At 67.0% G+C, this 55,255-nt stretch carries 56 protein-coding genes and 1 pseudogene (1 of these 57 cut by a window edge); 30 read left to right on the top strand and 27 right to left on the bottom strand.

The genetic code is table 11. The features are described from left to right. Window positions 1-302 precede the first annotated feature (302 nt). Window positions 303-671 (bottom strand): MerR family transcriptional regulator, encoded by a 369-nt coding sequence (locus AB4Z47_RS14380; RefSeq protein WP_441951068.1) that lies wholly within the window; start codon window positions 669-671, stop codon window positions 303-305. Window positions 672-736: 65 nt separating this feature from the next. On the opposite strand from AB4Z47_RS14380, the gene AB4Z47_RS14385 reads away from it, so the two are divergent. Next, entirely contained in the window at window positions 737-1,849 is a 1,113-nt protein-coding gene (locus tag AB4Z47_RS14385; protein ID WP_441951070.1) for an alkene reductase, read from the top strand. An 8-nt stretch (window positions 1,850-1,857) separates the two neighbouring features. On the opposite strand, the gene AB4Z47_RS14390 is transcribed toward AB4Z47_RS14385, so the two are convergent. Together AB4Z47_RS14390 and AB4Z47_RS14395 are read right to left on the bottom strand one after the other, a co-directional pair. Continuing rightward, entirely contained in the window at window positions 1,858-2,493 is a 636-nt protein-coding gene (locus tag AB4Z47_RS14390; RefSeq protein ID WP_441951234.1) for a DUF1707 SHOCT-like domain-containing protein, read from the bottom strand. Between the two features lie 84 nt (window positions 2,494-2,577). Further along, entirely contained in the window at window positions 2,578-3,864 is a 1,287-nt protein-coding gene (locus AB4Z47_RS14395) for an AI-2E family transporter (RefSeq protein ID WP_441951071.1), read from the bottom strand. A gap of 167 nt (window positions 3,865-4,031) precedes the next feature. Between AB4Z47_RS14395 and AB4Z47_RS14400 the strand changes: the two genes are divergently transcribed. The 3 genes from AB4Z47_RS14400 to AB4Z47_RS14410 all read left to right on the top strand — a co-directional run bounded on the left by AB4Z47_RS14400 (window position 4,032) and on the right by AB4Z47_RS14410 (window position 7,118). Further along, entirely contained in the window at window positions 4,032-5,552 is a 1,521-nt protein-coding gene (locus AB4Z47_RS14400) for an adenylate/guanylate cyclase domain-containing protein (RefSeq protein WP_441951235.1), read from the top strand. A 4-nt stretch (window positions 5,553-5,556) separates the two neighbouring features. Continuing rightward, entirely contained in the window at window positions 5,557-6,645 is a 1,089-nt protein-coding gene (locus AB4Z47_RS14405) for a lysylphosphatidylglycerol synthase transmembrane domain-containing protein (protein ID WP_441951073.1), read from the top strand. Between the two features lie 98 nt (window positions 6,646-6,743). Next, a complete protein-coding gene (locus AB4Z47_RS14410) occupies window positions 6,744-7,118 on the top strand; it encodes a DUF3054 domain-containing protein (RefSeq protein ID WP_441951074.1) in 375 nt (124 codons plus the stop codon). Here AB4Z47_RS14410 and AB4Z47_RS14415 read toward each other — a convergent pair whose 3' ends face one another. Further along, the gene (locus AB4Z47_RS14415; RefSeq protein ID WP_441951075.1) at window positions 7,119-8,747 is read right to left on the bottom strand and encodes an NTF2-like N-terminal transpeptidase domain-containing protein; all 1,629 of its coding nucleotides are present in this window, start codon (window positions 8,745-8,747) and stop codon (window positions 7,119-7,121) included. It lies immediately after the preceding gene. 413 nt (window positions 8,748-9,160) lie between these two features. Between AB4Z47_RS14415 and AB4Z47_RS14420 the strand changes: the two genes are divergently transcribed. Together AB4Z47_RS14420 and aroQ are read left to right on the top strand one after the other, a co-directional pair. After that, entirely contained in the window at window positions 9,161-9,766 is a 606-nt protein-coding gene (locus AB4Z47_RS14420) for a hypothetical protein (RefSeq protein WP_441951077.1), read from the top strand. A gap of 25 nt (window positions 9,767-9,791) precedes the next feature. Further along, on the top strand, window positions 9,792-10,247 hold the full coding sequence (gene aroQ / locus AB4Z47_RS14425) for a type II 3-dehydroquinate dehydratase (protein ID WP_441951079.1): 456 nt from the start codon (window positions 9,792-9,794) through the stop codon (window positions 10,245-10,247). Between the two features lie 46 nt (window positions 10,248-10,293). On the opposite strand, the gene AB4Z47_RS14430 is transcribed toward aroQ, so the two are convergent. Beyond that, entirely contained in the window at window positions 10,294-10,740 is a 447-nt protein-coding gene (locus tag AB4Z47_RS14430; RefSeq protein WP_441951080.1) for a nitroreductase family deazaflavin-dependent oxidoreductase, read from the bottom strand. Between the two features lie 177 nt (window positions 10,741-10,917). After that, window positions 10,918-11,367, bottom strand: a complete 450-nt coding sequence (locus tag AB4Z47_RS14435) for a MarR family winged helix-turn-helix transcriptional regulator (RefSeq protein WP_441951082.1) — start codon at window positions 11,365-11,367, stop codon at window positions 10,918-10,920. Between the two features lie 91 nt (window positions 11,368-11,458). Here AB4Z47_RS14435 and AB4Z47_RS14440 point away from each other — a divergent pair, with 91 nt between their 5' ends. Then, window positions 11,459-12,310: an NAD(P)H-binding protein gene (locus AB4Z47_RS14440; protein WP_441951083.1), complete on the top strand. Its 852-nt coding sequence runs from the start codon at window positions 11,459-11,461 to the stop codon at window positions 12,308-12,310. A gap of 211 nt (window positions 12,311-12,521) precedes the next feature. On the opposite strand, the pseudogene AB4Z47_RS14445 reads toward AB4Z47_RS14440, so the two are convergent. Then, window positions 12,522-12,710 (bottom strand): annotated as a pseudogene (locus AB4Z47_RS14445) (DUF1348 family protein); the annotation flags it as partial. Window positions 12,711-13,123: 413 nt separating this feature from the next. Next, on the bottom strand, window positions 13,124-13,804 hold the full coding sequence (locus tag AB4Z47_RS14450; protein WP_441951085.1) for a hypothetical protein: 681 nt from the start codon (window positions 13,802-13,804) through the stop codon (window positions 13,124-13,126). Between the two features lie 121 nt (window positions 13,805-13,925). Between AB4Z47_RS14450 and AB4Z47_RS14455 the strand changes: the two genes are divergently transcribed. Both AB4Z47_RS14455 and AB4Z47_RS14460 read left to right on the top strand, forming a co-directional pair. Then, window positions 13,926-14,186, top strand: coding sequence for a hypothetical protein (locus tag AB4Z47_RS14455; RefSeq protein WP_441951087.1), 261 nt, complete (start codon window positions 13,926-13,928; stop codon window positions 14,184-14,186). Window positions 14,187-14,191: 5 nt separating this feature from the next. Beyond that, window positions 14,192-14,545, top strand: coding sequence for a transposase (locus AB4Z47_RS14460; protein ID WP_441951088.1), 354 nt, complete (start codon window positions 14,192-14,194; stop codon window positions 14,543-14,545). 333 nt (window positions 14,546-14,878) lie between these two features. Here AB4Z47_RS14460 and AB4Z47_RS14465 read toward each other — a convergent pair whose 3' ends face one another. After that, window positions 14,879-15,754, bottom strand: coding sequence for an NAD(P)-dependent oxidoreductase (locus AB4Z47_RS14465; protein ID WP_441951089.1), 876 nt, complete (start codon window positions 15,752-15,754; stop codon window positions 14,879-14,881). Window positions 15,755-15,896: 142 nt separating this feature from the next. Between AB4Z47_RS14465 and AB4Z47_RS14470 the strand changes: the two genes are divergently transcribed. Beyond that, entirely contained in the window at window positions 15,897-16,247 is a 351-nt protein-coding gene (locus AB4Z47_RS14470) for a winged helix-turn-helix transcriptional regulator (protein ID WP_441951090.1), read from the top strand. Here AB4Z47_RS14470 and AB4Z47_RS14475 read toward each other — a convergent pair. Then, entirely contained in the window at window positions 16,244-17,368 is a 1,125-nt protein-coding gene (locus AB4Z47_RS14475) for a glycerate kinase (RefSeq protein ID WP_441951092.1), read from the bottom strand. The genes AB4Z47_RS14470 and AB4Z47_RS14475 overlap by 4 nt on opposite strands. Before the next feature lie 47 nt (window positions 17,369-17,415). After that, the gene (locus tag AB4Z47_RS14480; RefSeq protein WP_441951094.1) at window positions 17,416-19,005 is read right to left on the bottom strand and encodes an alpha/beta hydrolase; all 1,590 of its coding nucleotides are present in this window, start codon (window positions 19,003-19,005) and stop codon (window positions 17,416-17,418) included. 155 nt (window positions 19,006-19,160) lie between these two features. Between AB4Z47_RS14480 and AB4Z47_RS14485 the strand changes: the two genes are divergently transcribed. After that, a complete protein-coding gene (locus tag AB4Z47_RS14485) occupies window positions 19,161-19,472 on the top strand; it encodes a GNAT family N-acetyltransferase (RefSeq protein ID WP_441951096.1) in 312 nt (103 codons plus the stop codon). A gap of 70 nt (window positions 19,473-19,542) precedes the next feature. On the opposite strand, the gene AB4Z47_RS14490 is transcribed toward AB4Z47_RS14485, so the two are convergent. Then, the gene (locus AB4Z47_RS14490) at window positions 19,543-20,304 is read right to left on the bottom strand and encodes a lysophospholipid acyltransferase family protein (RefSeq protein ID WP_441951098.1); all 762 of its coding nucleotides are present in this window, start codon (window positions 20,302-20,304) and stop codon (window positions 19,543-19,545) included. A gap of 123 nt (window positions 20,305-20,427) precedes the next feature. Here AB4Z47_RS14490 and AB4Z47_RS14495 point away from each other — a divergent pair, with 123 nt between their 5' ends. The 3 genes from AB4Z47_RS14495 (at window position 20,428) to AB4Z47_RS14505 (ending at window position 22,444) form a co-directional block, all read left to right on the top strand. After that, the gene (locus AB4Z47_RS14495) at window positions 20,428-21,072 is read left to right on the top strand and encodes a YqgE/AlgH family protein (RefSeq protein WP_441951100.1); all 645 of its coding nucleotides are present in this window, start codon (window positions 20,428-20,430) and stop codon (window positions 21,070-21,072) included. A 140-nt stretch (window positions 21,073-21,212) separates the two neighbouring features. Then, window positions 21,213-21,740: a sigma-70 family RNA polymerase sigma factor gene (locus tag AB4Z47_RS14500; protein WP_441951236.1), complete on the top strand. Its 528-nt coding sequence runs from the start codon at window positions 21,213-21,215 to the stop codon at window positions 21,738-21,740. Beyond that, entirely contained in the window at window positions 21,737-22,444 is a 708-nt protein-coding gene (locus AB4Z47_RS14505) for an anti-sigma factor family protein (protein ID WP_441951102.1), read from the top strand. Before AB4Z47_RS14500 ends, AB4Z47_RS14505 begins: the two co-directional genes overlap by 4 nt. A gap of 163 nt (window positions 22,445-22,607) precedes the next feature. Here AB4Z47_RS14505 and AB4Z47_RS14510 read toward each other — a convergent pair whose 3' ends face one another. Then, complete coding sequence (locus AB4Z47_RS14510; protein WP_441951103.1) at window positions 22,608-23,138, bottom strand: EXLDI protein; 531 nt, start codon at window positions 23,136-23,138, stop codon at window positions 22,608-22,610. Between the two features lie 143 nt (window positions 23,139-23,281). Here AB4Z47_RS14510 and AB4Z47_RS14515 point away from each other — a divergent pair, with 143 nt between their 5' ends. The 5 genes from AB4Z47_RS14515 (at window position 23,282) to AB4Z47_RS14535 (ending at window position 28,417) form a co-directional block, all read left to right on the top strand. Continuing rightward, window positions 23,282-24,952 (top strand): thiamine pyrophosphate-binding protein, encoded by a 1,671-nt coding sequence (locus tag AB4Z47_RS14515; protein WP_441951105.1) that lies wholly within the window; start codon window positions 23,282-23,284, stop codon window positions 24,950-24,952. 71 nt (window positions 24,953-25,023) lie between these two features. Beyond that, window positions 25,024-25,683, top strand: coding sequence for an SRPBCC family protein (locus tag AB4Z47_RS14520; protein ID WP_441951107.1), 660 nt, complete (start codon window positions 25,024-25,026; stop codon window positions 25,681-25,683). Window positions 25,684-25,693: 10 nt separating this feature from the next. Then, window positions 25,694-26,731, top strand: coding sequence for a 3-oxoacyl-ACP synthase III family protein (locus tag AB4Z47_RS14525; protein WP_441951108.1), 1,038 nt, complete (start codon window positions 25,694-25,696; stop codon window positions 26,729-26,731). 50 nt (window positions 26,732-26,781) lie between these two features. After that, complete coding sequence (locus tag AB4Z47_RS14530) at window positions 26,782-27,777, top strand: aminotransferase class I/II-fold pyridoxal phosphate-dependent enzyme (protein WP_441951110.1); 996 nt, start codon at window positions 26,782-26,784, stop codon at window positions 27,775-27,777. Window positions 27,778-27,877: 100 nt separating this feature from the next. Beyond that, the gene (locus AB4Z47_RS14535) at window positions 27,878-28,417 is read left to right on the top strand and encodes a YaeQ family protein (protein WP_441951111.1); all 540 of its coding nucleotides are present in this window, start codon (window positions 27,878-27,880) and stop codon (window positions 28,415-28,417) included. A 26-nt stretch (window positions 28,418-28,443) separates the two neighbouring features. On the opposite strand, the gene AB4Z47_RS14540 is transcribed toward AB4Z47_RS14535, so the two are convergent. Then, window positions 28,444-30,396, bottom strand: a complete 1,953-nt coding sequence (locus tag AB4Z47_RS14540; RefSeq protein ID WP_441951112.1) for a vWA domain-containing protein — start codon at window positions 30,394-30,396, stop codon at window positions 28,444-28,446. Between the two features lie 31 nt (window positions 30,397-30,427). Beyond that, entirely contained in the window at window positions 30,428-31,822 is a 1,395-nt protein-coding gene (locus AB4Z47_RS14545) for an ATP-binding protein (protein WP_441951114.1), read from the bottom strand. 300 nt (window positions 31,823-32,122) lie between these two features. Between AB4Z47_RS14545 and AB4Z47_RS14550 the strand changes: the two genes are divergently transcribed. Continuing rightward, entirely contained in the window at window positions 32,123-32,392 is a 270-nt protein-coding gene (locus tag AB4Z47_RS14550) for an Atu4866 domain-containing protein (RefSeq protein WP_441951116.1), read from the top strand. A gap of 203 nt (window positions 32,393-32,595) precedes the next feature. Here the strand turns inward: AB4Z47_RS14550 and AB4Z47_RS14555 are convergent, their stop codons facing one another. Continuing rightward, complete coding sequence (locus AB4Z47_RS14555) at window positions 32,596-33,003, bottom strand: SdpI family protein (protein ID WP_441951118.1); 408 nt, start codon at window positions 33,001-33,003, stop codon at window positions 32,596-32,598. Between the two features lie 165 nt (window positions 33,004-33,168). Here AB4Z47_RS14555 and leuS point away from each other — a divergent pair, with 165 nt between their 5' ends. Continuing rightward, a complete protein-coding gene (gene leuS / locus AB4Z47_RS14560) occupies window positions 33,169-36,015 on the top strand; it encodes a leucine--tRNA ligase (protein WP_441951119.1) in 2,847 nt (948 codons plus the stop codon). Between the two features lie 300 nt (window positions 36,016-36,315). Here leuS and AB4Z47_RS14565 read toward each other — a convergent pair whose 3' ends face one another. Further along, entirely contained in the window at window positions 36,316-36,999 is a 684-nt protein-coding gene (locus tag AB4Z47_RS14565) for an SDR family oxidoreductase (RefSeq protein ID WP_441951121.1), read from the bottom strand. Window positions 37,000-37,226: 227 nt separating this feature from the next. Here AB4Z47_RS14565 and ggh point away from each other — a divergent pair, with 227 nt between their 5' ends. Then, window positions 37,227-38,564, top strand: coding sequence for a glucosylglycerate hydrolase (gene ggh / locus AB4Z47_RS14570; RefSeq protein WP_441951123.1), 1,338 nt, complete (start codon window positions 37,227-37,229; stop codon window positions 38,562-38,564). Window positions 38,565-38,675: 111 nt separating this feature from the next. Here the strand turns inward: ggh and AB4Z47_RS14575 are convergent, their stop codons facing one another. Both AB4Z47_RS14575 and AB4Z47_RS14580 read right to left on the bottom strand, forming a co-directional pair. After that, a complete protein-coding gene (locus AB4Z47_RS14575) occupies window positions 38,676-39,230 on the bottom strand; it encodes a flavoprotein (protein ID WP_441951124.1) in 555 nt (184 codons plus the stop codon). A 45-nt stretch (window positions 39,231-39,275) separates the two neighbouring features. Next, window positions 39,276-40,508 carry a helix-turn-helix domain-containing protein gene (locus AB4Z47_RS14580; RefSeq protein ID WP_441951126.1) on the bottom strand — a complete coding sequence of 411 codons (1,233 nt, stop codon included), beginning with the start codon at window positions 40,506-40,508 and terminating at the stop codon, window positions 39,276-39,278. A gap of 230 nt (window positions 40,509-40,738) precedes the next feature. On the opposite strand from AB4Z47_RS14580, the gene AB4Z47_RS14585 reads away from it, so the two are divergent. Beyond that, a complete protein-coding gene (locus tag AB4Z47_RS14585) occupies window positions 40,739-41,050 on the top strand; it encodes a hypothetical protein (protein ID WP_441951128.1) in 312 nt (103 codons plus the stop codon). A 249-nt stretch (window positions 41,051-41,299) separates the two neighbouring features. On the opposite strand, the gene AB4Z47_RS14590 is transcribed toward AB4Z47_RS14585, so the two are convergent. Continuing rightward, window positions 41,300-41,440 carry a hypothetical protein gene (locus tag AB4Z47_RS14590; RefSeq protein ID WP_441951130.1) on the bottom strand — a complete coding sequence of 47 codons (141 nt, stop codon included), beginning with the start codon at window positions 41,438-41,440 and terminating at the stop codon, window positions 41,300-41,302. 290 nt (window positions 41,441-41,730) lie between these two features. Between AB4Z47_RS14590 and AB4Z47_RS14595 the strand changes: the two genes are divergently transcribed. Further along, window positions 41,731-42,483 carry a glycoside hydrolase family 25 protein gene (locus AB4Z47_RS14595; RefSeq protein ID WP_441951132.1) on the top strand — a complete coding sequence of 251 codons (753 nt, stop codon included), beginning with the start codon at window positions 41,731-41,733 and terminating at the stop codon, window positions 42,481-42,483. Window positions 42,484-42,766: 283 nt separating this feature from the next. Here the strand turns inward: AB4Z47_RS14595 and AB4Z47_RS14600 are convergent, their stop codons facing one another. Further along, on the bottom strand, window positions 42,767-43,021 hold the full coding sequence (locus AB4Z47_RS14600) for a hypothetical protein (RefSeq protein ID WP_441951133.1): 255 nt from the start codon (window positions 43,019-43,021) through the stop codon (window positions 42,767-42,769). 1,162 nt (window positions 43,022-44,183) lie between these two features. On the opposite strand from AB4Z47_RS14600, the gene AB4Z47_RS14605 reads away from it, so the two are divergent. Next, window positions 44,184-45,392: a cytochrome P450 family protein gene (locus tag AB4Z47_RS14605; RefSeq protein ID WP_441951134.1), complete on the top strand. Its 1,209-nt coding sequence runs from the start codon at window positions 44,184-44,186 to the stop codon at window positions 45,390-45,392. A 199-nt stretch (window positions 45,393-45,591) separates the two neighbouring features. Further along, a complete protein-coding gene (locus AB4Z47_RS14610) occupies window positions 45,592-46,575 on the top strand; it encodes a helix-turn-helix transcriptional regulator (protein WP_441951136.1) in 984 nt (327 codons plus the stop codon). A gap of 209 nt (window positions 46,576-46,784) precedes the next feature. Here the strand turns inward: AB4Z47_RS14610 and AB4Z47_RS14615 are convergent, their stop codons facing one another. Both AB4Z47_RS14615 and AB4Z47_RS14620 read right to left on the bottom strand, forming a co-directional pair. Next, on the bottom strand, window positions 46,785-47,585 hold the full coding sequence (locus AB4Z47_RS14615) for a hypothetical protein (RefSeq protein WP_441951138.1): 801 nt from the start codon (window positions 47,583-47,585) through the stop codon (window positions 46,785-46,787). A 101-nt stretch (window positions 47,586-47,686) separates the two neighbouring features. Beyond that, on the bottom strand, window positions 47,687-48,226 hold the full coding sequence (locus AB4Z47_RS14620; RefSeq protein ID WP_441951139.1) for a lipoprotein LpqH: 540 nt from the start codon (window positions 48,224-48,226) through the stop codon (window positions 47,687-47,689). A gap of 291 nt (window positions 48,227-48,517) precedes the next feature. Here AB4Z47_RS14620 and AB4Z47_RS14625 point away from each other — a divergent pair, with 291 nt between their 5' ends. From AB4Z47_RS14625 to AB4Z47_RS14640, 4 genes are read left to right on the top strand one after another with little or no spacing between them, the layout of a single operon-like run. After that, entirely contained in the window at window positions 48,518-49,879 is a 1,362-nt protein-coding gene (locus tag AB4Z47_RS14625) for a hypothetical protein (protein WP_441951238.1), read from the top strand. Further along, entirely contained in the window at window positions 49,879-50,901 is a 1,023-nt protein-coding gene (locus tag AB4Z47_RS14630) for a hypothetical protein (protein ID WP_441951141.1), read from the top strand. The genes AB4Z47_RS14625 and AB4Z47_RS14630 overlap by 1 nt, the downstream gene beginning before the upstream one ends. 1 nt (window position 50,902) lies before the next feature. Beyond that, the gene (locus AB4Z47_RS14635) at window positions 50,903-52,429 is read left to right on the top strand and encodes a tetratricopeptide repeat protein (protein WP_441951142.1); all 1,527 of its coding nucleotides are present in this window, start codon (window positions 50,903-50,905) and stop codon (window positions 52,427-52,429) included. Further along, window positions 52,426-53,682 (top strand): CHAT domain-containing protein, encoded by a 1,257-nt coding sequence (locus AB4Z47_RS14640; protein ID WP_441951144.1) that lies wholly within the window; start codon window positions 52,426-52,428, stop codon window positions 53,680-53,682. Before AB4Z47_RS14635 ends, AB4Z47_RS14640 begins: the two co-directional genes overlap by 4 nt. 21 nt (window positions 53,683-53,703) lie before the next feature. Here the strand turns inward: AB4Z47_RS14640 and AB4Z47_RS14645 are convergent, their stop codons facing one another. The 4 genes from AB4Z47_RS14645 to AB4Z47_RS14660 all read right to left on the bottom strand — a co-directional run. Then, window positions 53,704-53,955, bottom strand: coding sequence for a type II toxin-antitoxin system RelE family toxin (locus tag AB4Z47_RS14645; protein ID WP_441951145.1), 252 nt, complete (start codon window positions 53,953-53,955; stop codon window positions 53,704-53,706). Beyond that, window positions 53,952-54,224 (bottom strand): type II toxin-antitoxin system Phd/YefM family antitoxin, encoded by a 273-nt coding sequence (locus AB4Z47_RS14650; RefSeq protein WP_441951147.1) that lies wholly within the window; start codon window positions 54,222-54,224, stop codon window positions 53,952-53,954. The genes AB4Z47_RS14645 and AB4Z47_RS14650 overlap by 4 nt, the downstream gene beginning before the upstream one ends. Before the next feature lie 49 nt (window positions 54,225-54,273). Next, complete coding sequence (locus tag AB4Z47_RS14655; RefSeq protein ID WP_441951149.1) at window positions 54,274-54,678, bottom strand: nitroreductase/quinone reductase family protein; 405 nt, start codon at window positions 54,676-54,678, stop codon at window positions 54,274-54,276. 100 nt (window positions 54,679-54,778) lie between these two features. After that, window positions 54,779-55,255, bottom strand: the 3' portion of a protein-coding gene (locus AB4Z47_RS14660; protein WP_441951151.1) for an alpha/beta fold hydrolase. It continues 363 nt past the right edge of the window; the window shows 477 of its 840 coding nt (coding positions 364-840); its start codon lies off the right edge, out of view — the gene reads right to left on this strand; the stop codon is at window positions 54,779-54,781.

A 55,255-nucleotide genomic window follows, 5' to 3' on the forward strand; every position in this document is an offset into this window, starting at 1 on the left:
AACCCGGCACGCCGAAGACGATCCAACCCCCGCGTCGTCAAACGCAAAATCCTCAAATGGGCAGCAAAACGCACCCATCACACCCAGCACCCGCAACCGACTCACGACCCGAAACTCACAATCAACGGACCTTAACTGAACGGTATTGATGCTAGCCGCGATCCACTGCACCTCGCCTGTGGCCGCCGCCATTCCGTGCAGGCGGCGCGCGCACCAGAGGGCCGACGCGACCACCACTCCCACCGACTTTCAGCGCGACCGTCGGGTGCCGCTGCGCGCGTTCGCACGGTGCACCGGGGCACCTAGACCGCGCTGCGGTCAGCCGCCCGACCGATCACCTCATCGAGCACTTCGCGCGAGCGAACGAGATCGGCGATGGTGCGGGTGATGCGATCCCGTTCGGTCTCCAGCTCGGCCACCAGCTTCGGGGTGGCGTACTCGTTGGGGCCGCCGTCCGCGTCCCGCATACACGGCAGAATCCGTGCGATCTTCTTGCTGGTGAGGCCCGCCGCGAGCAACTCCTGAATGTGGATGACCCGATCCACCGCCCGTTCCGGGTAGTCGCGATGGCCGCCGGGCGTGCGGTCGGACACCAGCATCCCCTGTTCCTCGTAGTAGCGCAGCGACCGCTCGCTGACGCCGGTGCGTGCGGCAAGCTCCCCGATTCGCATCTCCCACCACGCCTTTCACGTTCCGGCTTGAACCTCACATTGATGTGAAGTTTTACCATACCCGCATGACGAACGCAGTAGCCACCGATCTCTTCCAGCCCGCCAGGCTCGGCCGACTCGATCTGCCTTCGCGCCTGGTGATGGCCCCGATGACCCGCAACCGCGCCGCAGCGGACGGCACCCCGACTCCGCTCATGGCCGCGTACTACGCACAGCGCTCCACCGCCGGCCTCATCATCGCCGAGGCAGCCACCCCGAACCGGGTCGGTCAGACCTACCCCAACATTCCCGCTATTCACGCCGACGCACACGTCGCGGGCTGGCGCGCGGTCACCGACGCCGTCGCCGCGGCGGGCGGGCGGATGTTCCTGCAAGTCCAGCATGGCGGCCGGGTCGGCCATCCGGACAACAGCGGGCTGACTCCGGTCGCGCCCTCGCCGATCCCACTGCCCGACCCGGTCCACACCCCCACCGGGCAGCAGGACGCGGTCGTCCCGCACGAGTTGTCGGTCGCCGAGATCCATTCCACGATCGCCGATTTCGCGGACGCCGCGCGCAATGCCATCGCAGCCGGGTTCGCCGGAGTGGAAGTGCACAGCGCGAACGGCTATCTGCTGCACCAGTTTCTGGCGCAGAACACCAATCACCGTACCGACACCTACGGTGGATCCGTGGCCAATCGCCTCCGTTTCACTGTCGAGGTAGTCGATGCGGTCGCCGCCGCGATCGGTCCAGAGCGCGTCGGCGTACGGATCTCCCCCGGAGTCACCGTCAACGGCATCGACGAGGGCGACACCGACGACCTCTACCCCGCTCTCGTCTCGGCGCTCGCCGGCAAGGACCTCGCCTACCTGCACTACGTCTTCGCCGATCCGGATCAGCCGCTTTTCCAGCGCATCCGGACGCTCTGGCCGGGCGCCCTGATCGCCAACCCGAATCTGGGCTGGGGCGTCCCGCTCCCCGAGGACGGCGGCAAACAGGCCGCCGAACGCCTGCTCGCCGCGGGCGCCGACCTGGTCTCGTTGGGCCGTTCCTTCCTGGCCAACCCCGACCTGGTCGAGCGGCTGCGGAGGGGTGCGCCTTTGAACCCGGTCCGCGACGCGCACCTGATGTACGTCGGCGGCCCCGAGGGCTACACCGACTATCCGACGCTCGGCGCGGAACGGACAGCCGGGTGAACTCCGGCTCAGCGCCCCATCAAACGGCGCCAGTGCGCGATGAACGGATGCTTGGCGGTCACCGACCCGAAACGCATCCGACCGTGCACCACCAGGTGCAGCTGCCCCAGCGGCGGTCCGGTGCGGACCTTGTTGTTCACACTGGAGCCGAGCAGGTCCAGACCGTTGAGGTCGACCGTCGCCGCCGCGGGCACGATCAGGTTGAGCGAACTGCAGTAGTCGTCGACGCGCAGCTCGACGACCTGGGTGCACATGATCGCCTCGGTGAAGTCCAAGGTGACGCCGGAAAGCCAGGTGTTCAGGTACAGCGAGGGCGCCACCTGCCACGGGCCGCGCCGGTTCACTCCGGACATACGCGCACGGATCACGCCACCCGCGTGCACGCTCGCGGGCTGGTTCTTGACCAGCGACGGTGAAGTGTTCACGAAGGTCGGGGCCGGTACGACGGGCCGGCCGACCAGGCGGACGCCGGGCAGATCGATGAGCACGGCGTTCAGTTCCCCACGGGTCTTGGCGACCAGCGCGGTGTCCATCCGCTCGGTGAACTCGCCGAGCGAGAGCATGCCGAGCCCGACGGCGCGCTGCAGCAGTTGACCGACGTGTTCGCGCTCCGCGTCTGATACGCGCAGTTCCCGGTCGCCCACCCCGCCGCCGGAGCCGACCGCATTGGATACCGATTCGAGGCCGCCCATGCTGTCGAGGTTACCGAGCGTCCGGCTCCGGACACATCAGGGCGATCCCCGATTCACGGCTGACGCGCCGTCATCGGGTTCCGGACCGGTGGAGCCGGATTCCGCCTTCTTCTCCGCGGCCTCGACCAGCGTCGCGGCCACGTCGAACCGGCCGGGATCGGGTTGATCTGGTTCGGCCGAATACAGCTTGCGGTATTCGTCGCCGGTCTGCAGTTCCTCGAACAGCTCCTCGGGACTGTCCGCGAGCAACGACCGGATCGCCGTGTTCATCACCGCGACGAACGGCACGGCAAGCAGACCACCCGCGATCCCGCCGAGCACCACGCCCGCGGTGATCGCCAGCACCACGGCGAGCGGATGGATGCTGACCGCCCGGCCGAGCAGCAGCGGCTGCAGCACGTGGCCCTCGAGCTGCATCACCGCGATGATGATGCCGAGCACGATCAGGGCGGTGACCAGGCCCTTGGTCACAAGCGCGATGAACACCGCGATGAACCCGGCGAGGAAAGCACCGATGATCGGGATGAACGCGCCGATGAACACCAGCGAGGCCAGCGGAAGCGCCAGCGGCACACCGAGAATGCCGAGCCCCGCACCGATGCCGATGGCGTCCACTGCCGCGACCGCCACGGTCGCGCGGACGAACCCGACCAGCGTCCCGAACCCGAGCTGCCCCGCGGTGCGCACCCGCTCCCGCTGCCCGGTAGGAATGATCCTCGTGACGAACCGCCAGATCTGATCGCCGCTGTAGAGAAAGAAGATGAGGATGAACAGTGTCAGAAAAATACCGGTGAGCAATTCGCCGATGACGGTCGCGGTGGTGAGCGCCCCGCTGGTCAGGCTGTCCTGATTGGACTGGATGGCCTTGACGATGGTGTCGCCGGCGTTGCGAATTTGCTCGTTGCTCAGTTGCAGCGGCCCGCTGATCAGCCAGTCCTGGATCTGATGGATGCTGTGGGTGAACTCGTCGGTCAGCTGCGGCACACCGGCGACGAACTGCTCGACGACGAAGGTCATGATCCCCGCGACCACACCGAGCGACCCGACCAGCGCGACGAAGACCCCCACCGCGCGAGGCACCCCCAGCCGCTGCATCCAATCCACCAGCGGTGCGAGCAGCGCGGCCGCGAGCAGCGCGATGGCGAGCGGGATGACCACCGTGGCCAGTCTTTGCACGATCGTCGCGAGCGTGATCGCCAGCGCGAACAGCACCAGCAGCCGCCAGCCCCACTCCGCCGAGACGCGCACGATCGGATGCACCGCTTCCGCGGCAGGCCCCGCCAGGCCGCCCTTCCGCGCTGAACTTGACTTCGGGTCGGTCATCTCCGTGAGCCTAACGGGCGCAGCCGGACTCTGTCCGCCGGCAGCCGCGCGGGGCCGAGCGAAGGCGCGGCAGCGCCTGATGGGCGTCCAGCGCCGCGAACATACTCACATGATCGAAACGCTAGATTGGTCTCGTGTCGGCGCCTTTGGAAGCGGTCAAACAGACCATGCGAACGCGCTGGCCGCTGTACCTGACATCGATGCTGCTTGCGAATGCTTTCGGCGCAGTTCTGGTGTGGGCGTTCATCCAATACGGGCTGCCGGTCCCCGAGGGTGAGGCCTCTGGTGCCAGGCGCACCGGCCTGCTGATCCCAGCCCTGGTCTTCGCGACCGGCGGCCTGCTCAGCATGGCTGCTTCCGCGCTGATGCTGCGTCCGGTGATGCGCTGGCAGATGCGCGGCGGACCGCCCAGCCGCCAAGAGCAGATGGCCGCGCTGCACGCTCCGCTACGCCAGGCGATCCTGCATCTGGCACTGTGGCTGATCGGCGGTGCGATCCTCGCGGCGGTGATCATCAAGGACACCCCCGCGCTGGCGGGCGCGGTCATCATCACCGAATGCATGGCCGCCACCATCGTGTTCGGCTTCACCTACATGCTGGGCGAACGCATCCTGCGCCCGGTCGCGGCCCAGGCGCTGACCGAGGGGATCTTCGACCACACCCTCACCCCGGGCGTCGGCACCAGGATGGCGATGACCTGGGGCATGGGTACCTTCGCTCCGACCATCGCCATCGTGCTGCTGTGCGTCACCCAGATCTCCTCGGAGGTGAAGTTCTCCGCGCAGTCGCTGGCCATCTCCATCCTGCTGCTGTGTGGCGTGGTGATCATGCAGGCCCTCGCGCTGTCCATGCTCACCGGCTCCAGTATCTCCGACCCGGTACGCCAGCTCAGCCAGGCCATCGACCGGGTGCAGGGGGGCGCACGCGACGTGCAGGTCGAGGTCTTCGACGGCAGCGAGATCGGGCTGCTGCAGGTCGGCTTCAACCGGATGATGGAAGAGGCCGCCAAGCGCCGTCAGCTGCAGGAGTTGTTCGGCCAGCATGTCGGCGAGGAAGTGGCGCAGCGCGCGCTCGACTACGGCACCGAACTCGGCGGCGAGACCCGTTTCGTCGCGGTGCTGTTCGTCGACATGGTCGGTTCCACCGCGACGGCTGCCGAGCGCCCACCCACCGAGGTGGTGAGCCTGCTCAACGAGTTCTTCCGCATTGTGGTCGATGTGATCGACCGACACAACGGCTTCGTGAACAAGTTCGTCGGTGACGCGGCTCTGGCCATCTTCGGCGCGCCGCTGGACCGGCCGGACGCGCCGACCGCCGCGCTGGCCGCCGCGCGCGAACTGCGCGAAACTCTGCGGGAAGTTCCGGGTCTCGATATCGGAATCGGTGTTTCGGCCGGTCTTGCCGTCGCTGGAAATATCGGTGCCGCAAACCGTTTCGAATACACCGTGATCGGAGACCCGGTCAACGAGGCGTCCCGACTCACCGAACTGGCCAAGGACCGGCCCGGCCGGACACTTGCCTCAGGCAGCGCACTGTATTTCGCCGATGAAAGCGAGCAGGACCAGTGGGAGACCGGCGACGAGGTGCAGCTGCGTGGCAGGCGCAGAAAAACGCTGTTGGCCTGGCCGAAAGAAGGGGCCGACGCGCGCGACGATGCAGACGTCGAATCGGTGCGTTCGTTAGGCTGACGGCGTGACGGCCAACGGGGAACTGGCAGGACAACCTGCGCCGCCGCCCACGGCGGATTCCCGCCGTGGCAAATTCTGGTGGCTCAAATGGCTGCTCGGGGTCGCCCTGCTGGCGTTGCTCATCGCCGAGGGCGTGTATCTCTGGCCGCGCCTGCACGAATCCTGGCGAAAGCTCACCGAGATACATTGGGGCTGGGTAGCGGCCTGTATCTGGATGCAGGCGTTGTCGATGAGCGGTTTCGCGAGGGTGCAGAAACAACTGCTCAACGCGGGCGGCGTCGCCGTCAGCCAGCGCAAATCCGTCGCGGTGGTCTACGGCGCGACCGCCATGTCGGTGACCCTGCCCGCGGGCCAGGTGTTCTCCACCGCCTTCACTTATCGGCAGACCAGGCGCTGGGGCGCGAGCCCGATCGTCGCGTCATGGCAGCTGGTCTTCTCCGGCGTGGTCGCCGCGGTGGGTCTGGCGCTGCTCGGCGTGGGCGGAACGCTGCTGGCCGGTGGCCGGGTCGGCCCGTTCAAGCTGATCCTCTCGCTGGCCGCCGTCGCCGCGCTGGTCTGGGCGGGCAACTATGTGTCGCACCATCCCGGCTCGCTGGACACGCTGCTGCGCAGATTACTCACGCTGGCCAACCGGTTGCGCAAGCGCCCGCCGGACCAGGGCGCCGGCAAGATCGCCGATGTGCTCGGCCAGCTGGAATCGGTCGACCTCGGCAAGCGTGACGGCGCATGGGTCACCGTGTGGGCGCTGGTGCACCGGTTCGCCGACGTAGCCTGCCTCGGTGCGGCGTGTTACGCGGTGGGCGCCGACCCGCGGGTCGCCGGACTGCTGCTCGCGTTCACCGTGGGCAAGGCGGTCGGCTCGATTCCGTTCGCGCCCGGCGGCATCGTCTATGTCGACGCGACGCTGATATACGGCCTCACCGCGGCCGCCGGACTGCCCGCCGCACAGGCAGTCGCCGCGGCGTTCGTGTACCGGCTGGTGAGCTTCATCCTGGTCGCTATAGTCGGCTGGATCGTCTTCCTGTTCCGGTTCCGCACTCGGCAGGCCGACGACGCCGAGTTCGAAAAGGAATTCGAGCAGCGGCGACTGTAATCTGATGCGGCAGCGTTTCGGCGATCGACCACCGGCGAGCAAGCCCCCGCGACCGTGTCGGCGGGTGCGGTTCCGGTGCGCCCACTACGCTTTCCCGCGTGAGGAAACTGGTGCCGCTGGTGGCGGACGCGCTACTCGTCTCCCTCTTCTGTGTGATCGGCAGGCACAGCCACGACGAAGCGGTACTCGCCGGACTGCTGCGGACCCTGTGGCCCTTCGCGATCGGACTCGCGGCCGGCTGGACCGCCGCCGCCGCGGTCGGCCGACAAATCGGCAAGGTCGACCGTGAGCGGTTCGACGGCATTGCCCCGTGGCCCACGGGGGTCCTCGTCTGGCTCGGCACCCTCGGCGGCGGCATGCTGCTGCGTGTGGTCAGTGGTCAGGGAACAGCACTCGGTTTCGTGCTGGTCGCGAGCGCGGTGCTCGCACTGTTCCTGCTCGGCTGGCGCGCGGCGATCAAAGCCTTGAGCTGATCAGGGTTCCGGGGTAGCCAGCGCCTGCAGCATCCTGGCCGCCATGCGGGCCGTCGCGTCGCCGCTGTCCACGTCGCTGATGTGGATCGCGAAGGCCAGGTCGCCCATGGTCCCGATGAGCCAGCCGTCCTGGCCTGCGGTCGCGGCGAACGCGTTGACGTCCCGGTAGCGCCGCACGCTTGCGAGTTCGGGCACGTTCGTCGAGTCGCGCAGTCTTCCACGCAGCCGGTCGGTGGCCTCGGGCGACAGCGGACCGAGCTGGGCGTCGGTGGTGCTCGGCCGGGCGACCTCGATCATCGGCGGCGGCACCGAGCCGCGCGCGACGGCTGCCGCGGCGATCGCCATTCCGAACGGGCTGGCCAGCACCGCGTCCGAACCACCGCCCTGGCGCACTTGCTCGGCGCTGCGTCCCGCGATCGCGAGTCTGCCGGTCACCTCATCGAGACCGGGCACTTTGAAGTCGATGCCGACCCCGAGGGTGGTCGCCGCCTCGGCCGCGTCCTGCACCGAGACGTCCTGCGGCGGCTTCCCTTTTGCCACTGCGGCGACGAGACGGAACAACTCGATGTTCCCGCCGACCGGGTAGAGCCCGGTGAACGCCACCGGACCGTGCTCGGTGGCGTAACTGTTCTGCGCGACCGCCACCACCGCGCCGCTGGAGGGCTGGATCGCCACGATCGAGGCGGGTGTACCCACGCTGACCACCGCGTCCTCGGCAGCGCGCTGCAGGCGCTGGTCCATGGTGCCCGCGATATCCGGCCCCGGTGGGCCCTGCTGGCCGGCGAGCTGACCGACGAACCGTCCGTCCTGCTCGAAAAGTTGGACACCCCACCCGGAGTGCGCCTCCTGGCTGTCCTGCTGCACCTTGCGCAGCGCGTCCAGCATCGGCGACCAGACCCGGCGGTCGGCGGAGATCAGCCGCGGCTGCTTCTCCATGACCACGCCGGGAATCGGGGCCATCCGCGGTTCCAGGATGGCGAAATCGCCCTCGCGCAGATTCACCGCGACCACCGGTTTGCCCTGCGAGGCGGCCAGTTGTTGCATGAGCGATGCCCCGGTGATCAGCGGCGCCACCGGCTCGATGGCCTTGGCCAGCGCGTCGGTAGAGGCGACCAGGTCCGGCGTCTTCGCGGGGTCGAGCTTGATCACATTGATGGTCTGCTCGGTCATCAGCGGCTCACCGGCGATGTCGTTGACCCGAGGCGCGGGCGACGGCAGCGTCCGCACCAGCTGGACGGTGCGATTGTGCGAAAGCTGCGGCATGGCGAGCGTGGGCTCCCAGGAGATCCGCCAGCCGATGGCCAGCTTGCGGACGTTGCCCTGCAGGCTGTAGTTCCAGGTCTTCTGCTCTCCGAAGCTCCAGTCGACGTCCATGCTGAAGATCGCGGACTGGGCATCGAGCCCGATGAATTGGGTCTTCCGGTAGTCGACCTTGCCCGGATGGAGGCCCTCAAACATTTGCTTCAATGTTGCTGAGGCCGCCGTGGGGTACGACGTCAGGTCCGCCGCCTTGGCGTAATCCTGATCGTCGAGCAGATCGGTGAAGCGTTCGACAACGGTCTCGGCTTCACTCTGCTTCTCGTGTATCCCGCACGAGCCGATCCCGATCGCGAGCGATGCCACCCCCATGAGTGCCATTGCGCCCCGAACGCGAAAGCGGCGAGATCCCCACACATCCATATCGCCCACTCTTCACTCTTGTCACTCCAGTAACAAGACCACCGTACCTGAAAATACCTGTCCGTTTCGCCTCCGTCATCCGGACGTTATCCATGCTCAGCATCCCAATTGTGTCCGAAACCTTCCATCTCGGGAGACCGTTCACGATCTTGTCCACCTACCCGGCGCCGCTACCGTACCGGCCTTCGCGCGAAGTCGTGCAGTTACTCAGGCCGTGTCTTCGGGGGTACCCCGACCGCGCCGTTCCAAGCGCCGCAGTCGAGGACCGCATCCTGTTCGCGCAGGGCGGAACCACAGGTGTGCCTTGCGACGTAATCTTGTAATCAATGGAAGCGCAACATCACAGTAAGTAGGTGATCCTCATGAGAAACGCACACCGAGGACGGGGTTTCGGGCGCCCAGGAGGCTGGCAACAGGCCGACCTTCCGGATCCAGCAGATGTGCCCGACTGGTTCGCCGGACGGTTGCCAAACGACTGGTTCACCGGTCCGCCAGTCATCGAGGTGGACCGGGACGAGATCGTCGTCATAGGCGAGTTGCCGATCCCGCAACCCGAGAAGCCACCGGCCGCCGACGAGGGCGACGCGGAAGCGCCGACCGACGAAGTTCCGCGCGCGACCAAAGAGGGCGCTGTCGCCCGGTTCCGCGAGTCCACCCGCCCGGCCCGCATGCAGATCGCGAACGAGGCGCAGCACCGCTACCGACGCAATGTCGCCTGGGGCGTCTCGGTGGACGGGGAACGGATCATGTTCACCCACCTGGCCGTTCCCGTCATGACCCGGCTGCGTCAGCCGGAACGAAAGGTACTCGACACCCTGGTCGACGCGGGCGTTGCCCGCTCCCGCGCCGACGCGCTGGCCTGGACCGTGAAACTGGCGGGCAAACACGCGGAGTCGTGGCTGGCGGAGTTGCGCGACGCGATGCGCAAAGTGGACGACCTACGTTCGGAAGGGCCGCAGGGGCTGTAGGTCGGGCGGGTCTAGTGTTGCGTGCATGGCTGCGACTGTCGACGCGACCCCGGGCCCGATCCTCGTCCTCAACGGCCCTAATCTGAACATGCTCGGCACCCGTCAGCCGGAGGTGTACGGGTCGGCGACGCTGGACGACGTCGTGGAATTGTGCAAGCAGACCGCTGCGAGATTCGACAGGGAGATCGTCGCCTTCCAGTCCAATTCCGAGGGGGCGCTGATCGATCGAATCCATCAGGCGCGCGGCGCCGAGTCGGGCATCGTCATCAACCCCGGCGGCTTCACCCACACCTCGGTGGCGCTGCGAGACGCACTGGTGATTCCGGAGCTCCCCATCATCGAGGTGCACATCAGCAACGTGCACGCGCGAGAGGAGTTCCGGCACCACTCCTACATCTCCCCGATCGCCACCGCGGTGGTCGCGGGGATGGGAATCCAGGGTTACGCCGCCGCGATCGAATTCCTCGCCCGCTCGGCGTGAGCCGGTCGAGTTCGCCTCGATCGGGCTTGACGACTCCGGCGATTCGTCACTTGATCTGGAACACCGGAAAGCCGGGCGCGATGGCGGCAAGCTCCCCGTCGGTGGCGTTTTTGGTCACGCCCTCGAAGAACTTGCCGACCTCCCAGCCCCACTTCTGCAGGTAAAGCCGCAGCAGCGGCACCTTGTCGGCGTCGGCGACCTCGGCGGCGGTGAACGCCTCGACCTTGCGACCGAGCCGCAGCTCGCCGCCGCCCGCCGCACGCAGGTTACGCACCCACTGTGTGTGCCCACGCGGTGCGACAAGGAAGCGGGCGCCATCCTCCCGCACCATCAGGTTGACCATCGTGGTCCGCCACTCGCCACTCTTGCGTCCGCGAACCGCGAGCAGGCGCGATCCCATCACGCTGATCCCGAGCCTGGGCAGCAGGTTAGCGATCCGGTTCGTGATCGGATCGATGCCAGAGGGGCCGATGTAGCGGGTGCCGAGATCCATGACTTACTCCTTGTTGTGAGCACTGCTCTCTATAGAGAGAGATGTTCCACAGATCCCGACCCAAAGTCAAGAGCACCGCTCTCACTTCTTCCGACCATGCATCACCTCCGACGAGAGGCGCACCACGGAGGCCTTTCGCGCACCCCACCTCCGCCATGCGCCATTTGCACGAATTCTTCAGTGGCTATCGGCGGATCCGGTTGCCGTGGCCAGGATTTCGGTGGCGGCGCGGTGAATCTTCGCCAAGGCGGTAAACAGGTGCTTGCGTTCGGTCGAAGTGAGGCCTGCGGTGAGAAGGTCCTCGAGGGATTGGCGTTCCGCTTGAATCGGGCGACGGAGGCGACGGCCTGCGTCACTGAGCCATAGGCGGACCAGGCGGTTGTCATTGTCGTCGCGGCGGCGTTCGAGGAGTCCGGCATCGGCCATGCGGGTGGCCATCTTGACCACGGTGGGCGTGGTGACGTTCAAAGCGGCGGCCACCTCCCCGGGCGTCCGGCCGTCGCGCTCCCACAGCACCGCCAGCAGATGATCCTGGCCGAGGTGCAGGCCATGACGGCGGACAGCGGCACCCGCAGCGGCGCGCACGACCTTGTTGGTCTTGCCGTGCAGGTCCAGAAACTCGGGCATCACGGACCCCCTCCAGGTCGATTGACGGCTAATCATTAGCCGGCTAATGTCCTTCACGATCACTAGACGGCAAATGAAATCTGGAGAAGCAATGCTACTGATCACCGGATCCACGGGGAACGTCGGCAGAGAACTCGCGCGGGAGCTGGACGCCAAGGGGGTGGAATTCCGGACCCTGGTTCGTGATCCGCTGCGCGCCGCAGGCCTACCGAACCGGACGCGGCCCGCAGTCGCCGATCTGGACCAACCATCGACGCTGACAACGGCTTTCGACGACGTCCACGCGTTGTTCCTGCTGACGCCAGGTATCGGTACCGCACATGCCCGGCACGCGATCGACGCCGCGCTGGCGGCCGGTGTACGCCGGATCGTGCATCTGTCCTCGACCAACGTTCTCGGCGATCCGATGCCCGCCATGGGTCGCTGGCATCACGAGCGAGAGGAACTGATCCGTGCGTCGGGCATCCCCGCGACGTTCCTACGCCCCGGCGGGTTCATGACCAACGCACTGGAATGGGTCGGCACCATCCGCGACGAGGGATACGTGCTCAACCCGATCGGTCCCGGCAGGCATGCGCCGATCGATCCGGCCGATATCGCCGCCGTCGCGGCGGTCGCCTTGACCGAGGACGGACACGAGGGCCACGAGTACATCCTCACGGGCGCTGAGGTGCTCACCGTCCCCGAGCAAGTCGAGATCTTGGCGAAGACGCTCGGCCGAACGATTGCCGTACGCGATGTCGCCAACGCGGAAGAGGCGGTTCGTGCCCGCTTCCCCAGCGGCGCGCCAAAGGTCCTGGCGGATGCCATTGTCGAAGGATTCGCCGTGATGCGAGCCGACACTGTGGGGCTGCGCACCGAAACGGTTGAGCGACTGACCGGCCGTACGCCGCGCACGTTCGCCGACTGGTGCACCCGCAACGTGGATGCGTTCCGGAACTGACCCGAGGGTCAACCGGTCTACGGTTTCAGCATTCCGAGCTCGGCCGCAGCAGCAGGCCGTAGCCGAATCGCCTGGCTCGTGTGCATCGGGCGCTTGCCAGAGTCACGATCTTCGCTCGCAGCTCGCCCCCTGACTTGTAGTCGTACGGGGCTCGTCGACCGCCCCAGCCCACCAGTCGGATTCGGCTAGATGAGTAATCGCCATTTCCTGCTCACTGGATCGGCAGCAGCAGTCCACGCTCGCGGGCAGGGCGAGGCCCGCGAATTCGCCGGTCGCTCTCGGTAATGGCGACGTCGTTGATGCTGGCCTCGCGGCGGCGCATGAGCCCGTCGTCGGTGAACTCCCACAATTCGTTGCCGTAACTGCGCCAGTACTGCCCGTCGCGGTCGTGGCACTCATATGTCACCACGGGAAACATACACCCTGCTATGTCACCATGCATCAGCAAGACCTTTGTGGACCGCGGACCAGGAGGACACCCGGTATCCGCCGGAGCGCGACCGTCGTGTTGCACGGGCGCATCGACGTGCCTACAGCAGCCAACGTACCTCGATAGTGATTGGTCGGTCGATCGAGTCCAACGCCGTAATGAATGACTCCTGGTCCTCAGATTGCCCACTGCGCTCACGAAACATACTGTTTCGCCGCTGATTACGCATGGAATCCTGGCGACGCGAGAGCGCACGACGCGGAGCCGCACGGAACTTCGGTAACCGATTTCGAGACGGCATGGCTCAAATGCTGGGCCGTACAGACGAAAATGGCTGGAAATCCGAAGTACATCAGAACTTCAGGCTAGCGGTTCGTCACCGGCTAGTGTTCTGCTCCGATGGGGTGGTCGGGCACTATCACCCGTTCTTCGCTGCTGTTGAAACAGAACCAATACCAGTCGCCGCTGAGGTGATGTAATGCGCCTGTCACGGGCTGGTGGCCAGAAAGATTGGCAAAGCCACTTCCCATCGAGCAATAGGCCACCATGGGGCCAGTCCTGAAGTAGACGTCGTCGCCGCGACGTTCCACACCGCGATCGCCGTTGAGTTCCACACCGCGAATGCGAAAAAGGCCAAGGCGGTCACCTTCGAACGTTCGTGGATCGACACCGGCGCGCACCTGCCGTGCAGCATCGTCGAATGCGTGCGCCGAGAAGTGCCAGCGCACAGCCATTGGCAGGTCTGCGCTCCATAAAATCGCAGTGAGCGCGATTATCAGTGCGGGAGCAACCAGGGGGCCGAGCTCAGCTACCCGAAGCCGCCGAGATCGGACTGCCATAATCGGGTAGACGATGACCACGCAGAACACCGCAACAACCATGAATGCCCACGCGAGGATCAAGAACGGCGACAACGACATCAGCTCGGCGCTCGCCGGCTTGCTCGCCGAGACGAGTATCCCAAGGCAAGCCACGACGGTGCAGACAAGCAGAAGATACCTGCGAAGCTGTGACCACAATCGTCGGTTCCCCGGTCGGCTGTCCTCGGTTTGCGCCGCGCTCATGCCGGGAGCCTAGACTCAGCAGTAGATCGTGACCAGGCGGGCGGCCCGATCACGATCGGGTTCTGGGTGTCGGCGTGTCGGTACCGGTGAAGGGTGGTTACCACGTAATCCTGTCGTATTTGTGTGTAAGACAACTGAATTCGCGGTGACCGCCGCGCACAGCGCGGCGGGTGACCGGTGGCAGGACGGCTTCGAGGACCTGATGGAGCGTGTGGTCGGGCGGTTCCGACGTGTCGAGACGCGCCGCACCGCACGGGACATGGTGGCCGGTCTGGTCTCGGAGCTGCCGGACAAGAACTGCTGGACACTGTCGGAACAGGCTGGCTACGACCACGTCGGATGCCGTGCAGCACTTGCTGTCTCGTGCCAGCTGGGACGCTGACGGGGGTGCGCGACGATCTGCGCGACTATGTCGTGGAACAGCTCGGCGATACCGACGTGATCCTCATCGTGGACGAAACCGGCGATCTCGAGAAGGCCACGGCCACCGTCGGTGTCCAGCGCCAGTACACCGGCACCGCAGGACGTTTCGAGAACTTGCAGGTAGCGGTGTTCTTGACCTATTCAACCCCGCACGGGCACACCTTCATCGATCGTGCCCTGTACCTGCCGAAGTCCTGGACCAGCGACCCTGGGCGATGTGCTCGGGCCGTGCCGGAATCGGTGGAGTTCGCGACCAAACCGCAACTGGCGCAGGCAATGATCACCCGCGCCTTGGACGCTGGCGTGGCCGCACCATGAGTGACCGGTGACGAGGCCTACGGCGCTGATCCGAAACTGCGGGCCGCTCTGGAGGCCCGCGGCATCGGATACGTGCTGGCCATCGCCTGCGACCGACGCGTCGGCATCGGCCCCGCCCGCGCAGACCGGCTCGCCGCTGGTCTGCCGGCCACCGTGTGGCAGCCGCTATCGGTTGGCGCCGGCACCAAAGTCCCCCGCATCTACGACTGGGCCTGGATCGGCATCGACGCCGACACCGAGGCACCGGGAGCCCGGTGGAGGCCGACACGAGGCGGCGGCGCGGTCGTCTTTTCCACCGCCACCTCTTGTCGAATCCAGCTGGGACTCTGGTGTTTACATGTCCCCGCGCATCAACGCATAGGTGGAGACCGCCGTACCCGCCTGCTCACTGGCGGCAATGGCCTTGCGCCAGAACGCCTGCGCCGTATGCGAGAAGGTGGCGTCGACGCCGACTTCCTCGCTCGCGTCGATGATGTGCTGGGCGCCGGCGTCCATCATCTTCAGGCTTGCCAGCGTGGCCCAGCCGCCATTCTGGTTGGCGACCGAGTGCTCCTCCATGAAGTAGGGGAATGCGGCGGCCGAGCGGATCGCGAACGGAATGAACCTCGCGATGTCGTGGCCGGAGCGATCGATCACCGCGGTCGCCTGGTCGAAGGCGAGCAGCCAAGGATGGAAGATGGTCAGCAGGGCCTGGTAGAAGACCTGCGCAAGACCGTCGTCGGCCCCGAGGTACTCCTGCGGGCTCAACGGGCGCAGCAGCTCGGCGTGCGCGTCGAACACCTCCTGTGGACCGCTGTAGAAGATGTACGACGCCGGGTGCGTGATGTTGTCACCCGCCGACATGACGCCGCCGGAGAGAAACTGTGCGCCGTGCGCGCGGACCCACTCCGCACCCTTTCGTGCCTTCTCGGGGGAATCCGAGGACAGGTTCGCGATCACCTTGCCCTTGAGGTGGTCGGTCACCTGGCCGAGCACGTCGTACATGGCGGCGTAGTGGGTGAGGCTGAGCACTGTGACCTCGTTGGCGTCGAGCGCGTCGGCAACGGTCGTGGCGCGCTTGGCACCGAGTTCGGCCATGGCGTCGATCTTGTCGGGGCTGCGGTTCCACACCGTCACCTCGACACCCGCGTCCAGGAAGGCTCGGACCATCGCCTGGCCCATCGGACCGAGACCGACGACGGAGACGGATCGGGGGGTCTGTTCGGACATGAGGTGTCCCTTCAGTTCTCGTTCGGTTGTTGTCGGCGCCGGGATCCATGGTCGTTGCCGCAGGTAGAGTCGGGAAGACCGAACGTCGGGGTGTGGTTGCTTACCTCGAGGTTCGACATGAGGTCAAAGGAGTGCGGTGGGCATGAGCAGTGACACGGATCACGATGTATGCGGCATGACGCTCGCGATCGATGTCGTCGGCGGCAAGTGGAAACTGCATCTGATGTGGGTGCTCGGCGCGGGCCCGCAGCGCTTCGGCCAGATCCGCCGCCTGCTCGACGGCGTCAGCGAGAAGGTTCTCACCGAAAACCTGCGCCAACTCGAGTCCAGCGGTGTAGTCCACCGCGAGGTCTACGCCGAGGTCCCTCCGCGCGTCGAATATTCCCTCACTCCACTCGGCGAGGAATTGGCAGTCGCCCTGCGTCCGCTCGAGGAGTGGGGCGAGCGGCATCGACACGAACTCGCCGCGAACCTCCTGGCGTCCGCGGGTTAGACCGGATTGTCGACCGCGATCCGCGCACCGATGCGCTCGAGCAGCGCCGCCGCGTCGGCCATCGAGCGGCCCGGATCGGATTCCAGGTCGGCGAGCGCATAACAGCGCGTGAAGCCCGCGTCCCGAACCTCTTGGGGCGCAAGCAAAGTACGGCCGACAACGGCAATCGCCGGGACGTCGGCGGCACGGGCCGCCGCGCATACGCCGACCGGCGCCTTGCCGTGCAGACTTTGCCGGTCCAGTGATCCCTCGCCGGTGATCACGAGGGCGGCGGCGGCGAGCAGCGCGGGAAAGTCGAGAAGTTCGAGCACGACTTCGATGCCGCTGCGCACCCGCGCGTCGAGCACTGCGAGTGCGCCGAAACCCGTTCCGCCCGCAGCGCCCGCGCCGGGATGGAGTGCGAAGTCGGGGCCTGCGACGCGCGCCCAGGTGGCGAGCGCGGATTCGAGGACATCGAGCTCGGCAGGGCCCGCGCCTTTCTGCGGTGCGTACACCGCGACGGCGCCGGTCGGCCCGAGCAACGGATTGTCGACGTCGCAGGCCAGGGTGAAGGTCGTGCCGGCGACCGCAGGATGCAGCCCGGAGCGGTCCACACGTGCGGCGCGTGCCAAAACGGCTCCGCCGGTGGGTAATTCCCGCCCGTCGGAGTCCAGGACGCGGACACCGAGCGCTTGCAGCATGCCCGCGCCGCCGTCGGTGGATGCGCTGCCGCCGAGACCGAGCACGATATCGGTGACGCCGTTGTCCATGGCATGCGCCAGGACTACGCCGAGCCCGTAAGTGCTCGAGTCGAGCGGATCGTGCCGCCCCCCGGGCAGTTTCGCCAGACCGACCACCGCGGCCAGTTCGACGACAGCGGTCGCTTCATGCCTCGCGTAGGCGGTGCGGCACAGCACACCGGTGGGCCCAGGAGCGGTCAGTTCGACCCGCGTCCAGCCCGCGGCGACGAACGCCTCGACCGTGCCATCACCGCCATCGGCGACCGGCACCTGCCGGATGTCGGCTTCCGGCACGACCCGCGCGAAACCCGCGGCAAGGGCCGCCGACACCTGCGGTGCGCTGAGCGATCCTTTGAATTTGTCCGGAGCGAGAATCACCCGGGGTGCGGACGTGCGCGTCATCCCCATATTGTCGGGTGCCGCCGGGACAACCGCACGACGGCCCTCGATCAGCTCGCAGGCAGCGGAGCCTGGTCGGCCTGGGTGATGGTGACCTGGCCGGTCCGCAGATAGGTCAGCACTGCCTCGTCCACAGCGGCATTGCCGCGGCCGAAGGTTCCGTGGTCGCCGCCATCTACCGTGATCAGCGCACCGTTCAGCGCCTTCGCCATGGCCGGGCCACCCTCGTATTGGGTCAACGCGTCGTGGCGGCTCTGCAGTACCAGCGGCGGGGTGCGCAGACCGGCCCCGGTGATCCGCACCGGCTTCGTCACCGGCTTCCAAGCACCACAGGCCATCCCGGACCGGACCAGGTCGGCGCGCGCGTCCATGGCGTCACCGCCGGAGGCGATGGTGCCGACCGCGGTGCCGAGCAGCTCCGGCCTGCCAGACACGGCGTTCTCGTTGCAGGTGACGGCGGCGAAGACGAAACGGCCGGTGGGGTCGGTCGAGGTCGCGCCCTCGATGGCGCGCAGCCGTTGCACATTTGCCGGGTCGGCGGCCACGTCGGCCATCGCGCGGGCGAAGATCGGCCAGAACGTGCGTGTGTAGGTGGCGACAGCGGTCGCGCCGAGCAGCGGCACCTGCGCCGATACGCCGCCGGAGACCAAGGTGCGCAGCAGGTTCTGCAGTTTGCCCAGCTGTTCGACGCTGCCGTTGTAGCCGTCACGCGCGATCTCGGCGAGCGGCTCGGGCAGCGCGCCGGGCAGATCGGCGACACTCGCGGGCGGCGGGGTCAGGTTGGCGTACCAGCCGCCGCCCTGATCGGCCGCCAGCCGGACCCAGTTCCGGTAGACCTGCAGCGCCGTCTCGCCGAGGTGGTATTCGCTGTCGTGTTCGCCGATCCAAGCGAACAGGTCGTCGAGGCGCTGCTTGCCCGCCACCTGTTGCTGGGCGAACTCCTCCGTCCACACCCAGTCCGGGTTGACATTGGAGTCCAGGATCATCCGATCCACCCGTTCGGGGAACAGCGCCGCGTACACCGCGCCGAGATAGGTGCCGTAGGAGGTGCCGAGGTAGCTGATCCGCTCCAGCCCGAGCGCGGCGCGCACGGCGTCCAAATCGCGCGCGGTGTTTTCGGTGGTAATGGTGTCCAGGTAGCCGGGGCGGGCGGCGTCGCAGGCCTTCTTGATGGCATCGCGGTCGCCGCCACCAATCGAAACATGCTCGCCCTCTTCGGTTTTCGCACCCGCCGCGCAGTCGAGCGGCGTGGCCCAGCGCAGTCCACGCGGCTGGACGGCGACGAGGTCGTAGTGCGCGCCGAGGTCGGTGGGGAACATATCGGACCGTCGCGCCCAGTAGTCCAGTGCGTCGGCGCCGGGGCCACCGGGATTGGCGAAGAGGACGCCCGCGCGCTTGCCGCTCGCCACGATCCGGCTGACAGTCAGCTCGATCTTCGGCCCGGTCGGCTCCGCATAGTTCATCGGCACGCTGACGACAGCGCACTGCACGCCGCGGCCGGCCGTCACGGCGCGGTCGGGACACACCCCGAACACCATGCCCGGCTCGGCGTGTGCAAGGCCGGTGACACTTGATCCCCCGAGCAGGCTCGCTGCGACCACGGTTGCCGCGACCCGCGAAATGCGCAGTGTCCTCATCATATTGCGTACCTCCCCGGGCCTGCCCCGCTCGCGAGAGGACGCCTCGATCAACAGCATTCTGCGCAGACCTGGGCCGACAGACAAGTCGGGGCGGGATTTCGCCCGGTCGACCTGGTGGTTACCCGGTTGCCGACCCACCGGAGTAGCGTCGAGCCATGTCGACCGAGGTCAGCAACAACACCGCACTGGAACGCTTCGAGATCTACGTCGACGGTGCGATCGCAGGCTATGCCGAATACCAGGACACAGCGTCCGAGCGGGCGTTCGTGCACACCGAGATCTATTCGCGCTACGAGGGCCAGGGCTATGCACGGCTGCTGGTCGAAACCGCGCTGAACAGCACCCGCGACGACAAGCTCGGCGCGCTGCCGATGTGCCGGACGGTCCATCACTTCATCGAGACCCGCCCCGAATACCTGACGATGGTGCCGCACTGGGCCAGAGACCGGCTGAACCTGCCCCTGTAAGAGGCGAATATCGGCACACCCACCGCGCTCATGCTGGAGCCGAGCGTCGGCGAGGTGCAGGCACGACCTCTCAGTACGCCGCGACGGCGCCGTCCAACGCCTGTTGCAGGTCCGCGCGCACCAACCGGGCGATGTCACCGGGCCGGGTCGGCAGGTCGAGCACCGGCACACCGAAGTAGAAGCTGGCCGACTTCGCCTCCTCCCTTGTCGGCTGCACCGCCGGATCCGGGCGCGGCCCGTAGCTCAGCCCGATGGACAGCAGCACCGGCTCGGCATCGAGCTTCATCGCGCGGAACGCGATGTGCCCGATCCCGCTGCCCACGGTCTGCACCTTGGTCGGGTCGACATCGTTGCAGGTGCCCTCGGGAAACACCGCGACTCCGTCGCCGCGGGCCATCCGCTCAGCGCAGATGTCCATCATGCGCTGACCGGCCGCGTTCACCGCGCGGATGCCGTGGTCCTTGCCACGGAACACCGGGATGCCGCCCATCATGTCGATCTTGCGCCGCTGGTCGGGTTCCACGAACAGTTCGTCCTTGGCCAGCACGCGCACCCGCCCGATCACCGGCCGCAGCCCGCTGCGCCAAGCCGCCGCCGCGACGGTGTACGGGTCGTTCTCGGACAGGTGGTTGATGGCGATCAACAGCGGACGCCCCTGTTTGATCACCCTGCGGAGAACTTCGCGCGCGCCTTCGGCGTAGGCGACACGCGGATGGTATCGGCGGCCGAGAATGGCGTACGCCCCCCAAGCCTGCAGTCGATTCTGGCGATGCTCGCGATAGAAGTCGTACACGCTGTCGCTGTTCTCGAGTCGCACCTCGGGCGGTTCCATGGTCTGGACTCTACGATGCCGGAGAATGGGCGCGACGGCCGCCGACATCCGCTGGGCAAATCTGGAAGACAGAAGTCGGTCGCAGAAGGCGCATTGTGGGCGAACAGCTGAGATGATGTCGGGGTGGCACGCGCAGAAGACCCCGACGATCGGCAAACTCGCGGCGGGCATGGTGACCGCAAACGGCGCGATTTCCGGCACGGCGAGCAGGTGGTGCGCGCGGGAACTCTGCTGGTATCGGCCACCGAACTGGTCGAACCCACCTTCCGGCGCACCGTCGTCTACATCATCGAGCACAACGAGGCGGGCAGCCTGGGGGTCGTGCTGAACCGTCCGAGCGACACGGCCGTGCACGACGTGCTACCCCGATGGACCGACGCGGTCGCCGCGCCACGCACGCTGTTCATCGGCGGCCCGGTGAAACGAGACGCGGCGCTGTGCCTCGGCACCGTCCGGGTCGGCGCGCGGATCGAGAACGTACCCGGACTGCGCCGGATCGACGGCCGGGTCGTCCTGGTCGACCTGGACGCCGACCCCGAACGGATCGGCCCCTTCGTCGAGGGCATCCGGGTCTTCGCGGGCTACGCGGGCTGGACCTTCGGGCAGCTGGAAGGCGAGTTGGAGAACGACGACTGGATCGTGCTGTCGGCGTTGCCGTCCGATCCGATCAGCACCGGCCGCCCCGACCTGTGGGCACACGTGCTGCGCCGCCAGCCGCTGCCCCTCTCCTTGCTCGCGACCCACCCGATTGAACTCGAACGCAACTGAGTACGTGTACTCCTCGAAGGGGCAGCAGGAGACACGGTATGAGACATGACAACTGATCCGGCAAAACATGAGTAACTTATCGAATACCAGCGATAACCAGCCCCGCAACACAAGCAGAGAGGCACCTACTTGTGCGCAGAATACGCGGAGCGGCGGACAAGCCGGACGATCAAGCGGAGTTGATGCGGGTCCTCTATCGCGACCATGCCACCGCGCTGTGGCGGTACACGCTTGGTTTGGTCCGAGACCCGGGGCGGGCCGAGGACATCGTGCAGGAGACATTGCTGCGGGCGTGGCAACGCCCGAACATCTTGGATCAATCCACTACGTCGGCGCGCGCGTGGCTGTTCACCGTGGCCCGCAATCTCGTGGTGGATGAGCATCGCAGCGCCCGCAACCGGCGTGAGCTCCGCACCGACAGTCCGCCCGAACAGCCGACGCCGGACCAGTCGGACCGCGCGCTGGACGGCTGGCTGATCGCGGACGCCCTCGGCAGGCTCAGCGGCGACCACCGCGAGGTGATCGTGCGGGCCTACTATCGAGGGCTTTCCACTCACCAGATCGCCGAAGAACTCGACATTCCGGCGGGCACGGTGAAATCCCGAATGCACTACGGCATGCGGGCGTTACGACTGGCACTTCAGGAGATGGGGGTGACGAATCAATGACGGATCTCACCGACGACTACACCACGTGGGATGCACCGTATGTGCTCGGCTCCCTCACCCGGGCCGAGCGCCAGAAGTACGAGGAGCACTTGGCGGGCTGCCCCGACTGCCAGGCTGCGGTGACCGGACTCGCCGGCCTGCCCGGCATGCTCGCCTTGGTCGACACCGAGACCGCGCTGGAAATGATCGGGCCCCCCGAGGCCGCCGAGTCCACGCCGCCGATGCCGCAGCTGCTGCCACGGCTCGCCGACGCGGCCGAGCGGCGCCGACGCCGCAGCCGGTGGGTGCCCATCGGAACCGCGGTGGCGGCGGCCGCTGCCGCGGTGGCGATCGCGGTGCCCATCGCCGTCACAGTGACGGGGTCGGACAAGACGGGCACCTCCGAGCAGGTCTTCGCCGAACGCCGGATGGAGCCGCTGGAGCCGACGCCGGTCTCGGCGAGCTTCAAACTCGTTCCGGCCGGAGACAAGACACGCGTTGTGATGTCCTGCAGCTACGCACCGAGCGATCAGCGCTACAACTGGCCCCTCGCCCTGTACGTCACCCGCAACGACGGACAGCAACAGGAGCTCGGCCGATGGCCCGCGTCCCCCGGCACCGAGCTGACCGTCGATTACACCATCGACGGGCCGCCCGACCAGGTCCGCACCGTAGAGATCCGGTCCGCAGCCAGCGGCAAGGTGTTGCTGGCCGGAACGGTCTGAGGGATCGAACGATCCCCCGCCGATACTTTCGGCGGGGGATCGTCGGTGCGGCAACCGATCAGCGCGTCTGCCGCCGGAAGATCGCGGACGCATGTTTTACCTACGCCGCTCTCCCGGTGCGGCGTTTCGATGCGTTATCCGTTTGTCGCGCCAGGCGATTCGACTAGATGTCGAGATCCTCGATCTTCGGCCCCGCGGCCACGTCCACCACCCGCCGGTAGAACTTGCCGGGCAGTCGCCCCTTCAGCTCGTCGAGCGAATCCACCACGACGAAGAGGAACTCGCCCCAATCCTGCTGTCCGACGCCGAGCAGACGGCGCCAGCTCTTCGGGTCCTTCCAGTCCTTGAGTAAATTCGCGCCCGCGTCGGTGGGATACTCGTCCCAGTTCGAGTACTGGGCGTGCATCACGTATTTGCCTTTGCGGGTGCGATACACCCGGACATGCTCGATGCGAGTGTCGTTGACGTCGCGCCACTCCCCGAGCAGAGTGCCGGAGAACCGGACCTGCCGCACGCCATCGCGACCCACGCCGAGCACAATCTCGTCGTAACCCTCCAGCCGGCCTTCTTCGAGTTCGATGAACCGGCGCAGCGCCGTGACCACCGCCCCGGAGAGGTTGCCGCCGACCAGCTCCTGCGCGCGCTGGAAGAGCGGGAGGTCGTCATCGGCAACATAGATCGTCTTGTTGGGCATGGGCTCATTATACGTAGATGTATACGTACACACAAGAACTGTTTCGGTCCAGAGTTGAACCATCCGGCGTTCCCACCCGTATCCACTCGTGTACGCAATCTCGCGTGTGCTCGGCAACAGGCCGTGTACGGGAAGGAGCGCCGATGCCGACCCGGGTAGTCGACTATCTGGTGCAAGCAGTTTCAGCACTGGGCGTGCGCCATATCTTCGGGGTCGACGGCGCCAATATCGAGGACCTGTACGACGCGATATTCGATGCGTCAGGCGATCTCACCGGCGTGGTCGCCAAGCACGAGTTCTCCGCGGCCACCATGGCCGACGGCTACGCCCGCTCAACCGGCGGAATCGGTGTGGTCGCGGCGACATCCGGCGGCGGCGCCATGAATCTCGTTGCCGGACTTGCCGAATCGTTCGCCTCGCGCGTTCCGGTGCTCGCGCTGGTCGGGCAGCCGCCGACCGCACTGGAGGGCAACGGCGCCTTTCAGGACACCAGCGGACGGGCAGGCACCATCGACGCGGTACGCCTGTTCAGCGCAGTAAGCACCTACTGCGCGCGCGTGGAGACCGGCGCCGACCTACCCGATCAGGTGGCCAGGGCGGTCGGCGCCGCCCGGCGCGGCGGACCCGCCGTCCTCCTGCTGCCCAAGGACGTGCAGCAGGAGGACATCGGCGACGTTCCGCCGCTCCGGTTGCCCGCCGAGGACTATCGGCGCGACGAGGCCGGACTCGCCGAGGTGCGCGCCGCGCTCACGGCGGCCCGGCGCACCGGGAAGATCGTGATCATCGCCGGTGACCAGGTCGCCCGCGACAACGCGCGTGACGCGCTCGCCCGCCTGGCCACCGTCCTCGACGCCGCCGTAGGAGTCGCGCCCGACGCCAAGGACACCTATGACAACACCGACCCGGGGTTCCGCGGCGTCGCCGGCAGCATGGGCCATCCCGAGCTGATCGTGGCCGCCCGCTCCGCGGCACTGTGCCTGCTTGTGGGCACGCAACTGCCGATCACCGCACGTACCGGACTCGACGGCACACTGGCAAGCATCGGCGTCGCGCCGCCCTATCCCCCGGCCATCCACGCCACCAGTACCGATCTGTCGCGCACGCTGGCCCACCTGGCTGACGAACTGGACACTGGCGCAACGGCTTCCGAGCGTGATCGCGTCGCACCTCCACCAACGCCGCTGCGGGTGCCCGAATCCTCCGGTCCCGGCCTGCGCTATCGGGACTTGGTCGAGACGATCGACGCCGCACTGCCGGACGGCACGGACGTGTTCGCGGACGGGGGCAACACCGGCGCCTCAGTGGTGCACCACCTCCGGGTACCGCCGGGCGGACGGTTCACCGTCGCGCTCGGCATGGGCGGGATGGGTTACGCGTTCGGCGCCGGGATCGGCTCGGCCTTCGCGCGGCACCGGACAGCGATCGGAGTGCGCCGCACCGTTGTCATCGCGGGCGACGGCGCGTTCTTCATGCACGGCATGGAGGTGCACACCGCGGTCGAGCACAAGCTGCCGATCACGTTCATCGTGCTCAACAACAACGCGCACGGCATGTGCGTGACCAGGGAACAGCTGTACTACCGGGACCGCTACAGCTTCAACAGATTCCAGCCGGCGCACATCGGCAAGGGTGTCGGCGCCATGTTCCCCGGACTGTCCACGTTCTCCGTGCGGGCCACCGACGAACTCGCCGACGCGCTGCGTCGCTGCTGGGAAACCGAAGGGCCGTCGTTCCTTTCGATCGACTGCGACCCCGACGAGATCCCTCCTTTCCTTCCGTTCCTGACGACCATCGAACAATCCAAGGCCTCCTGATGAAACACACTCGCGACGCCTCAGCAGGGGCCGGTCGGCTACGGGAGTCCGCCACTGTGAGGAGTATCGCCGTGACCACAAGTTCCCTGCCCGCACTCAGTGACATCCCGAAAGATGTCGTTCCCGGCGTGCTGCGCATCGAGAACTCCGATAAGGACGCGACCACCCCGATCATCATGGACATGCTGCGGTCGGTGTATCCGCACGACCAGATCTTCGGCGAATACTGCCCGGTCCAGGCGTATATCGACGCACCACCGCGCGAGGTGTACGAGTACCTCGCCGACACCCGCTCGCTGGAGGAGTGGACCTACAGCCTGCGCGGTTTCGTCGAGACCGAGGAACCAGGGCTGTGGCTGGCCTACGACCGGCTCGGCGACGCGACCAAGATCTTCACCCGCACCGTCGCGAACCCGGAAGCCATGACGGTGGACTATCACTGCGCCTGGGACCAGGGAAAGCACCTGTGGATGATCTACCTGATGCGCGTGGTCGACGCACAGGTCGTGTTCAACAAGCCGGGTTCGGTTGTGGTGTGGATGAATTGCAAGCATCCGTTCTACGACGAGAACCCCTACCCCGAGACCGCGCCGCCGAAGCGGCCGGTGTGGGTGGGCGACTTCTGGGACATGTTCTCGGCGGGCCACCAGCTGGAGATGGACAACCTCAAGGCGATCTGCGAGTACCGGGCATCGCACAACCTGCCCGTCAAGCCCGACTGGATGAAGTGAGCGCAATCCGATGAACCCCTTGAACCTCACGAGCCTGCCCACGGTCAGCCTGGTGGACGTAGCCAGCTACCTGCCCGGCGAGCCAGTCGGCACCGAGTACTTCACCCAGTTCGCGGGCTCGGACTCGATGGCGAAGAACGTCATGTTCCGGGCCCCCAAAGGCCGCCACCATGTGACGCGAGACGAGACGGCGGTGGACATGGTCGAGCGGGCAGTCGCACCGCTGATCGAACGCCACGGCGCCGACACGATCGCGAACATAGACGTGCTGATCACCCACACCCAGCTTCCGGACAACCCGGTATACGGCTGTGGCGCCGAGGTGGCGCGGCGGCTCGGCATTCGTCCGACGTTCGCCTACGACGTGCACAACGGCGGCTGCGCGGCTTTCGTGCACATGATGACGATGGCCCGCATGGTGTTACAGACCACCAACGCCCGCACCGCGCTGATAGTGACGACGCAGAATTGCGCCGGACAAGTGTTCACCCAGACCGAAATCCGCAAACTGGCCCAAGCGCCGGTGCCCGGCGACGGCTGCGGTGTCGGCCTGCTCGTGAAAGACGACAGCGCACCAATTCTCGACACCGAATGCCGCACCTATCCCGAATTCGCCGGAGACATGTACTTTCCCACCAACGGCGAGCGCAAGTACTGGGAGCCGGGCGAGGGACAGGGCTGCGTCAGCTTTACCGAGTCCAAGATCACCAGTGTGTTCGCCCGCGGCAACCGCTTGGTCCCCGAAGTCGCGTTGGCGGTCTGCGACCGCATCGGCGTGAAAGGGCGCGACATCGACACCTTCGTCACGAACCAGCCCAACCGCATGTTCTTGCGCAACTGGCACGACGCGCTGGAGCTTCCGCCCGAACGACACCCGGACACCTTCGACTCCTGTGGCAATCTCTTCGCCGCGGGGATCCCGGTGACCCTGGACACGGAGAACCGGGCGGGCCGGCTGCGCAACGGATCGCTGGTGCTGATGGCGGCGTTCGCACACGCGGGCGACTTCGCCGGCGCGGCGGCCGTCCGCTGGGGAGCCGCGCGATGAGCGTGCGCCTCGCCGACGACAGGCCGTCACGTCACCAACGATCCCCGCGCATGCAGCCCTATTTCGACTTGAATTTGAGCGAGAACCCGTTTCCACCGCTGCCTTCGGTGTTGCGAGCGGTGAATACCACGCTGACGCAGGCGAACCGGTACCCGGAGTTCCTGCCTCGACGGCTGCCGGCGGTGATCGCACAGCACGTCGGGGTGCGGGCGGATCAGGTGGTGGTCGGGTCGGGCGCGACCGGTGTGGCAATGCAGATCCTCCAATCGCTGGCCACGCCGGGGGCCGGAATCGTTTACGGCGCACCGACCTTCGACGGCTATCCGATCCTGGCCGAGATGACCGGCGTCGAGGCGGTACCGGTACCGCTGGACGTCGCGGGCAATCAGGATCTGTGGGCGATGCAGCGGGCCATCGACAAGAGGACCGCACTGGTGGTGGTGTGCCGCCCGCACAATCCGACCGGCACCGCGATTCCGGCGAGCGAGCTGAGGGCGTTCCTGTCCGGCGTTCCTGCTCGGGTGCCGGTCATTCTGGACGAGGCCTATGTGGAATTCCTCGGTGCCGCCGAACACGTCGACCCGCTGGCGCTGATCAGCGAATACCCCAATCTCCTTGTGCTGCGTACCTTCTCCAAGGCGTACGGGTTGGCCGGACTGCGTATCGGGTACGCCTTCGGCAGCAGCGAGCTGATCGCGCGGGTCCGCAGGCTGCAGTTGCCGTTCGGGATGAGTGCGGCGGCCGTGGCTGCGGTCTGCGCGTCATACGCGGCCGAACCCGAACTCGCCGAGCGGACCATGCGGATCACCGCGGAGCGGGACTCCCTGCACAGAGCGTTATGCGACCGCGGGATGGCAGTGCCGCGCAGCCACGCCAACTTCCTGTACCTGCCCGGCCCCGGCGTTGCGACGGCGCTGCGCCGGGCCGGTATCGCCGCGAAGTCCTACCCCGACGGGAGTGCGCGGATCGCGGTCGGCAATCCAGAGGCCGGTCATGCGGTATTGCGAGCGCTCGATGCACACGCCTTTCGCACGGACATCTGCTAGGGCAAGGGACATCGACTGGTTGCGGAGGTCGTCCGGGGAGCGCTGGTCTGGTGGGACTCGCTGTGGGGCGTGCGAGCGGGTTCTTTAAGCTGCTGCTCCTATGGCCCTCAGCGCAACTCTGCACAGCTTCGCCGTTCACCTCGCCGACGTCGACCGTGACGTCTATCAGGAGTTGGAGTTGCGGGTAGCGCGCCACCCGTCCGAAACAGCCGAGTTCATGCTGACGCGACTGTTGGCCTACTGCCTCGAGTACGAGGAGGGTATCGCCTTCAGTGACGGCGGCGTTTCGTCTACCGACGAGCCCGCGGTACTGGTGCGCGATCTCACCGGACGCCTCACCACCTGGATCGAAGTCGGCGCCCCCGACGCGGAGCGGGTGCACCGAGGCAGCAAACTGGCTGAACGCGTCGCCATCTACACCCATCGCGAGCCAGCCAAGGTGCTGGCGCAACTCCGCGGCAAGCGGATACATCGCGCCGACGCGATTCCCCTCTACAGCTTCGATCGTGACTTCGTCGATTCCGCCGTCGCTGCGATCGAACGTCGCAACACCGTGACTCTGTCCGTCACCGAGCGCCTGCTGTACCTGGACGTCAACGGTACGGACCTGAACACATCGGTCGACGAGCATCGACTCTGATTGTCGCCGGCCTGTGAAGGTCGCGATCAGCCGCGTCTGCCACGCAGGTAGTCGCTGACCACGGCGGCGCCGAGACCGTTGAGGTCGGGTGCCACGACACGGCCACCGCTGCGGCGGGCCACCAAGTCGACGAACGCGGCCAGCCGGGGGTCCTCGCCGAGCATGAAGACCGTCACCGACGCGCCGAGCTTGGCAAGGGCGTCGACCTGGGCCATCGTCACAGCCAGGGTCCGCGGCTGCGGCGGCCAGCTGAAATACGCCGCGCCTTCCGGCTCCAAGTGGGCCGTCGGCTCGCCATCGGTCACGACAAGCACGACGGGCACCGCGTCCGGATGCCTGCGCAGGTGCTGCGCAGCCAGCAGCAGTGCGTGGTGCAGGTTGGTGCCCTGTTCCCACACCGCTTCCAGCGCGGTCAGCTCGCCGATATCGACGGTTGCGGCCTGCCGGCCGAAAGTGATCACACTGAGCGCGTCGGAGCGGAACCGCGTGCCGATCAAGTGGTGCAGGGCCAAGGCGGTGCGCTTCATCGGCACCCACCTGCCGTCCTGCACCATCGACCAGGATGTGTCGACGCACAGTGCCACCGCTGCCCTGGACCGCTGCTCGGTTTCCATGATCTCCACATCGGACACGTCCAGCGCGACACGACGACTGCGCGTCGACGCCGACCGCAGCACAGCGTTGCGCACGGTCCTCGCCACATCCCATGGCTCGGTGTCGCCGAACCGCCACTTCCGCACAGCACCCGTCGGCTCGCCCGCCGCACCCGCCAAGGCGGTATCCCGCTCACCGCGCCGCGACCGCAACTGCCCGACGACTCGGCGCAGCGCCACCTCACCGAGCCGCCGCAAAGCCCTGGGCGTCAACCGAAGCGAGCCGTCCTTCGCCTGCTCGAACAGGCCCTGCCTACGTAGTTCCCGCTCCAACTCCGCCAGCCGCGCCGCGTCCACGCTCGCGTCATCACCGAGGTGGCGGGCCAATGTGTCCAAGTCGATGTCCTCCAGCCGGGCACCCGGGTAGGACTGGCCGAGCTGCTCGGCGAGCGCATCCAGTTCGCCGAGGTCCTGCAGCGCCTGCGCGGCGGCACCGAGGCCGAGCGGGTCCTGGCCGCGGAACCGCTGCTCGGAGTCCCAGTCCTCGCCAGGACGCAACGCCCGCAGGTTGGCATCCAGCGCGGCGATCTGCTGGGCAATGCTCGGATCGCCGAATGCCTGGCCGATCAGCTCGGCCAGCTCCGCTCGCTGCTGTGCGGACATCGAGTTCATCATGCGTTGCGCGGCGGCGGCACGGGCGGCGAGCGCATCGATCAACTCCTCGGTGCTGCCGGGGTTCTCCGGGAAGAACTCGCCGTGCTCGGCCATGAAGTCGGCGAACCGCTGCCTGGTGTCCTCGCCCCTGGCATGTGCCGCGAGCAGGTCATTCAGGTCGGACATCATCTGCCTGACCCGCTCGACGTCTTCGGGTCCGGTGTTCTGCAGGGCCTCTTTCATGCCCTGGAAGCGGGATTCCATGAGTTCCTGGCCGAGCAGGTCGCGGATTTTCTCGTAGTTCTCCCGGCCAGTTTCCGACCGCCAGTGGTAGTCGGTGAGCTCGTTGACGGCGGCCGCTGTGCTCGATGGCAGTGCGTCCAACTGCGCTTCGGCGAACCTGGCGTCGTCGGACGGGTCGGGGAACAGTGCGCCGCGCTCGGCTTCCAGTGCCTGTTCCAGCAGTTCGCGGACCTGTTGCAGGGTGCCGTCCAGCCGGTGCCGCCGGGATATCTCGGAGCGGCGCTGCCACAGCCTGCGGGTCAGCTCCTCCAGCCCCGGCATGGTGCGGGTGCCGCGCCGCAACAGCTCCTGCAGTGCGGTGCGGGGCGAACTGCCTTCCATCACCTCGTTCCCGATCTGGTCCAGCGCCTCCCGCAGGTCGAGCGGTGGTGCGAGCGGATCGGGCCCGTCGTGATAAGGCCCGTAGGAGTAGCGGTCAGGGGTTGTCATGGTGCCTCGCCGGGATCAGGTACGGCGCCGGTCACCCGCCGTACACCGCGATGTCGTCGTCGGAATCCTTGGCGATCTGACGAGCCAGATAGAGGGCTTCCAGGGCGAACTCGACGGCTGCCGCGATCCGGGCGGGCGGGTCGGCGGCGTCGACGCCGAGCCGGCCGGCGACCTCGTGCAGGACCGGCAGTTCGGGCAGCGCGGACAGGACCTGCGTGCCTGGTACGCGTTCGCCGGTGGTGACCAGGTGACCTTCGCCCACCGCCTGGGCCAACGGCCGCAGGTTGAGACCGCCGAGCAGTTCCCTCGCGGTCTCGGAGAACGAGCGCCGCAGCAGGTGGGTGAGGTGCTCCTGCTCGCGTCCCTCTTCGCCGGACTCGAACTCCAACTTGCCGCGCAACACCGCGGGCACGGATTCGAGATCGACGGGCCGGGCGACGGCGGGATGTTCCCCGGTGAGCGCGGACCTCCGGAGCGCGGCGGCGGACACGGTTTCGGCCGCGGCGACCGCGAACCGCGCGGACACCCCGGACCGCTGATCGATCGCGGACGACTCGCGCAGTTGGCGCACAAACCGGGCGAGCACCTCGATCAGCGGATCCCCTACCTCGGCTACCAGTTCGGCCTCCTGGCGGACCAAGGCGACCTCGGCCTGAACGCTGAGCGGGTAGTGGGTGCGGATCTCCGCGCCGAACCGGTCCTTCAGTGGCGTGATGATCCGGCCCCGGTTGGTGTAGTCCTCAGGGTTGGCGGTCGCGACGAGCAGCACGTCCAGGGGCAGGCGGAGGGTGTAGCCGCGAACCTGGATATCGCGTTCTTCCATGACGTTCAGCAGCGCGACCTGGATGCGTTCGGCGAGGTCGGGTAGCTCGTTGATCGCCACGATGCCGCGGTGGGCGCGCGGCACGAGTCCGAAGTGGATGGTTTCGGGATCGCCGAGACTGCGGCCCTCGGCCACCTTGACCGGATCGACGTCACCGATCAGGTCACCGACGGACGTGTCCGGCGTGGCGAGTTTCTCCGCGTAGCGCTCCGAGCGGTGCCGCCACGCGACGGGCAGGTCGTCACCGAACTCGGCGGCCAGCCTGCGACCGGCCGGGCTGATCGGGGCGAGCGGGTGCTCACCCAGTTCGGCGCCGGCGATCACGGGTGTCCACTCGTCGAGCAGTCCGACCATGGTGCGCAGCAGCCGGGTCTTGCCCTGGCCGCGCTCACCGAGCAGCACGACGTCGTGACCCGCGAGCAGCGCGCGTTCCAGCTGCGGAAGGACGGTCCGGTCGAAGCCGACGATGCCGGGCCACGGGTCGCTGCCGGAACCCAAAAGGGCCAGCAGGTTCTCGCGAATCTCGGTCTTCACGCCACGCGGCAGGTAGCCGGCCGAGCGCAGCTCGCCCGCGGTCGTGGGCAAGTGTTCTGGAACTGTCACGACTTCGACGCTACGTCCAATCGGCGATCCGGTCGACGTGAAGCAGCCGAAGGAAACATGCCGGAAAAAATTCATCCGCGACCGCGCCCGTGCCCGAGTCCACTCGATGGCCAAGGCAATCCGGCGCGATCCTTACGTCGTCGAAACCGGCACTGGACCAGAACCGTGAGCTGTGCGTGGCTTCGACACCGCTATTCGGCACGACCTGCCTGGGTGTACGGCACCCAGCTGAGTTGCGTCCTGTCTGCCCGGTCCGAGCCTCGCCAGAATTAGGTCATCAGGTCGGAGGAGAGGATCGAGATGGAATCGAACAGAACCGTCTACGCTGAGGGCATCGTCGGTATGTGGGTTACGGCCGACGGATATATCCGGCAGGAATTGCGCGCCGACGGTCGCTATGACGAGCACGTCACCGATCCCGACGCCAGCAAGCTCATGGCCGACCTCATCGACCAGATCGACGTCCTCCGGTCCGAAGACGTCGCCGAAACCGTCGCCTTCGTGGCCGCCGTCCCCAAGCACGTCAACCTCACCGAAATCACGATCCTCCCCACCGCACAAGCAATCTGACCCACCGTTCCCGCCCTCTCCAGCGGAGGGCGGACAGCGGAAGTCGAGTGCCGAGGTGTCCAGCGCGACGGGGCGGACTCCTCGAAGACCAGAACCCGGCATCAACCCATGAGCTACTCCCAACCGCCCTGGGCACCAACCCCGGATACCTACGACCTCGGGGAGGCGGTGTCGCGCCGCCGGAGTGCGTCGAACCAGGGGAGTCAGCTTGCGGGCTGGCAGGCGTCGCGGAGCGAGCACGCGCCGCAAGCGCTGCCGCAGCCGCCGACCTCGACGGGCGGGGCAATCGCGTCGGCCGCCTGCGCGGCGGCGTTGGCGCCCGCACCCAGAGTGAACAGGGCGACGGCCGCGGCGACGACCGCGACCAGAAGCGCGGCGATCCCGCTCGCGGCCAGCGCGACGAGACCACCGGCGAACAGTAGGGCCCCGGCAGCAATCGACGTCGGAGCGGCGACGCGGTTCGCCACACGGAAGGCTTCGTCGTTCGACAGCGCGGCCTCGGTGTGCACCCCGACGAAACGGTTGCGGGGCAGCCGACCGGTCAGGCCGAGTACGCCGGTTGTGATGGCCACGACAGCCAGCACGAACAGGACGAGAGCGACGACGAACACCCATGCAGGCTAGCGCATCCGTGCCAACCGGCGGCTGCCGGGCCGTTCACCGAGCGACACGCAGGGAAGTCCAGGCCAGCCCGATTTTCGGTCTTGGAGACCGGACGTTCTACGCTGATAGATGAAGTTTGTCTGGAGATTCGGCGATCACAAGAAGGCAGGACCGTGCAGGACACACGTGCAACCGAAAGCGCTGTACCAGAGCACCGGTACAGCGCGGAGCTTGCCGGCCGCATCGAGCGCCGGTGGCAGCGGACGTGGGATGAGCGCGGAACCTTCCACGCGCCGAATCCGGTCGGCCCGCTCGCCGGGACGACTCCGGCCGACAAGCTGTTCGTGCAGGACATGTTTCCCTACCCCTCCGGCGCCGGTCTGCATGTCGGGCATCCGCTGGGTTACATCGCCACCGATGTCTTCGCCCGCTACCACCGCATGCACGGCCGCAACGTGCTGCACGCCCTCGGCTACGACGCGTTCGGCCTGCCCGCCGAGCAGTACGCGGTGCAGACCGGCGCACACCCGCGGGTGACCACCGAGTCGAACATCGCCACCATGCAGCGTCAGCTGGACCGGCTGGGTCTCGGCCACGACCGGCGCCGTTCGTTCGCGACCACCGACCCGGAGTACTACCGCTGGACCCAGTGGATCTTCCTGCGCATCTACAACGCCTGGTACGACGAGGAGTCCGGTCGCGCCCGCTCGATCGCCGAACTGGAAGCCCAATTCGCCTCCGGCGCGCGGCCCGCCCCGGACGGGCAGGACTGGGCCACCATGACCGCCGCCGAGCGCAGCGCGCTGCTGGATTCGTATCGCCTGGTCTACCAAACCGATTCGATGGTCAACTGGTGTCCCGGCCTCGGCACCGTGCTGTCGAACGAGGAGGTGACGGCCGAAGGACGCAGCGAGCGCGGGAATTTCCCGGTGTTCCGCAAGCGGCTGTGGCAGTGGATGATGCGCATCACCGCCTACGCCGACCGGCTGGTCGACGATCTGGACGACCTGGACTGGCCGGAGAACGTGAAGGCCATGCAGCGCAACTGGATCGGGCGCTCGCGTGGTGCGCAGGTGAAGTTCGACGCCGACGGCGAGCAGATCGAGGTGTTCACTACCCGGCCCGACACCCTGTTCGGCGCGACATACGTCGTCCTGGCACCGGAGCACGAGCTGGTCGACAAACTGACCGCCGCCGCGTGGCCCGAAGGCACCGACCCGCGCTGGACCAACGAGGGCGCCGCCACTCCCGCGGATGCCGTCGCGGCCTACCGCAAGTCGATCGCGGCCAAGTCGGATCTGGAGCGCCAGGAGAGCAGGGAGAAGACCGGCGTCTTCCTGGGCACCTACGCCACCAACCCGGTCGACAGCGCCCCCGTGCCGATCTTCATCGCCGACTACGTACTCAGCGGCTACGGCACCGGCGCGATCATGGCGGTGCCCGGCCACGACCAACGCGACTGGGATTTCGCCACCGTGCTCGGCCTGCCGATCAAGGAGGTCATCTCCGGCGGCGACATCACCGCCTCGGCCCACTCGGGCGAGGGCGAGCTGGTGAATTCCGACTACCTGAACGGGCTTTCGGTAGAGGAGGCCAAGGCGACGGTGATCGCCCGGCTGGAGGCCGACGGTCATGGCACCGGTACCATCCAGTACAAGCTGCGCGACTGGCTGTTCGCCCGCCAGCGGTATTGGGGCGAGCCGTTCCCGATCGTCTACGACGAGCAGGGCGCACCGCATGCGCTGCCGGAATCCATGCTGCCGGTGCGGCTTCCGGAGCTGGACGATTTCGCGCCGGTGACCTTCGACCCGGACGACGCGTCCTCCGAACCGTCGCCGCCGCTGGCCAAGGCCACCGACTGGGTGCACGTCGAACTGGATCTGGGCGACGGGCCGAAGAAGTATCGCCGCGACACGAACGTGATGCCGAACTGGGCGGGCAGCTCCTGGTACCAGTTGCGCTATGCCGACCCGACCAACACCGAAGCGTTCTGCGCCAAGGAGAACGAGGCGTACTGGCTCGGCCCGCGCACCGAGGTCGGCGGCCCGAACGATCCGGGCGGCGTGGACCTGTACGTCGGCGGCGTCGAGCACGCGGTGCTGCACCTGCTGTACGCGCGCTTCTGGCAGAAGGTGCTGTTCGACCTCGGCGATGTCACCGGCTCGGAGCCGTACCGGCGGCTGTTCAACCAGGGCTACATCCAGGCGCACGCCTACACCGACGAGCGCGGCGCGTACGTGCCCGCGGCCGAGGTGGTCGAGCGGAACGGCACGTTCTTCTGGACCGACGCCACCGGCGCCGAGATCGAGGTGTTCCAGGAGTACGGCAAGATCGGTAAGTCGCTGAAGAACGCCATCTCCCCGGACGAGATGTGCGACCTGTACGGCGCGGACACCTTCCGCTTCTACGAGATGGCGATGGGTCCGCTGGACACCTCCCGTCCATGGGCGACCAAGGACGTCGTCGGCGCGCACCGCTTCCTGCAGCGCTTCTGGCGACTTGTGGTGGACGAGGAGACCGGCGGTGTGCGGGTCACCGACGCCGTGCCGACCGACGAAACGCTTCGCCTGCTGCACAAGACGATCGCGGGCGTGGACGAGGATTTCGCCGCGCTGCGTGACAACACGGCGGGCGCCAAGCTGATCGAGTTGACCAACCACCTGACCAAGACCTACCCGGACGGTGCGCCGCGCGCGGTGGTCGAACCGATGGTGCTGATGCTGGCTCCGCTGTCCCCGCACATCGCCGAGGAACTGTGGGAACGCATGGGCCACACCGCGTCCCTGGCGCACGGCCCGTTCCCGGTCGCCGATCCGGCGCTGCTGGTGGATGAGTCGGTCGAGTATCCGATCCAGGTGAACGGCAAGGTGCGCAGCCGAATTCAGGTGGCCGCCGATGCCGATAACGCGACGATCGAGGCTTCCGCGCTGGCGGACGAGAAGATCGCCGCGCTGCTGAACGGGGCCGCGCCGCGCAAGCTGATCGTGGTGCCCGGCCGCCTGGTGAACATCGTCGCCTGACAGCGCGTCCGAGAGCGCCGTGAGGAGCGTGTGACGCCGCCCCTTCTCGAGCCGTCCGGTGACCGCTTCCGTTGGGGGTCGGTCGTCGGTTCCCACGTCATCCCGTCTGGTTTCACACACCCTCTGATGGGTGTGTCAGAGCCGTCCCGTCAGTGAGCGTTGCCAACCGGGACTCGCACTCGGGTTCCCGAACTCGGCACAGATCCAGCTGTTCGCGCCGCGTGGCGAGGTTGACCGGGGGGTTGAGGTCACGATCCAGCCGTGTCCCGAAGCCGCAGGTCAGCAGGGTAGCAGGCTGGCTCAGTAGGGACGAAGCACGATCTCGGTGGGGTGCCCGTCGCGCGGAGTGTCGATGGCGGCACGCACCGTACCCGCGACCGTTTCGGGAGTGAGGAATTCCTCGGGTTCGTACTCGCGGCCCTCGTCCGCGACGATCTGGCGCTGCATGTCGGTGTCGATGCGCCCCGGGTGAATCGAGGTCACCCGCAGCGCGGGTTCTTCCAGCCGCAGTGCGTCACCGAAGGCGCGCAGCCCGAATTTGCTCGCCGCGTAGGAGGCCCAGCCGGCGTTCGCGCGCAGTCCGGCACCCGAATTGATCAGCACCACATGACCATTGCCGGCTCGCAGCGCGGGAAGCAGCAGCCTGGTCAGCTCGGCGACCGCGATCAGATTGGCTTCCAAGGTCTTTCGCCACTGATCGACGGTGGAGTCCGCGATGGTGCCGAGATCAGCGACACCGGCGTTGTGCACCAGCACATCCAGGCGCCGGATCGGCGCGACCGCCGCGGCGACCGCGGAATAGTCGGTCAGCTCGACCGGCCACCCGGTGGCGTCGGGCAGTTCCGCCAGGATGTCGCGCAACGCGTCCGCCGAGCGGGCACCGAGCAGCAGGCCGTGCGTCGGCGCTAGTGCACGCGCGATAGCGGCGCCGAGCCCGCGGCTGGCGCCGGTGATCAACGCGGTCGGTTTCGCGGCGGAGGTCATGGACCCAACCGTAACCATCCGCGAATGTGCGGCGTAAACCCGCAGCACTGGACACCGGTATGGCGGTGCGGGCATAAATCGATCTGACGATCTCGACCAGCTGATCGAGGAGGGGGCATTCGAGAGCGCGGACCGTCGAACATGAGCCGGCCACTTCCCGGAGTGACGAGGGCGACTCGGACACCGCTGAGCGGGCATATCTGCGAGTGACATCGCAGAATAGGGGCATGCAACACGCGGGCTTCACCCCAACCCAGCTCGCAGCCCGCGCCGCCTACCTGCTGCGTGGCAACGATCTGGGCACGATGACCACCGCCGCGCCGCGGCTGTATCCGCACATGTGGAGCTGGGACGCGGCGTTCGTCGCGGTCGGGCTGGCTCCGCTGAGCGTGGAGCGGGCAGTGATCGAGCTGGACACCCTGCTCTCGGCGCAGTGGAAGAACGGCATGATCCCGCACATCGTCTTCGCCAACGGTGTCGACGGCTACTTTCCCGGCCCGTCCCGCTGGGAGTGCCGCAAGCTGGCCGCCAACGCACCGGATGGCCCGGACACCTCCGGGATCACCCAGCCCCCGGTGCATGCCATCGCGGTGCAGCGCATTCTGGACCACTCCCGCAGGCACGGCCGCAGCACCAGGTCGGTGGCCGAGGGGTTCCTCAACCGGCGCTGGCCGGACCTGGTGCGCTGGCACCGTTGGCTGGCGCACGCCCGAGACCCCAAGGAAACCGGCCGGATCACGCTGTATCACGGGTGGGAGTCCGGCATGGACAACTCGCCGCGCTGGGACCGCGCCTACGAAAACGTGATTCCCGGCGACCTGCCGCCCTACCACCGCGAGGACTTGCTCGTGGTCGCCGATCCGACTCAGCGGCCCACCGACCGCGAGTACGACCGCTATCTGTGGCTGGTCGAGCAGATGCGCCGCGCAGGCTACGACGACTACCAGCTAGCCTCCACCATGAGCTTCGCCGTCGAGGACGTGTTCGTCACCGCGATCTTCGCGCTGGCCTGCGAAGTACTGGCCAACATCGGCGAGGAGTACAAGCAGCCCAACGCCGACGTGCGTGACCTGTATACGTGGGCCGACCGGTTCCGCGCGGGCGTAGTCGCGACGACCGACGCCCGCACCGGCGCCGCGCGCGACTTCGACGTGCGGTTGGGGCGGTGGATCGGCACCGAGACACTCGCCATGTTCGCGCCGCTGCTGTGCGGCGGCCTGCCGCGCAGCACCGAACGCAGCCTGCTGCGACTGTTCGAGGGCCCGCGCTTCTGCGGACATCCAGACCTGCGCTACGCGCTGCCGCCCTCCACCTCACCGGTGTCGAAGGACTTCCGCTCCCGCGAATACTGGCGCGGCCCGGTCTGGCCGGTGATGAGCTGGCTGTTCTCCTGGGTCTTCGCCCGGCGCGGCTGGGCCGAACGCTCGTTCATGCTGCGCGCCGAGGGATTGCGCCAGGCCAGCGACGGCAGCTTCGCGGAGTACTACGAGCCGTTCACCGGGGAACCGCTCGGCAGCATGCAACAGTCCTGGACCGCGGCGTCGGTACTGGACTGGCTGGGCTGAACCGCCTCCGGTGCGGAACGTGTGCGTGCTCTGTCCAGAGGACTTCCCCGGGAGGAGAGATTTTTGACTGGCCTCAGCAAGTAGGAGCCCGGGTCGGCGATTTTCTGTGGGCTAGCTCCCGTCTTCGCGTCGTGGATGCGTGCGGACTGCTTCCCAGGCGCTGCGCCAAGGGAACAGGTGTCGCGCGCTCTCGCCGGTTCGCGGCTCGTGTCCGGTTCGGTCGCCGAGCACGGTCACGCCCCATTCGGCGAGGTTGCGCATAGCGTTCTGGATCGGTGGAAATCCGAGTTGCGCCCGGTTCGAGTAGGGGACCGCGACGACCGGCAGCCCAAGGCCGACAGCCTCGACCAGCAGACCGAGGGGCAGCGTGTCGGAGATCCCCGCGGCCCACTTCGCCAGAGAGTTGGCGGTGATCGGGGCGGCGATCATGGCGTCGGCGGGTGGAAGCATGTCCGGTGTGCCGGGTTCCTTGTACTGACTGCGCACCAGGTAGCCGGTCTTCAGTTCGAGCGCTTCGGCGTCGATGAACCGGTAGCCATATGGCGAGGCGATCACGCACACGTCCCAGCCGTCCGCCTGGGCCAGATCGACCAACGTGCCGACATCGCGGGCCAGGGGCGAGCCGGTGACGATGGCGTACAAGACGGGGTCTCCGTTGTCGTTCATCGACCTATCCTGTCAGTTGCGGCGCAGCACGTCCGGTGTCCGCGGTTATGCCGGAACAGCCCCGACGCGTTTGGCCAGTCGCCCCAGATCACCGGTCGTCAGCTCACGGCGAGCCGTCCGCATCATGTGCCCGACCAGCTCGCGCACGTGGCTCATGCCTCGAACCTGTTGCGGTGCAGCGTGTTCGGCACGCAGCAACGCGTGCAGCGATTGCCGGTAGTCGCGTCGGAGGGCATGGGCGCGGCCGATTTCCACGAAGTACTGCGCACGGCGTCCTTCGGCGGCAATCGTTTCCGGCGCCAGGGTGGGTGCCAGCTCCAAGACCTGATCCGGCTCGCGCCGTTCCATCGCAGCCGACATCCGCCACAGCGTGACATTGGCCGCACCGAAGGTGGGGTTACGCAGTATCGACGCTCCGGTCGCCGACCGCTCGAGCCGGTCCACCTGCTCGCTTGCCTCGTCCAGGTGTGTTGCGGGATCGCCGCCGAGTGCCGCGGTGGCGAGAGCGGCTTGCAGGTGCAGCATTCCGTAGGTTTCGACTTCGCCGAGCGTACATACGTCCGGCGCGAGGCGCTGCGCCGCGCTCACCGCGCAGTCCAGAGCGGCGGGCAACGAGCCTGGCCGTGAGAGAAGAATCTGACTGTGGGTGAAGGCCGCCGTCGCCTGGCCTGATGTGCCACCGATGTTCGCGGTTGCCCGCTCGATCTCCTGCGCGGCGGTCCATGCCAATGCCGGATAACCGCGACGCGACGCCGACTGCGCGGTTAGGTACGCAACGGTGGCAAGCACATCCCATGCCGTATCACGATCGGTTCCGGTTGCCTCGCGGGTTTGCTGGTAGCAGTCAGTGAGCAACGGCGCCAGCATCGGCCCGAGCGCCGCGTAATCACAGGCACGTCGCAGATGGGCAGCATGCTGCGCCGTCACCTTCAGCTGTTCGAGACTCCGCAGCGGGCTCGTGCGCGTCGTATTCCCGGCCGTCCACAGCGCGGTTTCGATATCCGGCACAGCGGCGTGGAACCCCGCCGAAGACGGATCGAGCCGATCCTGTTCGTGTCCGGTCAGGTCGCCGATCGAGACACCGAGCGCTTGTGCCAGCGCATGCAGCGTCCGTCGGGAATCAACAGGCCGTTCACCATTCTCGTACTTGGCGATCGCGCCGCGGCTGATACCGACTCGGTCGGCCAAGACCTGTTGAGAGATACCGCGCCGGGCGCGAATCACGCGCACCTGGCGGCCCACGTATCGGCCTTCGTCGTGCCTCTGGTGTTCGCTCATCTGCTCATCCTCAACGAGTGCAGGCAAAACCCAATGCTAGATGGGTGGGCAGCAGTCCCGCAGCGGGACAGTTTCCGTCGACCAGACCGTCACTGTTTCCCCGGCACCCGGCGCCGGGTCGATGCCGTTGCCCGTATCGGCACACCGACCAGCAGTGAGCCGCCAGTCGGTGGCGAAAGCCCTCGGCGTCGGGTGCCACCAATGACAGCGAACACGGCAGGGGTGAAGCGGTGGGGTTCAACTGGTGGCGAGAAGCCGAGTCGGACGGCACGTCGGCGCAAGAGATCGTGGACCGTGTACAGGCCGAGTGGAGAGCCGAACGTCAACGTAGCCGGGCCGACGATCAGCCCGCCAACGCCGGGCTGTGGCCGCACGGGTGGCCGCACGAGGCACCCGACCAGCCGCTGAGCGTGTCCGAAGCGCACTGGACCATGCAGCGCCATCGTGGGTGTCGGGTACAGGACTGCCCGCGTAAGGCAGCGGCACGGCAAGCGTTGATCGCCGCCGGGCGCATGAAGCCGGACACGTCGCGGGAGTACTGAGCGGCACCGGTCGCTCATGGGGAAGAAGGAACAGGGGAAAACCCATGCATTACAACAATTCTCGACTCGGCATCGTCGCGGCAGTGGCGGCCGTTCCGGCGACCGGTGCCGGGCCGGTCGCCGCCGCACCGAGCAGGACCATATCCACGGCTACGACGCGGCCTTCGCGCCTGGACAGGTCTTCGCGCTCCGCACCTGTCCCGGCCGCACGGGCCGGTCGATTCGCCAGCGCCGAACAGAGCAGCTGGCCTATGGTGCGCAACCCCGCAGGACAAACGTAACCGTGTCCTCGAGGCCCTGCTCGACGGCATCGGCCGGAATCCCGCCGGCGATCGCGAGGGCGACGAATCCGTGCATCGCGGCAATGACCGGCAGGCCGATCTCGTCCACTGGACCCGCGCGGACCTCGCCGCGAGCTCGTCACGCAGACAATGGCGTGGGTTCCGCAGGGCGCCTTGGTCGAATTGTTCGCCAGCGCCGGCGTCACCAAGTCCACGCAGCCACGCGAAAAGCTCACGAATTCCGCTGCCACAGGCACGCGGGTAGGGCGTTCGAGCCGCGGCGAAACCTGAGTCGTTACGCACGTGTTCGCGAACTCAATCGGCATATAGCTAATCATTCGCAACTGTCACATCCGCATCACTGGTCACATTCAAAGCAAGTCGCTATCGTTAATCGCCATGGACAACTCTTGGTGGGGCCCGACCATCCGTCGCCGGATTGCGGTGCTATCGCTGACCACACTGATCAGCAGCCTTGCAGCTACTCTCCCCGTTGCCGCAGCCGCCCCGAGCGGGCCGGATGTGTCGTCCTGGCAGCATGTCGACGGACGGCTGATCGACTGGTTCGCGGTCAAAGGTTCCGGGCACGACTTCGCCATGGTCAAGGCCACCGAGGGCCTGAACTACATCAACCCGTACTTCGTGCCCGACAGTCTGCTCATGCGCGCGGCAGGCATCGCTCGCGGGACCTATCACTACGCGCGGCCGAACCTGCCACCCGAACCACAAGCCGCGATTTACGCGGCGGTGGTGCTCGGGCAGAACGGCCCGCTCGATTTGCCGCCGGTCCTCGACCTGGAGGACTCCGGTGGGCTGAACCCGCCCGCCCTGATCAACTGGACGCACCGGTACCTGAACACCGTCCAGGCGCTGACCGGCCGCCTCCCCATCATCTACACCTACCCCCGGTTCTGGCAGAGCGCGATGGCCGACAACACCGAGTTCACCAGTTACCCCCTCTGGATCGCCGACTATCGCGGCAACGCCCAACCCGAGGTCCCCGGCGGCTGGCCAACCTGGACGTTCTGGCAGACCACCGACCGCGGCACCATCCCGGGCATTGCCGCTCGTACCGACCTCAACGTATACAGCGGCGCCCAAGGCGATTTCGCCCGGTTCGCGAACATGAGCGGGCTCACCGGAAGCGGATAGAGCGGTTCGTCTTCCGACACCGCGATCGGACTGAGGCCGAAATTCGTGCAGCACAGTCGATTACGACAAACCACGAATTCACTGGTGTTGATCGCGGGAAACGAGGCCACGCCCGAAATCGCAGCCGCAGCGGTCAATATATGGCTCATGTCCAGCATTGCACGTAGATGCGGCGTACCGGTCGGGATACAGCTGCAACATAAAGGTTTTTCGTCGCGAGACCGAATCCGCCTGTGCCAGTTGGCGCTGCGCTGTCCTCCTCACACTGGCGAAGTCGACATTGTCAGGTTGTGAACACGCAGCTCAGGTAGTTTCTCGTGAGGTACGCGCTGGTGTTGGGATACAGGTAGTCGGAGTCGCCACGACCGTCCGTTCCGGTGTACAGACGGACGGTAGCGTTGGTCTTGTTTTCGACCGAGCCGTTTCCGATGTCGATATTGTAGGTTCGGTACTCGTCAGGGTCGTTGATCCGGTCGGAGTACCCGGACGCGTTCTGGTAGATGAAGGTACCGACAGCCATGTTCTTGCCTCCGTTCATGACGCAAGTAAAACGCTGTTGCTGCACAATAGCCTTGCATTGGAGTCTACCTCCGAATCCATAGAGATCGTGACATAGATTCGCACGAATTCGGTGAGGAAAAATTCGAGCGGATACACGTCGAGAACGCGCATGAAGTGGTTGTAATTCGTTATGCGACAACATCTTTGCCCAAGTAGGCGAGTTCTAGCCGCGGTTGGCACGGATGAGTTGTTAGCCATTGGCCGAACAGTTGCTAACCAAGCTCGAAGGTGCCACAAGGTGGCGGGAACGGCCGGGGGAATAACCCGGGAGTGCTGACCGCGGTGACAGTCGTGTCGCCAGCGGTTGCGCGTGGCGACTGATGCTGGTCAATGTATACGAGATTACCTGGCGCATTGACAATTCAGGTTTCCATCGAAGAATGCGACGGACCTTGTTCCGGATGCCGGCCGAGCGTGCAGGGAATAATTCTGGTGTGATGATATCAAGTAGCTTCGAATATTCTGATGACTTCACTGGTGTAGAGATTATTTACCAAGACGGTGACATCGGTTTCCGGATAGCTTCTGCGCACGACGTCGGCGACGGTCGCGAGCCGATCGGCGACGACCGAGCGATTGCGCAAGGATTCCCGCCCAGGCCGCCTAGGCCGGGAAAGCCGTCAGCGACCAGCGTGGCGTCGGGTAACCAGCTGCGCCGGGTGCAAATTTCATCGCCGGCGTGCGTGATGGCGAGTCCGACCGCCCGTAATTGCTGATTGAAGTGCAGACCGAACCCACAGAGGAGATTTCTGGGGGTTCGTCGGTTCACCCCGTCGGCAGAAGGCGCGGTCCCCACGGCTGACGTTGCCTTAGTTCGGCGCGGAGTTCGTCGTCGGGCTCGACACCGGCGGCGGAGACCCACGCGCGAACATCGGCGGACGGCCGGATCCGCGATTGCGGTGTCCGGCGCGTGTCCCATGGCGCGATGCCAGACGTAGCCGTCGCGCGAACTCCGCGACGGCATCCGCGAAAGCGGAGCAAGAGGTCCGGACCGGAGTCAATTCGGTTGTTGCGCAAAGAAGTTACGTTGTTACGCAGAGGATCTCGGTTCGAGCTACCCAGGCAGCGTCGGCGGTTCACACTTGTCCGGCGCGCGACATGGTCGCGTGCGAATGGCCGATCGCGTTATGGGAGACAGCATGACCGAGTCCGTGATCCAGTTGCCCACCGCTGGGGAGTCAGTGTTCGACACCTATGAGCGGATCCGCCGCCGCGGTCCGATCGTCGAGATCGAACTCCCGGGAAACGTCGCAGCCTGGATGGCAGTGAGCCACCGAGCAGTGAGCGAAGTCCTCGCCGGCGACGGCACGCTGTTCAGCAAGAACGCGAAGAACTGTCCCGCGCTCCACGACGGCACCATCGCGGCCGATTGGCCACTGCGCGCGCTGACCGACATCGACCATATGCTCAACAAGGACGGTGAAGACCACCGGCGGATGCGCAAGACGATCAGCCGGGCGTTCAGCCCAGGCAGAGTGGCCGCGCTCGAACCGCGAATCCAGCAGATCGCCTCCGAACTGATCGACGCCCTTCCCGACGGGCCCGACGAAATCGACCTCGTTCCGGGTTACACGACGCCACTGCCGGTGCGAGTGATCTGCGAGCTGTTCGGAGTAGCGCCGAGCGAACAACCGCAGATCCGGAGCTGGGCCACCACATTTGTGTCGCAGACCAGCACCGGCGACCAAATGCAGGCAGCTATGCAGGGCATAATCGGCTACCTGACCGAGTTGCTCGATCGGAAACGACACACACCTGGTGAGGACCTGACATCGGCTCTGCTACAAGCCAATGTCGAGGACGGACTGACCGACAACGAGCTGGTCGACATGCTCTGGTTGGTAATCATCGCCGGGCACGAGACGACTGTGCATCTGCTGGGCAACGCGATCATCGCGCTGTGCACCCATCCCGAGCAACTTGCCGAAGCTCGCGCCCAGGACCGATGGAAAGACGTTGTGGAGGAGACCCTTCGTTTTCGCTCGTCGGCGTGCACCATGTTCAACCGGTACGCACTGCGGGATGTCCGTATAGCCGGGGTCGATATTCCCGCAGGCGCCATTGTCGGGTGGGACGCCGGTGTGGGGCGGGATCCAGAGCGGCACCAGAATGCCGACGTTTTCGACATCTCCCGCGACCACCGCGACCAGTTGGCTTTCGGACACGGACCGCACTTCTGCCTCGGCGCGCCGCTCGCACGACTGGAGAGCCGAATTGCATTGTCGACATTGTTCAACCGATTCCCGCGGTTGACTCTCGGCTGTGATCCTGCGCTGATTCCATACAGTCCGCAGATCATCACCTGCGGACCTCTCACCTTGCCGGTACTCCTGGATCCAGCTGGGTGATCACTCGAACCCTCGAGGCTGCCCGGTGCCTCATGCCACCGCATGTTGCGATGACGACCAGTCATCGCAACTGGCCGCTTGCTGAATCCCCCGATCGTTCGCCTGTCTCCCCAACAACGAGAATCAGCGACAGTAGGTAGGTACTGCCGCGTGCCGTGGCTTTGGGGGCAGCGGGCATCGTCCTACATGCGATCGAGGTGTGACAGTGCAGTATTCCGAGCTGACCGTGGACGGCGCAGACACCTGGAACACGATCAGCGACAACTTCGTCCCAATGGATCATCGGTATCGTGACCCGCTCAGCGTGCGTGTCCGCCTGACGGTTCAGGAAACAGCCGCATACACCTTGCTACAGACCGAACAGTATGCAGATCAGCTCGTCTCCCGCACTTCGTCGCACGTCCGCAGAGGACCCGATAGCTTCTACTGGATGGTTCTCCCGCATCAGGGGGCGTTCACTTTTCAGGAGGACGACACCGCTACGCCGATCCCGCCCCGTCGCGCGTTGCTGATGCGACTGGATCAGACGTGGCAGCTGCGCATGCCCCGCTCTGTCGCTTACGCGTTCCGGATACCGCGTGAAGAGGTTGATCGACGGTTGTCCTCCGCCGGGCCGCCGCGAACGGTGCTCAATATGGAGTCCGGTCTCGGCCGAGTCGTGCGGAGCATGATCACCGAAACACATGCCGAGCAAGCCACACTCTCCGCGCGGGAATTCGATGCGATCTGCGACCGGATCGGTGAGCTGCTGTGCATGATGTCGATGGGGGATATGTCACCCCAGCAGGCCCACCTGGCCGAAACGGCTGCGGCCGTCAGACGGTTCGTGCGAGAGAACGTGGGCGTCGGCGACATTCGGTTACCGGCGGTGGCACACATGCTCGGCTGGTCACCCCGCCAGTTACAGTTCGCCTTGCAGCAGACAGGCACCACTTATCGGGAGATACGGCAGGACGCGGCACTGCACGCCGCCCGTGACATGCTGTCGCAACCCGGCCCGCAGGCACTGTCCATCGGTGAGGTCGCGGCGCGCTGTGGCTTCACCAACACGTGGTTTTCCACGGCATTCAAAGCACGATATGGCGAAACTCCGCGGGATTTCCAAAAACGCCGGCTGACCGAAATGGCAGGCCAGCCGACGATGGTCACTACTCGACAGATTGCGGCCGGGCCGGAAACCTGAGCACCATGGAACTCGAGTAATACGATTCCGGGTGCATGCCGACCGGTTTTCAGACGCCGACTCGACCGCCGTGCTTCTTCCACACCACCGCGACCGAAGGACGGCTTGATTCCGGTGCCGTCGATCTTGTCCGCGTGATCTCCGCTGAGCTTTGCGACATACAGCGTGCCCGGCGCGGGGCCGCGGACGAACTTCGTCCGGCTGCGCCCTCAGGCATTGGCCGGAAGGACGATGACAACCTCGCTCTCGTTGTCGGGCAGATAACGCGCCTGCAGGATGCGCCCGACCTGCACCTGTCCGACATTGCCCGGTGCGAGGAACTTCGTCACCCGGGTAGCGAAGGCCGACCCGTCCGGCCGGGTGACCACCAGACCGAGCTCGACTTCGGAGTGTCCGTCGCGAATCGTGCCGGTGACCGACAGCGACTGCACCACCGCCTGGGTGGCGATTCCGCGCTCGGCGATGTCGAGCTTGTGCCGGGTGGTGATGCCCTTGCAGATCAGCGACTCGTTCATCGCGCGCTGCGCCGCGGACGCGTCGCCGGACAGATCGACCTCGACCTTGTCGGTCCGATCCGGCAGGTAGCGCACCGGAAGCACCACGCCGGGCCGCAGCAGCGCGAGCTGGGTGAGCGGCACGATCGTCTTGGCGCTGGAATGGAAGACCTTGCCGTCCGCGCCCTCGACACTGAATTCGATGCGGACCTGCGGCTGATCGTTGAGCGTCAGCCCGGTCTGCGCGAACGATTCGACAGTGCCGAGGCCGGTCGGGCCGTCGCGGAAACGCGCACTGTTGTGGCCGGTGAACGCGGCGGCGATGCCTTCTCCTGTGAACGCGAAGACCAGCGGGATCAGGGTCAACGCCAGGATCGGCAATGCCATCTCGAAGCCGAGCCAGCCCATCCCGGCGGGTTCGTATTTGCTCGTCGGGACGTAGGTCACGGCGTGATAGACGTAGTAGCCGACCATCAGGGCCGCGAGGGCCAAGACGAGTAACCGGATCTTTTTCATGATGTTCCTCGGTAGTTCGGTGTGTACGGGTCGGCCGCGCCCCGTCATCCCGGCGAAGCGACCGGGATGACGGAGCGGAGCAAGGTGGGACAGACGATGGATCAGGCGCCGACGATGGTCGAGCAGGCGAAGGTGATGTCGAACTTCGACGACTTCGGGCCGGCAAGCGGGTTGGCCAGATCGGGGCCACCGACGCCCTCGCCGGTGACCTTGTAGGTGTTGCCGTCCTTCACGACCTTCGCCGAGCCGCCCGGCATGCCGTTGCCGAAGCCGACCGCGTAGGGCAGTCCGTTGTCGCCGCCCTTGCTGCCCGCGATCGCGACAGCCTGCACCGTGTCCGCGTCGGTGATGGTCGCGCTCACCGAAAGGTTGCCGTACGCGCCATTTTCGGTGTCGGTCAGCGCGAGCGCCAGCGTCCCGCCCTGCTTGGCGCAGGTGGTATCGAACTTCGCATCGAAGACCTTGCCGTCCACCGAAGCGATCGACTTGCCTGCCGGACCCGCCGGCCCCGGCTTTGCCGAGGAGGGCGCGGGCGCGGCGGGGGAGCTGCCGGAGTCGTCGCTGCATCCGGTGACGAAGAGTGCGACGGCGGCGGACGCAGCGAGAGCGAGAGCGGAGATGCGGACCGAAGTGGCGTTCATGATCTGTCCTTGTGGTTCGTGGGGCGGCGCCCCGGTCTTTCGTCCGGCCCGCTGTGTGGAGCCGATACGAAAAACGTAGGAACGGTTCGCGCCCTACCGATCCCAGGTTTTGCGCGGTCCTACCGGCAGCGCACATCCAGATGCCGCAGGTGCGTCCCCGCAACACATCGGCCCAACCCCTACTTCCGAGCGAATCGAGACCGAGCATTGCCCGTTCGCGAGTCAAGAGGGGGCCGCGAACACGCAGCGCCGCAGGCGCTGCAAAATATTCGAATGCGACGACCGCGCGCCATGGTGCTCGACGAGGTGTGGCGCAGGATCGAGGGTGTCGAACCGCTCAGTGGCCCGCACGGCGGCCCATTGCGTCGCACCGTGAAGCTCGTGCTCGACCCGCTGGTGATCCGCCCCGTGCAGCATCCGTTGTGCGCGGGCGCCGTCCTCACGGCCGACGGTGCTGTGCTGCTGGAGGCGCGTGTTCAGGCGGCGGCCGACGTGCTACGCGCCACGGCGGCCTGGTTCACGGTGCTCAAGCAGGTCCGGCGGGCGTTGCGGATCACCGAGGGGCATCCGCAGGATCTGTACTTCCAGCGCTGCTTCGAGCTGGCGACCACCTCCGGGATGCCGGACCCGGCGCGGGCGCGTGCCGTCGCGGAGGCCACGCTGCGCGATGTCCACGAGTACGCCGCGGGCCGCACCACGCAGGCGCTGAAGACCTACCTGACCGACCACACGCGGGAGCGGGAGCTGACCGAGCTGCTCGACATCGCGTGGCGGCGGCGGCCGTCGACCGGCCCCGCGAGCGGCAACCATGCGGCGCAGGTGCGTGACCTGCTGAATGCCTGCGCCGCCGCGCGACTCGGCCGAGACGCGGGCGACGGGCAGCCCGCGCTGGACGGTCTCGTCGCCACGTATGCCGGAACGCACGCGGGAATTCGGTTGTGGCAGATCGAATCCAGGCACTCGGCAGGGAAGCTCGGCCTCACCGCGCATCCGGTGCCGCGACAGCCCGCGATCGGCGCCTCCGCCTCGAAATCCACGTTGGGACTGCCGTTCGACCGCACCGTCTACGAGCGTGTGTTCTCCGTCCTGCAGGCATCCAGCGACCGCGCCGAATTGCCGCCGATCCCGGAGCTGGTCGCCGCCGAGGTCGCCAGGAGCTGTGCACCGTGGGCACTGTTCGACGAGTCGCTGCGCGTCGCGGCGACGGTGGGGATGAAGCTGGCTATCGGTCTGGTGCCGATCGATCGTCGGCGACAGCGGCTTTCGAACGACCGGCATCTGCACCTGGCCGAAACCGAGTCGGGCACCGCAGCGCATCAGGTGGTCAACAGTCGCTGGCAGCGGGAGGCCTACGTACTGCAGGCGCGACGGCTGGTGGTGTCAGCGGACGATGCCGGAGCCCCTGCCGGACCGCTCGCGGCCATCGCCGCCGAGCTGACCACGCCATGGCGCCCGTACCTGCGCCGGCTGTGGGTTCGTCTGCACGGCAGGGATGTCCGGGAGTTCGCGATCTACGATCCGGACGAACTGTGGGATCTGCTCGACGGCGTGGCGCGCTCGGTCATTCTGGACCATCGAACGCGGGTCAAACAGGCGCTCAGCGTGCGGGCGGGCACCGGTGAACCGGAGGCGGCGGAATCGAGGGCGAGCTGATGAGCGCGACCGTACGCATCCGGCATCGAGACGGCCTGTGGATCATCGCGGCCGACGGTGCGCCGACGGTGCTGGACAGCGCGCCCGGAATCGACGTGCTGGTGCTCGAGGTGACGGGCGGGCACCTGGCCTGGAGCCTGCTCGGCGGACAGGTGACACCGGCGGCGGTGATCGACGACCGTACGCTCGCGCAGGACTGGATCTGGGCCGTGTTCGGCGCGGAGGTGGCCCTCGCACTGGACGAATTCACCGGGGGCGAAAAGGAATTCACCGCCGCGCCCGCACTGCCGGAACTCGCGGCGCGCGCATGGCGGCTCGGCTACGCCCACTGGGCGGCGCGCTGGTGGCCCGCGTCGACCCTGGACGGCATCGCGCCGCTCGACGCCCAGCTGCTCGCGGACGAGATCGCCGCGTTGAGCGAGGAATGCGAGCTGATCGTCGACGGTGCGGACGCGCCGTTGGTCGAGGAGCGCGAGGTCGCCGATGTTCCGGCGCGGGCTGAGGACTACGCGTTGGCCGCCGGACTCGCGACCGCCGCGCATGGCGAACTGGTACTGGCCAGCGGAACCGGCGGGTGGAACTGGCGCCGATGCCCGCCCGGCCTGCTCGATGCCTCCGAGCACGCGGTGTCCTGGGCGGTGGTGCGCGAGGCCGGCAGCACGATCGTGCGAGTACACGCGGTCGCCGCGCCGCTCTCGCCCACGGATACGCCGCCGCACCTGCATCCGCGCGCTGTGGTCCGGACCGCCACCGACGCCGCCGAAGTACCCCTGACTCGCGATGGCGAAGTCTGGAACGCCTCGACAACAGCCCCGGCAGGTGCGCAATCGGGCGTGACCGTGGACATCTACGTGCCCGGTGTCGGCGTGGACGAGCCGGAGCCGGACGCCGCCACGCGTCGCGAGCAGGTGCGCGAGCTGGTCACGGCGCGGCTGCGCCGCACGGCCGACGCTCCCGACAATCCCGTCGATGCTCCACTGCTCGCTGAAATCGCCGCCGCCGCTTCGGATTCGGATTTCTGACATGGCCGACGAGACTCCGGACGACGGTCGCGAACTGCTGGCGGCGGGCGGCGAGGCATACACCCGCGGAGATGCGGCAGCGGCCAAACGACTTTTCGAGGACGCCGCGAGTAAGACCACGGGCGAGGTCCGGCTCGGCGCGATCATCAACGCGGCGAGCATGGCCGACGAACTCGGGGACCACGCCGCCTCCCTCGCCCTGTACCGCTCGGCGCTGGCCGAAATGCCACAGGACGCGCCGCGATTGCGGCCGAACGCACTGGTCAATATGTCGCAAGCATTGCAGCACCTCGGCGAACTCGACGCGGCGCAGGCGGCGCTGGAGCAGGCGCGGGCACTGCTTGCGGACAACACCGACACGGACCTCGGCGTGCTGCGCGTGGCGTGTCTGCTTTCCCTGACCGCGGTCGCACTGCATGGTCAGAACTGGGCCTACGCCGCGGAGCTTGGCACCGAATCGCTCGATGCGGCAATGCGTTTCGCGCCGCAACTGGCCGGGCACCCGCTGGTGAATCTCGCAGCAACCTACTTCGAGACCGGGCGCCGCGACCTGGCCGTCGACTTCGCGCGGCAGGCACTGGCCGCGTTCGAGGTGGCAGGCGACCGCAACGCCGTCGCCGAGACCGAGCAGAATCTCGCTACCATGCTGGTTCGCGGCGAGCGGTACGACGAAGCGGAACAGCCACTGCGGTCCAGTCAGGAGTATTTCGAGCGTGCCGGGCTCGGCTATCGGGCCGGAGTCGGGCTCGAGACCATGGGATTCCTCGCGGAGGGCCGCGGCGACCTCGAGGTGGCGCAGGACTTCTATCGCCGGAGCCTGGCGTATTTCGTCGAGTCCGGCGCCGTGCTCGACGCTGCCGACCTCCACATGCGCCTGTCCACGGTCGCCTTCAAGACCGGCCGTCTTGCCGAGTGCGAGGAACTGCTCGCCGCGGCGTTCGCGGCCTACGCCGAGCGCGGCCTCGGCCTGCACTGCGCCCAGCTCGATTTCTGGCACGCGACGCTACTCGAGGGCGCCATCGCCGCGACGGAGTCGCCGACCACCGAAATGCTCACGCAGGCAGTGCAACTTGTCGTTCCCGCCGCGCTGGCCATCGACGCCGTGCGCTATACCCTGCCGAACGGCAGCCAGCGCGAGCAGTGGAACCGCCGGATCGCCGATCCCGCCATGCGGTTGGCGTTCCGCTTCGCCCATCTGTCGGGCAACGGCCTGCTACTTGCCGACCTGATCGAAACGCAGTGCGCGGGAACCACCTTGAACATCGATCGCTCCCAGCGCGACCACTCGGTCCGGCTTCCCTACGAATTGCTCGATCCGCCGGAGGATGTCGGCGATCATCCGGGCAGCGCCGCACTTCAGCTCGGCGCCGCCCTCGCCGGTGTCGCGGCGAGCGCGGGCCTGCCGGTTGCGCCGCCCCCGCGCCTGGCGCTGGCCGCGGAGGGCCGTATCGCGCTGGCGCCGTTCATTGTCGCCGCGGAACGACGCTACGGTCGCGTGATCCGGGACGATCGGGTGCTGACGGTATGACGCAGCCGACGGTGTTCGTCCGCATGGCGGACGCAGGGGACGTGTACGTGTCGTGGCGGTGGGTCGCCGACAGCGCGCCGCGGGGCGCGGGCGTGCTGCCCGAAGAAGCGGCCATGCGAGCCGTGGGCATGCTGGCCGACGCGCTTCCGCGGCCCGCCGACTCCGGCGGCCTGGAATGCGCACTGACCACGGGTGCTTTCGCCAATTACGAGAACGAGTACCTTGTCGCACAGGCTCTTTCCCGTGCTCTGCTGCCCTACGGCCTCGCTGCTCAGCTCTACGAGCTGTTTCAGCGCGGCGTACGGCCGCACATCCGGCTGCAACCGTCGCCCCGAGTCGCCCAGGTGCCGTGGGAGCTGATCGCGCCGGACCGCGACATTCGGCTGATCGACATCGCGGACGTCAGTCTCCTCGCCCCCGCGGGCATCGTGCAGGCACCGGCCAGGGTCGCGCGCCGCTGGTCGCAAACGCACGCGGGTCCGGTCGTCGCGGTCCTCGATCCGCGGATCCCCGGGTTTCGCGCCGACTCGACGCTCGGCTCGGTGCTGGGCAGGATGACCGCGCACACCCCACTCGCGCAACAGATGGCCGGCTATGCCGCGGCCGGTCGGCTGCGGCCCGCGACGCAGGACCCGGTCCAGCTCTTCCGGCGCACCGATCTCGACCGTGCCTGGCTCGGCGCCGCCCTGAGCGACGGCGCCAGCCGCCTGATCTACGTCGGTCATGTCACTGCGGCGGTGCCGGAATGCGGCCGGAGCGAGGACGCCGAACTTCACTTGGCCTGCACGGCCGATGCCGTCGGCTTCGCCGTACCTACCCGCACACACCGGCCGCTGTCGGCCAAGGACCTCCTGCTCGGCACGCACACGCTCGACCCGGAACCCGTTGCCGGGCCGGCACTTTGGCCGATACCGAGCCGGGTGGCGCTGATCGCGTGCGAGAGTGGCGGCGACCTGCGTTTCAGCGAAGCGCTCGGCCTGACCGCCGCCATGATCAACGGCGGCGCCGAGTTGGTTACCGCGAGCAGGTGGGCGCTGCCGACCGATCTGGCCTTCCAGCGTATCGCGGGCGCACCTCCCGACGCCCACCCGCTCCAACAGGCCATCTGCGCCATCGACACCGCGCACGAACAGCCCGACCCAGTGACCGCCCTCGCCGAGTGGCAACGCGCGCGGCTGGCCGCCTGGCGCGACGAGGGCAGGATCGAGCACTCGCCGGTGCTCTGGTCGGCGTTCGCGACCGTGTGCGCGTAGCGTGCGGCGGCGGTCGCAGCGTCACCGATAGGCGTCGGAGCGCTTTGCCACGGTGAAGATCGTGATGACCTGCTCGCCGTCATCGATCTCGTACACGATGCGGTACTGCCCGATGCGGACCCGCCAGTCGTCATGGCTGCCGACCAGCTTCTTCGCACCCGCCGGACGCGGGTTCCCGGGCAGATCGATGATCGCGTGCAGCGCTGCCTCCAGGACATCGCGGGGCAGTTTCTGCAGTTGTTTCAGGACGTTGGGGTGGAACGCGATTTTCACGAGGCGAGCACAGACGCCGGGTCGATCCCCAGCGCGTCGAGCATCTCCGACATCGACATGGTCGAGTACTGCTCGGCGCGGATGTCGCGGAGCCGGAGCGCATCGACGAGGTCGGCATGTTCGTGCAGCCGCTCGTAGTCGGCCATCGAGATGATCACCCCGACCTCGGTGCCACTGTCGGTGATGATCGCTTCTTCACCGCTCGCGGCCACTTCACGGACGATGGCGCCGAGCTGCATCCGCAAATCCCGCAGACTGTGTGTACTCATGTTCAACATGTTACACATTTGGCGCTGGAGGCGGGGCGGATGTGCCCGGTCATGCTCGAGTGAGGGCTACCACCGGGATGATGCGGGCGGTGCACATCGCGTGCTCGGCGAAGAACGGGTAGGTCTGCTCGAGCATGGCCCAGGTGCGTGCGCGGTCTTCGCCAGCGAGCGGGGTGGCCAGCGCCGCGTAGGCTCCCTCACCCACCTCGACTGTGACACGGCGGTCTTTCTCCAGGTTCAGGTACCAGTCGGGGTGGGTTGGGGCGCCAACGTTGGACGCGACGATCAACAAGCGGTCGCCGTCGTGATGGAACATCATCGGGGTGGTGTGCGCAGCGCCGGATCGGCGGCCCGTCGTGGTCAGCAGGATCAAGCGGTCGCGGTGCATGCCCTCGATGTCGCCACCCGCCCGGAACTGAGCGATGGTTCTTCGGTTGATTTCCTGGACGTCCATGTTCTTCACCTCGCTCGGGTGCGTCGGACCGAGTCCAGCTTTCACCCTGGTCGGGCGTCGCGTCAGGGAAACGCCCGGATTAGCACCATGACCTGCACATCTATGCGCGATGGGCGAGCAAGTGTTGCATGAGCAGTCGGGTCAGGGCCTCCGGCGCCTCCTCGGGTACCCAGTGCGAGACGTCCTCGAGCATCTCGAAGCGGTACGGCCCCGACACATATTTCTGCGTGGCCAGCGCTGCAGTGGACCCTACCGTCACATCCTCGGTGCCCCACACATAGAGGGTGGGAACGCTCACCGGGCCGGTCGGGCCCGCGAGAGGCATCGCGCGGTACCAGTTGAGCGCCGCGGTAAGCGCCCCAGGCAGCCCCAGGCGGCGCACATAGTCCGCGACGCGCTCCTCGGACACCTTCCATTCGAAGATCCCGCGCAGGCGGGCGCTGTCGTCCGCGAGGAGGATCCGCTCGGCCGTGCGAGGCTGGCGCAGCGTCCTCAGATGGTGCGCCCGCTGCGCCTGGTCCTCGTCCTCGGCCATGGCCTGCTCGAGCGCGGTGGGATGCGGATGCGACACCGCACT

Origin of the sequence: Nocardia sp. 2TAF39 (assembly GCF_052114905.1) — a bacterium.
Classification (GTDB): Bacteria; Actinomycetota; Actinomycetes; order Mycobacteriales; family Mycobacteriaceae; genus Nocardia.

Excerpts from the sequence above, each read along its gene's own strand:
- AB4Z47_RS14605 (WP_441951134.1), top strand. The coding sequence starts at position 44,184 with ATGACCGAGTCCGTGATCCAGTTGCCCACCGCTGGGGAGTCAGTGTTC.
- AB4Z47_RS14415 (WP_441951075.1), bottom strand. The coding sequence starts at position 8,747 with ATGGGGGTGGCATCGCTCGCGATCGGGATCGGCTCGTGCGGGATACAC.
- AB4Z47_RS14510 (WP_441951103.1), bottom strand. The coding sequence starts at position 23,138 with ATGCCCAACAAGACGATCTATGTTGCCGATGACGACCTCCCGCTCTTC.
- AB4Z47_RS14505 (WP_441951102.1), top strand. The coding sequence starts at position 21,737 with ATGACGGATCTCACCGACGACTACACCACGTGGGATGCACCGTATGTG.
- AB4Z47_RS14620 (WP_441951139.1), bottom strand. The coding sequence starts at position 48,226 with ATGAACGCCACTTCGGTCCGCATCTCCGCTCTCGCTCTCGCTGCGTCC.
- AB4Z47_RS14655 (WP_441951149.1), bottom strand. The coding sequence starts at position 54,678 with ATGGACGTCCAGGAAATCAACCGAAGAACCATCGCTCAGTTCCGGGCG.
- AB4Z47_RS14420 (WP_441951077.1), top strand. The coding sequence starts at position 9,161 with ATGAGAAACGCACACCGAGGACGGGGTTTCGGGCGCCCAGGAGGCTGG.
- AB4Z47_RS14635 (WP_441951142.1), top strand. The coding sequence starts at position 50,903 with ATGGCCGACGAGACTCCGGACGACGGTCGCGAACTGCTGGCGGCGGGC.
- AB4Z47_RS14575 (WP_441951124.1), bottom strand. The coding sequence starts at position 39,230 with ATGAACGACAACGGAGACCCCGTCTTGTACGCCATCGTCACCGGCTCG.
- AB4Z47_RS14380 (WP_441951068.1), bottom strand. The coding sequence starts at position 671 with ATGCGAATCGGGGAGCTTGCCGCACGCACCGGCGTCAGCGAGCGGTCG.
- AB4Z47_RS14535 (WP_441951111.1), top strand. The coding sequence starts at position 27,878 with ATGGCCCTCAGCGCAACTCTGCACAGCTTCGCCGTTCACCTCGCCGAC.
- AB4Z47_RS14435 (WP_441951082.1), bottom strand. The coding sequence starts at position 11,367 with ATGCCCGAGTTTCTGGACCTGCACGGCAAGACCAACAAGGTCGTGCGC.
- AB4Z47_RS14565 (WP_441951121.1), bottom strand. The coding sequence starts at position 36,999 with ATGACCTCCGCCGCGAAACCGACCGCGTTGATCACCGGCGCCAGCCGC.
- AB4Z47_RS14430 (WP_441951080.1), bottom strand. The coding sequence starts at position 10,740 with ATGGATCTCGGCACCCGCTACATCGGCCCCTCTGGCATCGATCCGATC.
- aroQ (WP_441951079.1), top strand. The coding sequence starts at position 9,792 with ATGGCTGCGACTGTCGACGCGACCCCGGGCCCGATCCTCGTCCTCAAC.
- AB4Z47_RS14475 (WP_441951092.1), bottom strand. The coding sequence starts at position 17,368 with ATGACGCGCACGTCCGCACCCCGGGTGATTCTCGCTCCGGACAAATTC.
- AB4Z47_RS14540 (WP_441951112.1), bottom strand. The coding sequence starts at position 30,396 with ATGACAACCCCTGACCGCTACTCCTACGGGCCTTATCACGACGGGCCC.
- AB4Z47_RS14465 (WP_441951089.1), bottom strand. The coding sequence starts at position 15,754 with ATGTCCGAACAGACCCCCCGATCCGTCTCCGTCGTCGGTCTCGGTCCG.
- ggh (WP_441951123.1), top strand. The coding sequence starts at position 37,227 with ATGCAACACGCGGGCTTCACCCCAACCCAGCTCGCAGCCCGCGCCGCC.
- AB4Z47_RS14615 (WP_441951138.1), bottom strand. The coding sequence starts at position 47,585 with ATGAAAAAGATCCGGTTACTCGTCTTGGCCCTCGCGGCCCTGATGGTC.
- AB4Z47_RS14385 (WP_441951070.1), top strand. The coding sequence starts at position 737 with ATGACGAACGCAGTAGCCACCGATCTCTTCCAGCCCGCCAGGCTCGGC.
- AB4Z47_RS14600 (WP_441951133.1), bottom strand. The coding sequence starts at position 43,021 with ATGAACGGAGGCAAGAACATGGCTGTCGGTACCTTCATCTACCAGAAC.
- AB4Z47_RS14400 (WP_441951235.1), top strand. The coding sequence starts at position 4,032 with ATGCGAACGCGCTGGCCGCTGTACCTGACATCGATGCTGCTTGCGAAT.
- AB4Z47_RS14625 (WP_441951238.1), top strand. The coding sequence starts at position 48,518 with ATGGTGCTCGACGAGGTGTGGCGCAGGATCGAGGGTGTCGAACCGCTC.
- AB4Z47_RS14650 (WP_441951147.1), bottom strand. The coding sequence starts at position 54,224 with ATGAGTACACACAGTCTGCGGGATTTGCGGATGCAGCTCGGCGCCATC.
- AB4Z47_RS14480 (WP_441951094.1), bottom strand. The coding sequence starts at position 19,005 with ATGATGAGGACACTGCGCATTTCGCGGGTCGCGGCAACCGTGGTCGCA.
- AB4Z47_RS14640 (WP_441951144.1), top strand. The coding sequence starts at position 52,426 with ATGACGCAGCCGACGGTGTTCGTCCGCATGGCGGACGCAGGGGACGTG.
- AB4Z47_RS14630 (WP_441951141.1), top strand. The coding sequence starts at position 49,879 with ATGAGCGCGACCGTACGCATCCGGCATCGAGACGGCCTGTGGATCATC.
- AB4Z47_RS14595 (WP_441951132.1), top strand. The coding sequence starts at position 41,731 with ATGGACAACTCTTGGTGGGGCCCGACCATCCGTCGCCGGATTGCGGTG.
- AB4Z47_RS14440 (WP_441951083.1), top strand. The coding sequence starts at position 11,459 with ATGCTACTGATCACCGGATCCACGGGGAACGTCGGCAGAGAACTCGCG.
- AB4Z47_RS14470 (WP_441951090.1), top strand. The coding sequence starts at position 15,897 with ATGAGCAGTGACACGGATCACGATGTATGCGGCATGACGCTCGCGATC.
- AB4Z47_RS14550 (WP_441951116.1), top strand. The coding sequence starts at position 32,123 with ATGGAATCGAACAGAACCGTCTACGCTGAGGGCATCGTCGGTATGTGG.
- AB4Z47_RS14530 (WP_441951110.1), top strand. The coding sequence starts at position 26,782 with ATGCAGCCCTATTTCGACTTGAATTTGAGCGAGAACCCGTTTCCACCG.
- AB4Z47_RS14490 (WP_441951098.1), bottom strand. The coding sequence starts at position 20,304 with ATGGAACCGCCCGAGGTGCGACTCGAGAACAGCGACAGCGTGTACGAC.
- AB4Z47_RS14485 (WP_441951096.1), top strand. The coding sequence starts at position 19,161 with ATGTCGACCGAGGTCAGCAACAACACCGCACTGGAACGCTTCGAGATC.
- AB4Z47_RS14525 (WP_441951108.1), top strand. The coding sequence starts at position 25,694 with ATGAACCCCTTGAACCTCACGAGCCTGCCCACGGTCAGCCTGGTGGAC.
- AB4Z47_RS14395 (WP_441951071.1), bottom strand. The coding sequence starts at position 3,864 with ATGACCGACCCGAAGTCAAGTTCAGCGCGGAAGGGCGGCCTGGCGGGG.
- AB4Z47_RS14450 (WP_441951085.1), bottom strand. The coding sequence starts at position 13,804 with ATGAGCGCGGCGCAAACCGAGGACAGCCGACCGGGGAACCGACGATTG.
- AB4Z47_RS14515 (WP_441951105.1), top strand. The coding sequence starts at position 23,282 with ATGCCGACCCGGGTAGTCGACTATCTGGTGCAAGCAGTTTCAGCACTG.
- AB4Z47_RS14580 (WP_441951126.1), bottom strand. The coding sequence starts at position 40,508 with ATGAGCGAACACCAGAGGCACGACGAAGGCCGATACGTGGGCCGCCAG.